We start from the raw sequence: 46,128 nt of genomic DNA, 5'->3' as shown, positions 1-46,128 counted from the left end.
CCGTCCACCTCAGCGTCCGGCCGGTGCGGCCGCCGGTCTCCCGGGCGGTCCGGCGGCCGGCACCGACGCGGTGGCCTCCTCGGCGACCGCCGCACCGCTGAACTGCGACCGGTAGAGCCGGGCGTACGCGCCGTCGGCGGCGAGCAGTTCCTCGTGGGTTCCCTGCTCGACGATCCGACCCTGCTCCATCATCAGGATCAGGTCGGCGTCGCGGATGGTGGAGAGCCGGTGCGCGATGACGAAGCTGGTCCGGTCCGAGCGCAGCGCGGCCATCGCCCGCTGCAGCAGCACCTCGGTCCGGGTGTCCACCGAGCTGGTCGCCTCGTCGAGGATCAGCAGCGAAGGCTCGGCCAGGAACGCCCGGGCGATGGTGATGAGCTGCTTCTCGCCGGCGCTGACGTTGCTGCCCTCCTCGTCGATCACGGTGTCGTAGCCGTCCGGGAGGCTGCGCACGAAGCGGTCCACGAAGGTGGCCCGGGCCGCCGTGAGGATCTCCTCCTCGGTGGCGTCCGGCCGCCCGTACGCGATGTTGTCCCGGATGGTGCCGCCGAAGAGCCAGGTGTCCTGGAGCACCATGCCGATTCGGCTGCGCAGCTCGTCCCGGCGCATCGAGCTGATGTCCACCCCGTCGAGGGTGATCCGGCCGGCGTCCAGCTCGTAGAACCGCATGATCAGGTTGACCAGGGTGGTCTTACCGGCGCCGGTCGGACCGACGATGGCCACGGTGTGTCCGGGCTCGGCGGCCAGCGACAGGTCGTCGATCAGCGGCTTGTCCGGGTCGTACCGGAAGGAGACGTGTTCGAACTCGACCCGGCCGGGGACCTTGGGCGGAGCGGGCCGCTCCGGGGTCTGCTCCTCGGCGTCGAGCACCTCGAAGACCCGTTCGGCGGAGGCCACCCCCGACTGGAGCAGGTTCGCCATCGAGGCGATCTGGGTGAGCGGCTGGGTGAACTGCCGCGAGTACTGGATGAACGCCTGCACGTCGCCGAGGGTCATCGTGCCGGAGGCCACCCGCAGCCCGCCGACCACGGCGATCGCGACGTAGCTGAGGTTCCCGACGAACATCATCGCCGGCATGATGATCCCGGAGATGAACTGGGCCCCGAAGCTGGCCCGGAACAGCTCGTCGTTCTTGGCCGCGAAGTCGGCCTGCACCTCGCGCTGCCGGCCGAAGACCTTGACCAGCTCGTGGCCGGTGTACGCCTCCTCGATCAAGCCGTTCAGCTCACCGGTGTGCCGCCACTGGGCGATGAACCTGCGCTGCGACCGCTTGGCGATCTGCTGGGTGACGACCACGGACAGCGGCACCGCCACCAGGGCGACCAGGGCCAGCAGCGGCGAGATCCAGAGCATCATGCCCAGCACGCCGACCACGGTCAGCAGCGCGGTGAGCAGCTGGCTGAGCGTCTGCGACAGGGTCTGCGAGATGTTGTCGATGTCGTTGGTGACCCGGCTGAGCAGCTCGCCCCGCGGCTGCCGGTCGAAGTAGGGCAGCGGCAGCCGGTTGAGCTTCTCCTCCACGTCGGCGCGCAGCTTCAGCACCGTTCGCTGCACCACCCCGTTGAGCAGCCAGCCCTGCCACCACATCAGCAGGCTGGCACCCAGGTAGAGGGCGAGCGCCAACGCGAGCGTGCGGCCCAGCGCGGTGAAGTCGATGCCCGCCCCGGGCACCACGTGCATCCGGGCCAGCATGTCGGCGTAGTTGTCGTTGCCGGCGGCCCGGGCCGCGGCCACGGCCTGCTCGGTGGTGGTGCCGGCCGGGATCGGCCGGCCGATCACGCCGGCGAAGATGAGGTCGGTGGCGTGGCCGAGGATCTTCGGACCGACCACACTCGCCCCGACGCTCGCCACCGCCAGGGTGACGATCGCGGCCAGGTGCAGCCGGTGCGGCCGCAGGCGGCCCAGCAGCCGCCGCGCGGACGGCCCGAAGTTCATCGACTTCTCCGCCGGCATGGCGGCGCCCATCCACGGTGGACCGCTGCCGCGCCGTCCGGCCACGGGCAGCCGGCTCGGCGTCGGCGCCTCGGTGGTGGCCTTCGGTGCGGTGGCCGGCTTCTGCCCCGGTACCGCCGTCATGCGGTCACCTCCGCGGTCTGCTGGGACGCCACGATCTCGGCGTACGTCGGGCAGGTCTTGAGCAGGTCCTCGTGTCGTCCCATGCCGACGACGCCCCCGTCCTCGAGCACGATGATCTGATCGGCGTCGACGATCGTGGAGACCCGCTGTGCCACGATCACCACCACCGCGTCCGCGGTGACCGGCTTCAGCGCGGCCCGCAGCCGGGCGTCCGTGCCGAGGTCGAGCGCGGAGAACGAGTCGTCGAAGAGGTAGATCTCCGGCTTGCGGACCAGCGCCCGGGCGATGGCCAGGCGTTGCCGCTGGCCGCCGGAGACGTTCGTGCCACCCTGCGCGATCGGCGCGTTCAGCCCGCCCGGCATCTCGGCGACGAAGTCCCGGGCCTGGGCGATCTCCAGCGCCGCCCAGAGTTCGGCGTCGGTCGCGTCGGGGTTGCCGTACCGGAGGTTGCTGGCCACCGTGCCGCTGAACAGGTACGGCCGCTGCGGCACCAGCCCGATCCGGCGCCATATCTCGTCCGGTTCCAGCAGCCGTACGTCCACCCCGTCGATCAGCACCGCGCCGTCGGTCGGGTCGACCAGCCGGGGGATCAGCGTGAGCAGGGTGGTCTTGCCGGCGCCGGTGGACCCGATGATGGCGGTGGTCCGGCCCGGGCTGGCCTGGAACGTGATGTCGTGCAGCACCGGCGCGCTCGCTCCGGGGTACTGGAAGGCGACACCGCGCAACTCCAGTTCGGCGCGCCTGGTCGTGACGATCATCGGCTCGGCCGGCGGCACCACTGACGACTCGGTGTCCAGCACCTCGATGATCCGCTCGGAGCACACCGCCGCGCGCGGCACCATCATCAGCATGAAGGTGGCCATCATGACCGCCATCAGGATCTGCATCAGGTACTGCAGGAACGCGGTCAGCGCGCCGACCTGGATCTGGTTGGCGTCCACCCGTTCCGCGCCGAACCAGAGCACCGCGACGCTGGAGACGTTCAGCACCAGCATGACCACCGGGAAGATCAGCGCCTGGAGGCGGCCGACCCGCAGGGCCGTCGCGGTGAGGTCGGCGTTGGCGGCGCCGAACCGCTTCGTCTCGTACGGCTCGCGGACGAAGGCCCGGACCACCCGGATGCCGGTGATCTGCTCGCGCAGCACCCGGTTGACCGTGTCGATCCGGGTCTGCATGAGCCGGAAGCCGGGCACCATCCGGCGGGTGATCAGACCCAGTGCCACCGCCAGGACCGGCACGCACACCAGCATCAGCCAGGAGAGTCCCACGTCCTCCTGCAGCGCCATCACCACGCCGCCGACGCTCATGATCGGCGCGGCGACCAGCATGGTGCAGCTCATCAGCACCAGCATCTGGACCTGCTGCACGTCGTTGGTGTTCCGGGTGATCAGCGAGGGTGCCCCGAACCGGGCCACCTCGCGGGCCGAGAAGCGGTTGACGTGGCGGAAGATGCCGGCCCGGACGTCGCGGCCGAATCCCATCGCGGTCTTCGCGCCGAGGTAGACGGCGGCGATCGAGCAGGCGATCTGGAGCAGGCTGACGAGCAGCATCCAGCCGCCCGTATGCAGGATCTGGTCGGTGTCGCCGAGGGCCACGCCCCGGTCGATGATGTCGGCGTTGAGGCTCGGCAGGTAGAGCGACGCCATCGTGCCCACGAACTGGAACGCCACGACCGCGGCCAGCAGCCGCCGGTACGGACGCAGGTGGGTACGGAGCAGGCGGATCAGCACGGACGGCTCCCCGAAGGCTTTTCGGTGTCGGACTCGCTGTCCGGGTTCAACCGGTGAAGGTCGCCGCCGGACATGGTCGTGATGATTTCGATGAGGAACTGCCGGATCACCTCTTTTTTCGCCGGATCGGCGTCGACCGAGGTGAGCGGGCGGTCGCTGTGGATCAGGTCGATGATGGCGAGGGCGTGCTCCCGGCCCTTGTCGGTCAGGGTGAGCTGGACGCTGCGGCGGTCGTTCGGGTCCCGCTGGCGGGTGACGAAGCCGTCGCGTTCGAGCGTGTCGACGACGCCGGTGAGTGTGGCGGGCCGGACGAAGCACCGTTCGGCCATTTCCCGGTGGCTGGTGTCGCCGCCGCGGAGCAGGATGAGCAGCACCCGCATGCCGGCCGAGGTGAGTGCGTGGTGCTCGGCGAGGTAGCGCCCCCAGTGCTGTTCGACGATGTGGCCTGCGATCGAGATCAAGCGGCCGAGCGGCGCCTGCCGCAGGGCATCTGGGAAGGTGACGAGCGGTCCCATCTTCACAGCCGTCAGATTAGCGCCCAGATCGTCAGGGCCCAAACTAATTTCGGAATCCTGACATCTTGTCAGTGGAAAGATATGCTGCGGCGGTGACCACGACGCGCGGCTACCACCACGGGGACCTCCGCCGGGCATTGCTGGAGGCGGCGGTCCAGGCGATCGGCGAGTCCGGCCCGGCCGCGCTCAGCCTCCGGGACCTGGCCCGCCGAGCCGGCGTATCGCACGCCGCCCCGGCCCACCACTTCGGCGACAAGGCCGGCCTGCTCACCGCCCTGGCCGTCGAGGGCTTCGACCTCCTCGCCGCCGCGCTCGACCGGGCCGACGGCGACCTGCTCGCGGCCGGGGTGGCGTACGTCCGCTTCGCCGTCGGGCACCGCGCGCACTTCGAGGTGATGTTCTCGCCCGGGCTCTACCACGGCGACGACCCGGCGGTGCTGGCCGCCCGGTCCCGGGCCTGGGCGCCGCTGCGCAGCGGCATCGCCGCCCTGCCCGGCGGGTCCGAACGGGACGCGCTCGCCGCCTGGTCGATCGTGCACGGCTTCGCCACGCTCTGGCTGGCCGGCGCGCTGCCACCCGGCATCGACCCGGATCCGGAGGTAGCCGCCCGCTCGGTCATCCGGCGGCTCTTCGAGCCGGGGGAGTGAGTAAGGAGGGGCCCCCTGTTAACGCCTGGTGCATAACAGGGGGCCCCTCCTAACCGGTCACCAACTGGTGGGCAGGGGCATGCCCTCGGTGTAGCCGGCGGCGCTCTGCACTCCGACCAGTGCCCGCTCGTGGAACTCGTCCAGGCTGCGTGCGCCGGCGTAGGTGAAGGCGCTGCGCACCCCGGAGATGATCTCGTCGATCAGGTCCTCCACCCCGGGACGGATCGGGTCCAGGTACATCCGCGCCGAGGAGATGCCCTCCTCGAAGATCGCCTTCCGGGCCCGGTCGAACGCGCTGTCCTCGGCCGTACGGGCGCTGACCGCCCGGGCCGACGCCATGCCGAAGCTCTCCTTGTACCGCCGCCCGTCCGGCTCCGTGTAGAGGTCGCCGGGGGACTCGTACGTGCCGGCGAACCAGGAGCCGATCATCACGTTCGAGGCGCCGGCGGCGAGGGCCAGCGCCACGTCGCGCGGGTGCCGTACGCCGCCGTCGGCCCAGACGTGCCGGCCCAGCGCTCTGGCCGCCGCGGCGCAGTCGAGCACCGCGGAGAACTGCGGGCGGCCGACGCCGGTCATCATTCGGGTGGTGCACATGGCGCCCGGCCCGACGCCGACCTTGACGATGTCGGCCCCCGCCTCGACCAGGTCCCGCACGCCTTCGGCGGTGACCACGTTGCCCGCCGCGACCGGGACCGTCGGGTCGAGCTTGCGCACCGCTCGCAGCGCGGAGATCATCCGCTCCTGGTGGCCGTGCGCGGTGTCCACCACCAACGTGTCCACCCCGGCGTCGAGCAGGGCGGCGGCCTTGCCGGTCACGTCACCGTTGATGCCCACCGCCGCGGCGATCCGCAGCCGGTTCCGGTCGTCCACCGCCGGCTTGTAGAGGGTGGCGCGCAGCGCGCCCTGCCGGGTCAGCACGCCGACCAACCGCCCCTCGGCGTCCACCACCGGGGCGAGCCGGCGCCGGCCCGCGGAGAGCCGGTCGAAGCCGGTACGCGGGTCCGCGTCCGCCGGCACCGTGTGCAGTTCGGTCGACATGACGTGCCGGAGCTGGGCGAAGCGGTCCACCCCCACGGTGTCCGCCTCGGTCACCACGCCGAGTGGCCGGCCGGCCTCGTCCACCACCATCACCGCGCCGTGCGAGCGCTTGGGCAGCAGGTGGATCGCGTCGCCGACGGTGTCCGTCGGGCCGAGGGTGATCGCGGTGTCGTGCACCAGGTGCCGCTGCTTGACCCAGGCGACGACGTTGGCCACCACCTCGATCGGGATGTCCTGCGGGATCACCGCGATGCCGCCGCGCCGGGCCACCGTCTCGGCCATCCGCCGGCCGGAGACCGCCGTCATGTTCGCCACCACCAGCGGGATGGTGGTGCCCGTGCCGTCGGCCGTGGCCAGGTCGACGTCGAGCCGGGAGCCCACCTCGGAGCGGTTGGGCGCCATGAAGACGTCGTTGTAGGTCAGGTCGTGCGCGGGAACCGCGCCATGAAGGAACCGCACCGGAACATCATTCCTGCTCCCGCCCGGTCCTGCCGCCGCTGGTGGCCCAAACCACCCCTCGCCGCCCGGGCCGGGCGCCGACGAGCCGCGTCCGAAGAGCGCAACTTCCCGGAAGTTGCTCTCTTCCGACGCCGGGAGGCAGCACCTTCCCCGAAACTGCGCGGATCTTGACGCGGACGCGACAGGGGGGCCGGGCGTCGACCGACGTGGTGGAGTACGGGTCGCTCGGGGTCAGGCGATGGTGCAGATCGCCGCGCCGGCGGTGATCACCCCGCCGACCTCGGCGGAGAGGCCGCTCACGGTGCCCGCCTTGTGCGCGTGCAGCGGCTGCTCCATCTTCATCGCCTCGAGGACGACGACCAGGTCGCCCTCGGCGACGGTGTCCCCGTCCGCCACGGCGATCTTGACGATGGTGCCCTGCATCGGGGAGGTGAGCGTGTCGCCGCTGACCGCCGCGCCGGCCTTGGCGCCGCCGCCCCGGCGGGCCGGCTTCTTCGCGGCGGGCGCGGCGGTCGCCGTACCCGCGCCCAGGCCGGCGGGCAGAACCACCTCCAGCCGCTTGCCACCCACCTCGACCACGACGGTCTCGCGCTCGGCTGGGCCCTCGACGGCGCCGGGCGCGGCGGTGAAGGCCGGCACGGTGTTGTCGAACTCGGTCTCGATCCAGCGGGTGTGCACGGTGAACGGCTCGGCGGTGAACGCCTCGTCCCGGACCACCAGGCGGTGGAAGGGCAGCGCGGTGGCCATGCCGTCCACGACCATCTCGTCCAGCGCCCGGCGGGCCCGCTCCAGCGCCTCGGTACGCGTCTCGCCGGTGATGATCACCTTGGCCAGGAGCGAGTCGAAGTTGCCGCCGATCACGTCGCCGGCCGAGATGCCGGCGTCGACCCGGACGCCGGGGCCGGCCGGCAGCCGCAGCGCGGTGATGGTGCCCGGGGCGGGCAGGAAGTTGCGGCCCGGGTCCTCGCCGTTGATCCGGAACTCGATCGCGTGCCCGCGCGGCGTCGGGTCCTCGGTGAAGCGCAGCTTCTCGCCGTCGGCGATCCGGAACTGCTCGCGGACCAGGTCGATGCCGGCGGTCTCCTCGGTCACCGGGTGCTCGACCTGGAGCCGGGTGTTGACCTCCAGGAAGGAGATGGTGCCGTCCGCGCCGACCAGGTATTCCACCGTGCCGGCGCCGTGGTAGCCGGCCTCCCGGCAGATGGCCTTGGCGCTGTCGTGGATCTGCCGGCGCTGGGCCTCGGTGAGGAACGGCGCCGGGGCCTCCTCGACCAGCTTCTGGTGGCGGCGCTGCAGCGAGCAGTCCCGGGTGCCCACGACGATCACGTTGCCGTGCTGGTCGGCCAGGACCTGGGCCTCGACGTGGCGGGGCTGGTCCAGGTAGCGCTCGACGAAGCACTCGCCCCGGCCGAACGCGGCGACCGCCTCGCGGGTGGCCGACTCGAACAGGTGCGGGATCTCCTCCATGGTGCGGGCCACCTTGAGGCCGCGCCCGCCGCCGCCGAAGGCCGCCTTGATGGCGACCGGCAGGCCGTGGTCGACCGCGAAGGCCATCACCTCGTCGGCGTTGCCGACCGGGTCCGGGGTGCCGGGGACCAGGGGCGCGCCGGCGCGCTGGGCGATGTGCCGGGCGGTCACCTTGTCGCCGAGGTCGCGGATCGCCTGCGGGGTCGGGCCGATCCAGGTCAGCCCGGCGTCGATGACCGCCTGGGCGAAGTCGGCGTTCTCGGAGAGGAAACCGTAGCCGGGGTGCACGGCGTCCGCGCCCGCCTTCGCGGCGACGTCGATCAGCTTGTCGATGCGCAGGTAGCTGTCCGCAGCGGTGTCCCCGCCCAGGGCGTACGCCTCGTCGGCGAGGGTGGCGTGCAGGGCGTCCCGGTCGGAGTCCGCGTAGACCGCGACGCTCGCCAGCCCGGCGTCGCGGCAGGCGCGGATGACGCGGACGGCGATCTCGCCGCGGTTGGCGATGAGTACCTTGCGCACCTTGGTGCTCCTCCCCGGAGGTCGATGCCGGGAGTGTATCGGCCGCTCTCCCGACCCTAACGATCGCTCAGTGTGGGATGTGGCACTGTCGCGTCGCGGCTTAGTCAAACTTGTTTATTACGCTTGTCCGGTGTCGGCAACTCGGATGATGATTCTCGGCCTGGTTCGGTGGATGGAGCCGGTGCACGGCTACGACGTACGCCGTGAGCTGCTGAGTTGGAGCGCGGACAAGTGGGCCAACGTGCAACCGGGCTCGATCTATCACGCGCTGCGCAAGCTGACCGACGAGGGGCTGCTGCGCACCGTCTCCGTCGAGCAGGTCGGCGCGCGCCCCGCCCGCACCACGTACGAGGTGACCGCGAAGGGCGAGGAGGAGTTCGAGACCCTGCTGCGGGCGCAGTGGTGGCAGCTCAACGAGACGGCGGACCCGTTCGTGGCCGCCTTCTCCTTCCTGCCCGCCATGCCGCGCGACGAGGCGGCGGCGGCCCTGCGCAACCGGGCCAACCTGATCCGGGCCGGGATCGAGTCGATGCGTGCCTCGCTGGACTCGGACTGGGTGCGCAACCGCAAGCCCGTGCACGTCGGGTGGATGTTCGAGCTCTGGCTGGCCCGGGCCGAGGCGGACATGGCCTGGTGCCTGCGGATCGCCGAGCGGGTGGAGTCGGGAGTGTCATACCTGCCCGCTGAGATGGAGCGGGCCGACGGGTGGACGGGGTGGCGGGACGGCGCCCCGCCCGACGGCGAAGACGCGGATTAATCAACATTGACCATAAGAGCTATATCGCGATAGTCTCTCCGCGAACCGCGCGGGAGAGGTGTGCCCCCGTCGCGGACGATCGGCGGCCGGTCACGTCCGGCCCGGACGACCAGGAGCAGACATGATCGAGACCAGAGGGCTGCGGAAGTCGTTCCGCTCCCGGGCAGGTCGCGAGACGAAGACCGTGGACGCGGTCCGGGGTGTCAACCTCGAGGTCGCCGAGGGGGAGATCTTCGGGTTCCTCGGCCCCAACGGCGCCGGCAAGACGACCACCCTGCGGATGCTCGCCACGCTCATCGAGCCGGACGGCGGCGAGGCCACCATCGCCGGGGCCGACCTGCGCAAGGACCCGGCCGAGGTGCGCCGCCGGATCGGGTACGTGGCCCAGGGCGGCAGCACCTGGGACGAGTCCACCGCCCGCGAGGAGTTGGTGCTCCAGGCCCGCCTCTACGGCATCTCGAAGGCCGAGGCGCACCAGCGCGCCGTCCGGGCCCTGGAGGCCTTCCAGCTCAGCGAGTACGCCGACCGCAAGTGCAAGACCTACTCCGGCGGCCAGCGGCGCCGGGTCGAGATCGCGCTCGGCATCATCCACGAGCCGAAGATCGTCTTCCTGGACGAGCCGACCACCGGTCTCGACCCGCAGAGCCGGGCGCACATGTGGGACGAGATCCGCCGGCTGCGGGCCGAGGGGATGACCGTCTTCATCACCACGCACTACCTCGACGAGGCCGACGCGCTCTGCGACCGGATCGCGATCATGGATCACGGCGAGGTGGTCGCGGAGGGCACCCCGGCCGAGCTGAAGCGGGAGATCTCCGGCGAGGTGGTGCTGGTCGGCCTGGACGCCACCGCCACCCCGCGCGCCGCCGAGCTGCTCGACACCGAGGCGTACGTGCACAAGCTGGAGACCGCCGACGAGGGTGGGCTGCGCCTCTACGTCGACGAGGGCGCCACCGCCATCCCGCAGATCCTGCGCCGCCTGGACGGCGCCGGGCTGGACCTGGGCTCGATCGAGCTGCACCGCCCCAGCCTCGACGACGTGTTCCTCACCAAGACCGGCCGCTCGCTGCGCGAGTCCTGAGCACTGAGAACCGGAGACCACTCATGAAACTCGCCCGCGACACCTGGCTCATCTTCCAGCGCCAGATCCAGCTGCTCCTGCGCAACCCGGTGTGGGTCTTCGTCGGCGTCTTCCAGCCGGTGATGTACCTGCTGCTCTTCGCCCCACTGCTCAAGCCCGCCCTCCGCGCGTCCAGCCAGGCCGAGGCCTACAAGATCTTCGTCCCCGGCCTGCTGGTGCTGCTGGCCATCTTCGGCGGCCTGTTCCAGGGCTTCGGCCTGATCGCCGAGCTGCGCGCCGGGGTGATCGAGCGGTCCCGGGTCACCCCGGTCAGCCGGCTCGCCCTGCTGCTCGGCCGCTCGCTGCGCGACGTGGTCTCGCTCGTCGTGCAGGCGATCATCATCACCCTGCTCGCGCTCCTGTTCGACCTGCGGGTCTTCATCGGATACCTGCTGCTCGCGTACCTGATGCTGGCGCTGATCGCGCTGATGACCTCGGCCGTCTCGTACGGCGTCGCGCTCAAGGTCAAGAGCGAGGACGCACTCGCCCCGCTGATGAACACCGTCGCCCAGCCGGTGCTGCTGCTCTCCGGCATCCTGCTGCCGCTCACCTTCGCCCCCGGCTGGCTCCAGGGCGTCGCCAAGTGGAACCCATTCTCCTGGGCGGTCGAGGGCACCCGAGCGCTCTTCGCCGGCGACCTGAGCAACGACCGGGTCTGGCAGGGGCTGACGATCATCGCGGTGCTCGCCGTCGCCGGGGTGGTCTGGGCCGCCCGGCAGTTCGCCCGCAGCGTCCGCTGATCCGACGAGAGCTGTCTCTCATCAGAGGCGGGGCCCCGGCCCGATACGCGTAGCGTAAGGCCAGTGCCCCGCCTCACCCATGACAGGACGACCTGGCTGACCTACGCCCAGTTGGGGTTGTGGGGCTTCTTCCTCTACGGGTTCGGCCCTGTCGTACCGCTGCTCCGCGACGAGCAGGGCACCACCGCCGCCGTCGCCGGCCTGCACAGCACCGGCATCGCGGTCGGCGCGCTGCTCGGCGGCGCGCTCTTCGCACCGGTCGCCCGCCGGCTCGGTCGGGGTCCGGCGACCTGGCTCGGCCTCGCCGGCGTGGCCGTCGGCGTCGCCGCCCTCGGCCTGCTCCGCCCGCTGCCCGCCACCATCGTCGCGGTCGCGGTCGTCGCCGCCTTCGGCATGATGGTGGTCAGCGGGGTCAACGTCGTGCTGGTCGCCCACCACGGCCCGGCCGCACCCGCCGCACTGGCCGAGGCCAACGCCGCCTGCGCCGGCATGGGCATCCTCGCGCCGCTGGTCATCGGCGCCACCGTTGACGCCGGCCTCGGCTGGCGGCCGGTGATGGCCGTCGAGGTCGGCCTGATCGCACTGGTCGCCCTCGCCGCCCGGGCCTTCCGGGTACGCCTGCCGAAGACCGCCCCCTGCGGCAACTCCAGCTCAGCGCGTCTGACGCCGCGCAGTGACCTGGAGCCGTCGGCTGCCGCCGACCCGGCCGCCTCGGCGCCGGCGCGGCTGCCCCGGGCGTACTGGATCGCCTGGGCGCTGATGTCGGTCACCGGCTCGATCGAGGTCTGCCTGTCGCTCTGGACGGCCGACGTGCTGCGGACCCACGCGGGGTTGAGTGCCGGCGGAGCCTCCGCGGCCGTCGCGGCGATCGTCTGCGGGATGTTCGCCGGCCGGGTGGCCGGCGGCCGGTTCGCGCTGCGCTGGCCGCCGGTGCCGCTGCTACTCGGCGCGCTGGCCGTCTCCCTGGTCGGCTTCGCCCTCTTCTGGTCCGCCCCGGTCGGCTGGCTCGCCATCACCGGCCTGGTCGTGCTCGGGCTGGGCAACGCCCTGCACTACCCCCTCGCGATCTCCATCGCGCTCGCCGTGGCCGGGCCGGCCGCCGACAAGGCGGCCGGCTGGTCCTCGTACTCGATGGGGGTGGGTTTCGGGATCGCGCCGGTCGCGCTCGGCTGGGTGGCCGACGGCGTCGGTCCCCACCTGGCCTTCCTGCTGCTGCCCGGCTTCATCGCGGCGGCCCTGCTACTCACCGGCCGACTCGCCCGCGCCCTGCGCACGCCGCACCCGGCCCAAGAGCCGACCCCGCTCCCCGCCTGACCGCCCAGCCCGGCCGGGGCCGGGGTCGACGGGCCAACTCTTCCCGCCCACCGCCGGCGCCGAGCCGCCCGGTCGCGCCGGCGCGGTGGCCGCGCTTGATCCGCTCCCCTTGCCGCAGGTCGGCCTTTCCGCCGGCCGGAAGCCCCGCTATGCCGCATCCCGAGTGGCCTCAGCGCACGCGGGCGAGGGTCACGCCGTCGGCGATCGGGAGCATGACCACGTCGACGCGGACGTCGGCGAGGATCTCGTCGTTGAACGCGGCGATGGCGCGATCGTCGGCGTTCTGCGGGGCGAGCACCCGGCCGCCGCGCAACGTGTTGTCCACCGCGATGACCCCGCCCGGCCGCACCCGGGGCACCAACTCGTCCCAGTAGATTGGGTAGCCGACCTTGTCCGCGTCGATGAACGCGAAGTCCAGGTACCGCTCCCGGGGCAGTTCCCGCAGCGTCTCCGCGGCCGGGCCGATACGCAGCTCGATCCGGTCCTGCACGCCGGCCCGCGCCCAGTAACGCCGGGCGATGCCGGTGTACTCCTCGGAGATGTCGAAGCAGGTCAGCCGGCCGCCCTCGGTCAGCCCACGGGCGATGGCCAACGAGGAGAGCCCGGTGAACGTGCCGACCTCGACGGCCTGCCGCACACCGAGCAGCCGGGTGAGGAAGGTCAGGAACGCGGCCTGCTCCGGGGCGACCTGCATCTCCGCCTGCGCGGGCAGGGCCGCCCGTGTCTCCTCGGCCAGTTCGCGGACGACCTCGTCCGGGGTCGATCCGTGCGCCACGAGGTAGGCGTGCAGTTCCGGGGTCAGCGGCAACGGCTTCGTGCTCATGATCGGACGTTAGCCGAGATGCTCGATCTCCTGGCCCCCCGGCGCGACCTTCGTCCACAGATCGGTGACACTCAGTTCCAGTTCGGCGAGAAGACTGCGCAGCAGCGGCAGGGAGAGGCCCACCACCGTCCCCGGATCGCCCTCGATGCCGGTCAGGAACGCGGCGCCCAGCCCGTCGATGGTGAACGCCCCGGCCACCGCCAACGGCTCGCCCGTCGCCACGTACGCGGCGATCTCCGCGTCGCTGATGTCGGCAAAATGCACCGTGGTCGACGCGACCGCCTCCGCTCGCGACTCGTGGAGCACGTCGATCAGGCAGTGCCCGGTGTGCAGCACCCCGCTGCGCCCACGCATCCGCTGCCACCGCCGGGTGGCGTCCGCCGCGTCCGCCGGCTTGCCCAGGATCTCCCCGTCGAACGCCAGCACCGAGTCGCAGCCCAGCACCAACGTCCGCTCGTCCGGCGTGGAGCGCAGCCGGCCCAGCACCGCCTGCGCCTTCAGCCGGGCCAGCGCCAGGCACAACTCCTCCGCCTGGTCACTGACCACCTGCGACTCGTCAACACCGCTGACCAGCACGTCGGGTTCGATCCCGGCGGCCTGGAGCAGCTTGCGGCGGGCGGGACTCTGCGAGGCGAGCACGAGGCGCAGCGGTACGGAGGTCAACACCCCACCGACGCTACCGGCTGATCCGGGGCGGCGGATCGTCGGCACGGCGACGCCGCCGCCAGACGAGATACCCGCCGCCCGCCGCCACCAGCACACCCAACGTTGCCAGCCCGCGCGCGGTCGCCCCGTCGTCGCCACCGCCGCCCGCCTGTTCGGCCCTGGTCGGAGCGGGCGCGGTTACGTCCGACGACTCGAAGCCCAGCGGCGGCACGTCCGCGGTGAGGGCGGCGACCAGGTCGATGACGCCGTAGCCGTACTCGTCGTCCCGGCCGGGCGGGCCCTTGTCGATCGCGGTGGCGGTCAGGCGATGCGCGACCTCCTCGGCCGGGAGATCGGGGTACTTGGACCGGATGAGCGCGGCAGCCCCGGCCACGATCGCCGTGGCACTCGACGTGCCGGTGCCCTTCGAGTACTTGCCGTCGTAGCTGGTGCTGTAGATGTCGACCGCCGGTGCAACCACATCGATTTCCTGACCTGTAACTGACACTGAGGCGTGTACGCCTGTTTGATTACAGCCGCCGACGGCGATGACACCTCTTTCCGACGCCGGATAGCCAACGCTCAGATCTCCGGGTTGGTTGCCTGCCGCTGCCACTACAACGATGTTGGCCTCGAGTGCCGCCTTCACCGCCCGTTGAAGGCGAACGCTCGCCCCGGCAACCGACGAAATGCTAATTACATCGGCATGATTCGCAGTAGCCCACTCGATCCCAGCTGCGAGGAGGTCACTGCTGCCTTGTTCGATATCAGGTTGGACGCGAACGGGTAGGACTTTCGCTTGGGGGGCGATCCCGAGAGCGCCCTTGTTTCCACCTTGCCCGTGGGCTGCGATCAGCCCGGCCATAAGCGTTCCGTGGCTGGATGGCTCCTGCCGGCTGTTGCCTCCGGAGCCGATGATGTCGGCGCTTGGGAGAACGTTTCCGTCCAAGTCTGGGTGGTTATAAATCCGCGTGTCTTCTAAGGCGACGACGACGCCTTCTCCTCGGCTAATTCGATGAGCCCTTGCTGCATCTAGGTACTGCAAATGCCATTGCCTGCCTCGTACTTGATTGGGCCCTATGGAGTCATCTCTTGGGATAGCGACGGCGGTTGGAAGGAGGGCTACAGCCAGAGCCGCTGATAGTGTGACGGCCATCTGGGAAATGGCCAGATTAATCAGGTTCACCGATCAATGCCGATAGTCGGCCCAGGATCGATAGGACCACCATCATCCGGAGGCCGCATCACTGGAGCGACGCCCTTGTCAACTTCCCACGGATGGTCGGGGTCCCAGGGGCGGGACTGGCCTTCGTTAGGCAAATTGCGGCTTGTTTGCCCAGGAGGGCTGGCGGCTGCTCCTTGTGGGCCCATGCCCCGGGCCCCGCCAATCGGGGGCAGGCCATCGTGTGGACCGAATTGGGAAGCGCGACCTGATCCGGGCCGGGATCCAGCCGCACCGCTGGGAGCAGTGCCAGCACCTCCGCCGCCGATTACGCCGCCAATCGGATTAACCCGGCGAGGCGTAGGTCCCTTGCTGCCCGGTTGCCCGATCCCAGAGGCGGGCGCTCCGCCTATGAGCCCTCCAGGCGGGAGCGGGCGAAGTGGCCCGTGTGGCGGGCCGTTTCCGACCCCATTCGACGGATTCTCGAGAGGACTAAGCTGTCCACGCCCTGGGTCTGATATCCGTGCCGAAGCAGGCGCCTTTGGCCGGTGGGGCAGGGGTGGCGGTACGGGCGGCCCGAGCGGCTGGCCGGGTGTTGAGGGTGGAGTGGCGGCCGGTGCCGGGCTAGCAGGTGCTGGAACGAGACCAGGTCCTGCTCCACCGAGGATCGGCCCTGATCCAATCGCTGGTCCTGTCAAAGGTGCAGAGGGCTTGAGTGACACGGCTTCCCGGCGGGCTGCTGGCGCTTCGACCGTTGTCGGTACAGGCACGATGGGCGGAATGACGGGCATCTGGCTTGAGCTGCCCGTCGAATCACCCTCATCTGGCTGCCTGCGGAAATTTGGCTTGGGTGGAGGCTGGCGGAGCATGGCTTGGGCTTGCTGGAGTTCGCCGCTCAACCCCGCCATCAACCCCCGCGCCCGATCGTTCAGCCGCTCCAGGTCCGCGTCCGTGACTGGCGGCCGCGCGGGCAGGCGGCTGCCCGCCACCGCCTTCGGGTCGGCGAGGATCTCCTCGTACGCCTGCTTCTGCTGGAGCTTCGCCGCGTACTCGTCGTGGATCGGCTTGAGTTCGGCGCGGGCGCTGCCGATGGCGCGGGTGGCGGCGGCGAGCGCGTCGTAGTTCGCGGCGGCGGCGTCGTGGGTGCGTTGCACCTTGTCGATGAGCTGGTCCAGCTCGCCGATGTACGCCCGGGCGGCGGCGTTGGTCTCCGGCGGCCACGCCTCGGCGAGCCCGCGCCGGTACTCCCGGAGGCGGCCGAGGTGAGCCAGGGCGAGGTCGTAGACCTTGCGCCAGCCGGCGACCTGCTTCCACTGCCCGGTGGTGTCCTGGTCCTGCAGGCACGCCCACATGCTGTGCACGTCCATCAGTCGCCAGTCGGTGATTCCCCTGGTGCGGCCGCTACCCCGTTCGATCACGGCAGCACCACCGGCCCGTTTTCCGGTCCGGTCGGGTCGTGCAGCGGCGGTGTGGGACGCGGCGCGGTCGTGGTCGGCCGGGCGAGCGCCCGCTCGACGTCGGCGACGCGGGCCGCGGTGAAGGCGTCGGAGTGCTGGTACTTGCTGGCGATGAGGCCGGCGGCCTCGGCGAGGTGGCCGGTGGCGGGGACCATGCCCCAGACCACCTGGGCGGCCGCCGTCTGGGTCTCGTGATGCGCCTGGAGGAACTGCACCAGCTCGACGAAGGCGTCGGCCGGGTCGGGGATCTTCGCCTTCATGTCGTCGGCGATGTACGACAGGTGCGGGGCGTAGTTGCGCGTGACCTCGTCCTGGAGCCGGTCGGCGAACTCGCGCATCTGTCGGATGTCGGCCTCAATGCCGCCGTAGCCACGCAGCCAACCCGCAGGCTGGTTCTCCTCGGGGATCATCGACCCTCCCTGTCCGTCACCGCGCCATCTCCCTGAGTGAGGCTAATGGCTCGAACGGAATACCGGCAGCCCCGGCGCGTACCCGAGGAACGGTCAGCGGGGGAGGCCGGCGGCGCGCCACGCGCCCGGACCGGTGGCCAGCGCCGCGCCGACCGGGCGGGCGCTGCGCGCCCAGTGCGAGACGGGGGCCGGCGCGGGGGCGGCGGTGGGCCGGGTCCGCACGACGATCGCGCCGACCAGCGCGGCCAGCTCCTCGGCGGTGGGCACCCCGCGGACGATCCGGAACAGCGGCTCTTCGGCAGACATGGCCCCAGGGTACGCGTCGAGAACTTGACCTACGCCGCACAGTGGCGTGCCGGCGGTGTGCGCGTCGGAGCAGCCGGGTACCGTCTCAGCGATGTCTGACGCGCTTCCCCAACTTATCGCCGACCGGTACCGGCTCATCTCGCCGCTCGGCCAAGGCGGCATGGGTCGGGTGTGGAAAGCGCGTGACGAGGTGCTGCACCGGGACGTGGCAATCAAGGAACTGGTCCCGCCGCCCAGCCTCACCCCCGAGGAACGCCGCGAGATGCGCGAGCGCTCGCTGCGGGAGGCGCGGGCGATCGCCCGCCTCAACAACATCAACGTGGTCCGCATCTTCGACGTGCTGCGTACCGACGGCGACCCGTGGATCGTCATGGAGTACGTGCCGTCCAAGTCCTTGCAGGACACCATCGCCGAGGACGGCCCGGTGTCGCCGGCGAAGGCCGTCGAGATCGGCCTCGGGGTGCTGGGCGCCCTGAAGGCCGCGCACAAGGCCGGCATCATGCACCGCGACGTGAAGCCGGGCAACGTGCTGCTCGGCAACGACGGCCGGGTGGTGCTCACCGACTTCGGCCTGGCCACCATCCCGGGCGACCCGAACGTCACCCGGACCGGCATGGTGCTCGGCTCGCCCGCGTACATCGCGCCGGAGCGGGCGCGGGACGGCACGGCGGGCCCGGAGGCCGACCTCTGGTCGCTGGGCGCGACGCTCTACGCCGCGGTGGAGGGCAAGTCGCCGTACGCCCGGCCGTCGGCGATCGCCACCCTGGCCGCGCTGGCCACCGAGCCGCTGCCGCCGCCGAAGAACGCCGGGCCGCTCAAGCCGGTCCTTCAGGGCCTGCTGCGCAAGGACCCGAACGACCGGATCAACGCCGAGGTGGCGGAGCGGCTGCTGCGCAAGGCCACCGGCCGCCGGGCGAAGAGCATCTCGCTGCTGGACGGCGTACGTCGGCCGGGGCCGAACGGTCCGCGCGAGCCGCGCCCGCCGCTGGTGCCGGCGCCGCGTCCGGTCGACGGCCGGGCCGCGCGGCCGTCCGGCCCGCGCACGTTCGCCCCGGGTACGGCGGCGGCCGCTGGGGCGGCCGCCGCGGCCAAGGCCCCCGACACCGCCGACGCGACGCCGACCGCGAAGGTCAGCCCGCCGTCCGCCGAGCCGACCACGAAGCTCGACGCGGCGCCACAGCCTGCCGCCGACGACACCCGGGTGGACGACGCCGCCCCCGCGCTCGACGAGACGCGGGTGGACGACGCGCCGGCCGTCCAGGACACCCCGCCGGACCCGCCGAAGAACCCGACCTCCGTCCTGGCCGCGCCGGTCAGTCCGGCGCCGTCGACCGGTCGGGCCGCGGTCGTCCCGGCTACGAAGCCGGAGCGCAACCGCCGCAACCTGCTGATCGGCGCGCTGGTCGCGGTGCTGCTGATCGGTCTGGTGGTGGCGGTGCCGCTGCTGACCAGCGACGACAAGGGCGACGGCGGCGGGCAGCCGACGGGGGCCAACTCGTCGGCCCCGGCGCCGACCAGCGCCGCGCCCACCACGGCCGCGCCGAGCAGCGCCACGCCCAGCCCGACACCCTCGGCCACCCCGTCCACCGACCCGAACGCCCTGCCGGCGGGCTGGCAGATGTTCACGGGACCGAACGGGTTCGAGGTGCCGACCCCGAAGGGATGGAGGTCGCGGGTCGGCTCCGACTCCGTCACCCTGTACGAGATCGGTGGCGCCAAGCGGGTGTTGTTCATCCAGTGGACCAACTCGCCGGAGAAGGACGCGGTCGCCGACTGGAAGAGCAAGGAATCGGCGCGCAAGAACTACGTCACCGACTACAAGTACATCGACATCCAGCGCTGCGACTGGTACCGGACCTGTGCGGACTGGGACTGGTTCGAGACACGGAAGGATGGGGTCCGCCTCCACGTCCGTAACCGGGGTGTGGCCACCGCCAGCAACCGGGGCTACGCGCTGCGCTGGGAGGTTCCGGTCAGCGCCTGGAACGCCAGCCTGGCCGACTGGGACGTCATCATCAAGCACTTCAAGCCCGACCGGTGAACTGAGGGAATCCCGCCGTCGCGAAACCGGCTCGCATGGCCTTCCGTCGTCCGGGGTATTGAACCCGGCGACGACGGAAGGAGGTACGACATGAATCACCGACACAAGGACACCGGTCCCCGGCTGGCACTGTGGATGCTGGTCGCGCTCGGGGACCTCGTCCTGCTGCTGGTCAGCGCCGGCCTGTCCGTGCCGGTCGCGGTGCTCGGTGTCGTGGCCCTCGTCGTCGCGGGGGTGGCGGCGTGGCGGCTGGCCCGGCGGACCACCCTGGCCGGGCGGGGCGCGGTGCCCGTACCGGCCGGCACACGACGCAGGGCCTGACCGGGCACCACACACGACGGTGGCGGCAGCGGGACCGGCTATCGACCCACGGTGATAGCCCGTCCCGCTGCCGCCGACCTCATTGTCAGGGCTGTCAGGTGTTGTTGGCGAGGGCGATCAGCCGGGTCCGGTCACCGTTCCAGTAGTTCCGGTCGACGTTGCCGCTGATCCCGGAGACCGTGCCGCTGCTGGTGTACTGCCAGAAGCTCCAGAAGGGGGCGCCGGCCGGCAGGGTGCCGGCCGAGCCGCACCAGCAGGCGATCCACAACGGGTTGTTGGCCCACGGGGCGCTCCAGCTGCCGGTGCAGGTGTTCCACCAGCTGGTGGTGGTGTAGATGACCGCATACCGGCTGGTGCGGGCCTTGTACCGGTTGACGAAGTCGCTGATCCAGGTGCGCATCCCCGAGGTGCTCAGGCCGTAGCAGTAGCCGCCGGCGTAGGGGTTGGCCTCCAGGTCGAGCGCGGCAGGCAGGGTCCGGCTGTCGGCCGACCAGGCACCGCCGTTGTTGACCAGGAAGTCGGCCTGCGCTGCGCCGCCGGAGAGGTTCGGCCGGGCGAAGTGGTACGCGCCCCGGATCACGCCGGCGTAGTAGGCGTTGGGGTAGTTGGTGTTGAACCTCGGGTCCTTGTAGCTGGTGCCCTCGGTGGCCTTGATGAAGGCGAACTGGATGCCCGCGTTCCGGACGCTGGTCCAGTTGATCGCGCCCTGGTAGTTCGAGACATCGATGCCGGGGGTGGTCGCTGCGGCCGCCGGGGCGGCGGTGGCGACGAGGGCCGCCGCCGCGGTGGCGACGACGGTGAGACCGGTGGCGAGCAGCCGGCGTACGGACAGTCTGCGGACCATTGAAGCCTCCATGGTCGTCGATTGATTGACGACCATACTTGGAGGTAACTAACCAAGATCGCAAGAGGGCTTAAGGAAATTTTCATCGACGAGCGTCATCGCTCTCCCGGTGACTTCGGGTCGCCTCTGCGGAGCGTGGCCGGGTCGAGTGCCCAGCGGAAGGGCTCGGTGATGCTCAGCCTTTCCCCGGCCTTCGCGACCCGGTCCTCGACGTAGTGCCCGCCGTCGAGCCGGTGCAGCCGCAGGGAGTGGCTGTCCCCGTCCTGCTCCATCAGCAGGTACCAGGCGATCCGGGCGATCGCGTAGAGCTGCATCTTGACCAGACGATCGGCGGCGGCGTTGCCGGGCGAGACGATCTCGCACACCAGCCGTACCTCACCCGCCTCGATGACGGTGCCCTCGTCGTCCGTGTCCGCCACCACCACGTCGGGAATGACGATCCGATTCGCCCCGAGCCGGACGTTCACCGCCTCGAACACCAGCAGCCCATGTGGTCGGACGGCGGGCCGTAGGCTGTCCACCAGGTTCCACGACACCAGTTGGTGTCGCTTGCTCGGGGCAGGACTCACGATCAGGCTCCCGTCGAGCAGCTCGATCCGGCTGCGGCTCTCGCCCATGGCGAAGTAGTCGGCCTCGGTCCAGGGGCCGACCTGCTGGCCAAGGGGCTCGAAGGGCTCAATGGGGGCCGCGCTCACCGGCGTTCACCTCCCGCTCCGTTCGCCGCCCGGTCAGTCTCACACGATACGAGGCCGCGCCCGACGAACGACACAGGTCGGGGCGGTAGGCTCCCCGCCCATGCCCCTGATCGACGGCCTGACCACCATCTGGGACAAACTGATGAGCGCGCAGCCGGACCCGCCGCCGCTGCTGGTCCTGCTCACCGCCCTCGTCGCGGTCCTCGTGGTCGCCACCCGGCTGCCCTGGCGGATCGCCCGCAACGCGGTGACCATCGCCCACGAGGGCGGCCACGCGCTGACCGCGCGGCTCACCGGCCGGAAGCTGCGCGGCATCCGGCTGCACTCGGACACCTCCGGGCTGACCCTCTCGGCGGGCCGCCCCAGCGGCCCGGGAATGATCTTCACCCTGCTCGCCGGGTACGTGGCCCCGTCGTTGGTCGGTTTCGCCGGGGCCTGGCTGCTCGCCGGCAACCGGATCACCCTGCTGCTGTGGGTCGCCGTGGCGCTGCTGCTGGCCATGCTGATCATGATCCGCAACGTGTTCGGCGTGCTGTCCCTGCTGGTCACCGGCGGCGTGGTGCTCGCCGTCTCGTGGTACACGTCCCCGCAGGTGCAGGCCGCCTTCGCCTGGACCTCGGTGTGGTTCCTGCTGCTCGGCGGCGTACGCCCGGTCGTGGAGCTGCAGCGGCTGCGCAGCCGGGGCCGGATGCCAGAGTCCGACGCGGACCAGCTCGCCCGGCTCACCCCGTTCCCGCCGCTGTTCTGGGTGGGTGTCTTCATGCTGGCCAGCCTGGCCGCGCTGGCCGCCGGCGCGCTGCTGCTCGCCGGCCCGATCCTCACCGACGCCGGCCTCACGATCTGACGCCCCACCGAGGACGAGGGAGGCTGCCCGGCCGTGAACGAGGTGACCGCCCGGAACCGGGCCGCGTACGACCGGATCGCGGCGGACTTCGCGGCGCGCAACCCGGAGGTGCCCGCGACGTACCGGGCGCTGGCCGACGAGTTCGGGCGCCGGCTGGCCGGGCCGCTGCTCGACCTCGGCTGCGGAACCGGGCGCGACCTCGCCTTCTGGGCCGGCCGGGGCGCGGCGCCGATCGGCCTCGACCTCTCCGCGGCGATGCTGCGCGAGGCCGGCCGGGTGGGCGCGCCGCTGGTGCAGGGTGACCTGCTGCGGCTGCCGTTCCGCGCCGGCACGGTCGGCGGGGTCTGGTGCTCGGCCGCCCTGCTGCACCTGCCCAGGGCCGCCGCGCCGGCCGCCCTCGCCGGCATCCGGCGGGTGCTCCGCCCGGGCGGCCCGCTGTTGCTCAGCGTCAAGGAGGGCGAGGGGGAGGGCTGGGAACGCTGGCCCGGGGAGCGCGCCGACCGCTTCTTCGCCTGGTACCGGGCCGAGGAGGTCGAGGACCTGCTGCGGGTGGCCGGGTTCGCCCCGCTGCGACAGCGCAGTGACGTGTCGGACCACGGCCAGCGCTGGCTGTGCCACCTCGCCGAGGCGGCCTGACCCGGCACCGGGCAGAATCGGACAGATGCGGTACCTGATCATCGGAGCGGGCGCGGTCGGCGGCACCATCGGCGTACGGCTGGGAGAGGCCGGCCGCGACGTGACGCTGGTGGCCCGCGGCGCGCACCTGGCCGCGCTCCAGCAGCGGGGCCTGACCCTGCGGACGCCGGACGGCACGGTGACCCGCCGGCTGCCCGCGGTGGCCGGGCCCGACGAGCGCCCGCTGCCCGCCGACACGGTGCTGGTGCTGACCGTGAAGTCGCAGGACACCGAGGCCGCGCTGGCCACCTGGGTGGACGCTCCGGTCGAGGGCGGCGGCACGGCGGGCGAGCGCCTGCCGATCGTGCTCGCCCAGAACGGCGTCGCCAACGAGCGGGCCGCGCTGCGGCTCTTCGCCCGGGTGCACCCGGTCTGCGTGTGGCTGCCCGCCACCCACCTCGAACCGGGCGTGGTCGTCGCCAACGGGTACCCGCACCCGGGGATGCTCCACCTCGGCCGGTACCCGTCCGGATCGGACGACACCAGCCGGGCGGTGGCCGGCGACCTGACCGCCGCCGGGTTCGTCGCCCCGGTCCGCGACGACGTGATGCGCTGGAAGTACGGCAAGTTGCTCGGCAACCTGGTCAACGGCCTGCAGGCCCTGTTCGGCCGGGACGTCCCCGAGCCGCTCGCGAAGCGGGTACGCGCCGAGGGAGAGGCGGCGCTGGCCGCCGCCGGCATCCCGCACACCACCGAGGACGAGGAGGCCGCCGGGCGGGGTGACCAGGTCCAGCACCGGCCGGTCGACGGCGAGGAGCGGGCCGGCGGCTCCACCTGGCAGAGCCTGGCCCGGGGCACGGGGTCTGCCGAGGCCGACCACCTCAACGGCGAGATCGTGCTGCTCGGCCGGCTGCACGGCGTACCGACCCCGGCGAACGCGGCCGTCCAGGCCGCCGTCCGCCGGGCGGCACGCGAGCGCATCCCGGCCGGCGGCTTCCCTGTCGCCGAACTGGAGAAAATGGTCGGCTGACCCGGCAACCGCACCCCGCGCGCCAGGCGTTTCCCCTGCGACCGCCACGGGGGAGGTAACAGCGTGCCGGACGTCGACGGGTTCGACGACTTCTACCGGAGCAGCCGGCAACGGTTGCTCGGCTTCGTCTACGTGCTCACCGGCAACGTGGCCGAGGCCCAGGACGCCGTGCAGGAGGCGTACATCCGGGCCTGGCAGCGCTGGTCGACGGTGAGCGGGTACGACGACCCGGAGGCGTGGGTGCGGGTGGTGGCCAGCCGTATCGCGGTGAGCCGCTGGCGCAGCCTGCGCAGCAGGGCCCGCGCCTATCTGCGGCACGGGGCCGAGGAGAGCGTCCCGGCCCCCGGTACCGACACGGTCGAGGTGGTGGCCGCGCTGCGCCGGCTGCCCGAGGAGCAGCGCACCGCTATCGCGCTCTACTACCTGCTCGGCATGCCGGTGGCCGAGGTCGCTCGGGAGACGGCGGCCCCGGTCGGCACGGTGAAGGCGCGGCTCTCCCGAGGGCGCGCAGCGCTCGCCGGGCTGCTCGCGGTCGTGGATCTGGAGGAAGCCGCAGATGCGTGACGACGACCTGAGGTTCGTGGAACTGGTGCACCGGCAGTTGGCAGACGTCCGCTGGCCGGAGCCGACCGAGCTGCGGGGCCGCGCCCGGCGCCGCAGCCGGCGTACGGCGATGGCGGCGGCGGTGGCCGTGCTGGTGGTCGCCGGGGGTACGGCCGTCGCGGTGGCCGAGCCGCCCGGTCCGGGGCGGACATCCTTGCCACTGGCGCGTCCGCCCGTCGCGGCGAGCGCGGAGGTACCCGCCGAGGCGCTGCTGTCGCGTGCCGACCCGGCCATGAAGACGCTGGAAGCGACGGCCGACATCCAACTCGGCGAGTCGGGCCTGGGTGAGCCGGTCCGGGTCGACACCTGGCTCGAGACGTGTGCCCGGTCCCACGGGGCGGCGGTGCAGCCGGTGGCCTCGCGCTATTCCCGGTCGCAGAACCTGCTGGAGAACCTGGCGGCGGGGCAGAGCAACACCCCGCGGCCGGTGCTCGCCCAGGACGTCTACCGGACGGTCCCCGGCACGGCCCGCCGGGTGTTCGACGACCTCGACCGGTTCGTCGCGCTCTGCGCGACCTGGCAGGCGCCGCCGGCGCAGCGGAACGCGACACCGGTCCTGCATCGTTGGCAGATCACGGACCGGGGCTTCGCCGGCGATCGTGCCGTCGTGCTGCGACACACCGAGTCACAGGGGACGAGCGGGCACATCGTCCGACCCGACCAGAAGCTCGACGTACGCGTGGTCGTCCAGGTCGGTGACCTCGTCACGGTGATCATGCCCGATATGGGCGGGATGGTGTACCCGACCGGCGTCGTGCCCTGGACCACCGATCAGCAGCTACGGACGCTGGCCCGAGGCGCCGCCGCACGGCTGTGCCCCGCCGCCAACCCACGCTGCTGACGCGGACGGACCGGCCCCCGCCGGTGGACGGTGGGAGCCGGCCGCGGGGTCGGTCAGAGCGGGATGTTGCCGTGCTTCTTTGGCGGCAGGGTCTCGCGCTTGGTGCGCAGCACCCGCAGCGCCCGGACGATCTGGGTACGGGTCTCGTGCGGCGGGATCACCCCGTCGACGTACCCGCGCTCGGCGGCGATGTACGGGTTGGCCAGGGTGTCCTCGTACTCGGCGATCTTCTCGGCCCGGACGGCGGCCGGGTCCTCGGCGTTGGCCAGCTCGGAGCGGTAGAGGATGTTCACCGCGCCCTGCGCGCCCATCACCGCGATCTGCGCGGTGGGCCAGGCGAAGTTCAGGTCGGCGCCGAGGTGCTTGGAGCCCATCACGTCGTACGCGCCGCCGTACGCCTTGCGGGTGATCACGGTGACCTTCGGGACGGTGGCCTCGGCGTACGCGTAGATGAGCTTGGCGCCACGCCGGATGATGCCGTCCCACTCCTGGCCGGTGCCGGGGAGGAACCCGGGTACGTCCACGAAGGTCAGCACCGGGATGTTGAACGCGTCGCAGGTCCGCACGAACCGGGCGGCCTTCTCCGAGGCGGCGATGTCGAGGGTGCCGGCGAACTGCATCGGCTGGTTGGCGACCACGCCCACCGGGCGGCCCTCGACCCGGCCGAAGCCGACCACGATGTTCTGCGCGTACAGGGGCTGGACCTCGAGGAACTCGCCGTCGTCGAGGACGTGCTCGATCACCCGGTGCATGTCGTACGGCTGGTTCGCCGAGTCCGGGATCAGCGTGTCCAGCTCCCGGTCCGCGTCGGTGATGTCCAGCTCGGCCGGGGCGGCGAAGATCGGCGGCTCGTCCAGGTTGTTCGACGGCAGGTACGACAGCAGCGCCTTGACGTACTCGATGGCGTCCTCCTCGTCGGTGCCGAGGTAGTGCGCGTTGCCGCTGCGGGCGTTGTGGGTACGGGCGCCGCCCAGCTCCTCCATGCCCACGTCCTCGCCGGTGACCGTCTTGATCACGTCGGGGCCGGTGATGAACATGTGCGAGGTCTGGTCGACCATCACGGTGAAGTCGGTGACCGCCGGGGAGTAGACCGCGCCGCCGGCGCAGGGGCCCATGATCAGGGAGATCTGCGGGATGACGCCGCTGGCCCGGACGTTGCGGAAGAAGATCTCGCCGTAGAGGCCGAGCGAGGCGACCCCCTCCTGGATCCGCGCGCCCCCCGAGTCGTTGATGCCGATGACCGGGCAACCGATCTTCATGGCCAGGTCCATCACCTTGACGATCTTCTCGCCGAAGACCTCGCCGAGGGAGCCGCCGAAGACGGTGAAGTCCTGCGCGAAGACGCAGACCTGCCGGCCGTCCACCGTGCCGTAGCCGGTCACCACGCCGTCTCCGTACGGCCGGGTCTTCGCCAGCCCGAAGTTGGTCGAGCGGTGCCGGGCGAACTCGTCCATCTCGACGAACGAGCCCTCGTCGAGGAGCATCTCGATCCGCTCCCGGGCGGTCTTCTTGCCCCGCGCGTGCTGCTTCTCGACCGCCCGCGCCGACCCGGCGTGCACCGCCTCGTCGAGCCGCCGCTCCAGGTCCGCCAGCTTCCCGGCGGTCGTGTGGATGTTGATCCCGGTCTCGGTAGTCACCCACGGAATATAACGATGGTTCAGGTCGGGTGCCGCTGTGCAGTGCGCCTCACCGGCTTCCCAGCGACCGGCACGGTGTCGGGCCGTAGGCTGACGGGATGCCCGGCTCGCCGTACACGGATCTGGACCGCCCGCCGCTGTCGGCGGCCCGGCTGCGGCGCGCGCTGGTCGCCCCGCACGGACCGTGGCGCCGGCTGGAGCTGCGCGCCGAGACCGGCTCCACCAACGCGGACGTGGTCGAGGCCGCGCGAGCCGGCGAGCCGGAGGGACTCGTGGTGGTCGCCGAGCGGCAGACCGCCGGGCGGGGCCGTCGCGGCCGGGTCTGGCAGTCGCCGCCCCGGGCCGGTATCGCGACGAGCGTCCTGCTCCGCCCCGGCGAGGCCGTCGCGGAGCGTGGCTGGTCGCCCGTGCCACCCCAGGGGTACGGCTGGCTGCCGCTGCTCGCCGGGGTGGCCCTGGTCGAGGCGGTGGTCCGGCTGGCGGAGCTGGACGCCCGGCTGAAGTGGCCCAACGACCTGCTGATCGACGGTGCCAAGTGCGCCGGGGTGCTCGCCGAGGCGGTGCCGGGCGAGTCGCCAGCCCAGCCGCCCGCGATCGTGGTCGGTATCGGCCTCAACGTCACCCTCCGTGCCGACGAGCTGCCGGAGAACCCGACCGGGCTGCCGGCCACCTCGCTCCAGCTCGCCGGGGCCGCCGCCACCGACCGGGATCCCCTGCTGCGTGCCCTGCTCCGCGCCCTCGCCGACTGGTACGACCGGTGGCGCTCGGCGGGCGGCGACGCGGTGGCCAGCGGGCTGCGGGACGCGTACGTGGCGGCCTGCGCCACCGTGGGGCGCCCGGTCCGGGTGCTGCTCCCCGACGGCCGGGAGGTGCACGGCACCGCCAGCGGGGTGGACGCCGACGGCCAGCTCCTGGTCGACGCGGCGGACGGCCCGTTGCGCCTCGCTGCTGGCGACGTGCTCCACCTGCGGTGAAAGAAAGGGCCCCCTGTTAACGCCTCCGGTAGAGGAGGGGCCCCCTATTAACACGCCGCCCGGTGGCGGCGCCCCGCCAGCGGCACCGGCCGCGTGGCCGATCCCGCGGGATGCGTCGACCGGTTACGGTCAGCGCGTCCTGTTCTGCGAGGAGGTTCCCGTGGCGTTCCCCGAAGACGTGCTCACCGAGGACGAGCACGTCGTGCTGCACCTGCACCCGCACTGGAAGGCCCTGATCCGGCCGATCCTGGTGCTGGTGCTCGCCGTCGCGGCGGTGGTCGCGGGCTGGGTCCTGCTGCCCGACGGCACCGGCGGCACCATCGCGCTCTACGTGATCGCCGCGCTCGGCCTGGTGCTGGTGCTCTGGCTGGGTCTGTGGCCGTTCCTGGTCTGGCGTACCACCCACTACCTCTTCACCAACGAGCGGGTGCTGCTCCAGGAGGGCGTGTTCTCCCGCAACCGTCGGGACCTGCCGCTGACCCGGATCAACGACCACTCGATGCACCAGAAGTTCGTCGAGCGGCTGCTCGGCTGCGGCACCCTGACCATCGAGTCGGCGGGTGAGCGGGGCCAGTCGGTGCTCACCGACGTACCGCACGTGGACAAGGTGCAGACGAAGCTCTACGAGTTGGTCGAGGCCCACCACGACAAGCACAGCCTGGGCGACGGCGAGATGCGCGAGATCCTGGCCGACATGGCCGAGGGCAAGCCCCTCCGCGACCCCTCCGCCTGATCCCGGCTTCCGCCCTATCCCGCCTGCGATGATCAAGGAGTTTGCGTCGGAACGGCTCGGAAATCTGACGCAAACTCCTTGATCGACGGGCACGGCGCACGGGCATGGTGCACGGGCGCGGCGGCGCGGGCCCGGTCAGGCGGTCAGCGGCGAGGGTAGCGGCGCGGGGTGGGCTGGAGTTCGGCGGCGAGCTCGGCGTCCAGGGTGGCGCCGAGGCCGGCGTCCGCCGGGGCCGGACGGCCCTGCGGCGGGGTGTAGTCGGCCCGGCGGTCGGTGGCCCGGTCGGTCGCCTTGCCCACCTGGCCGGCCCGCTCGCCGGGCCGGGGCTCGGACTCCTCCAGCTCGCTGACCGACTCGGCCAGCTCGGCCACCGGGTCCAGCTCCCCCACGTTGTCCCACTCGTCGCGCGGGATGGCGTGCCAGTTCTCCTTGGCGTGCTGCGGTGCCGGCTGGAAGACGAAGGTCCGGTACGACCAGAACCGGAACAGGGTGGCCAGCAGGACACCGCCGGTCTTCGCGACGTTCAGCATCAGCAGGCTGGTCACGCCCAGGCCGTACTTCGCCACTGCCAGGACACCGAGTTCGATGAGCAGGCCGGTGGCGTTGAACAGGAAAAACAAGGCGTATTCGCGCTTGAGTGCCGAACTCGGTCGGTCCCGGTACGTCCAGTGGCGGTTCATCAGATACGACGTGATCGTCGCCACGACGGTCGCGACCACCGTCGCCTTGAGCTGGCCGTTGCGGAAAACCGTGAGTGCCAGCGCATTGAACACCGCGTAATTGATGACGGTGTTGATGCCGCCGACGATGCCGAATTTGAGCGCCTCGTGGACGAACTTCTGCCAGCGCTCGGGCAGTAGACGGACAAGAGGCATGCGGAACACCTTAGGGCAGCGGGCAGGGCCGGCTCGGCCCGGCGAGACGGGGTGGGCGGTAGGTCACGCCCTGGACTCTCGGTCGTGGCTCGTTCCCGGAACGGGGGGAGTTCCCGCCTCCACGAAAACGAACCGCCGGTACGACCAGAATCGGAACAGCGTCCCGAGGCCGGTGCCGACGATGAAGCTGGCGATGTTGTCGGCCAGCGGGGTCTGGAACACCGCGGGCCAGACGGCACCCAGCCCGTAGCGACTGATCGCGAGGCAGGCGACCGCGATCCCCAGGCCCACCCCGTTGAAGAAGAAGAAGAGCGCGTACTCCCGGGCCGGGTGGGAGCGCTGGCGGTGCCGCCAGGTCCAGAACCGGTTGCCGACGAACGCCACCGTCGCCGCGATCACCGTGGAGATGGTCTTCGCCGCCACCGGCGGCAGGTGCCTGACGCTGGCCAGGTAGTTGAAGAGCACGAGATCGACCAGGAACGCGAACCCGCCCACCGTGGCGAACTTGCTCAGTTCGCGGACCAGGTGCCCGAAGCGGTCGGCGAGCGCGCCGAGCGGACCCGGACGGGTGCGCGGAGATCCCTTCTGGTCCCGGGTCATCGGCACGGCCACTCGCTGAGGGTACCGGTTCCGAGCACATGGGAGCGGTAACAAGCGAGGAGTGGGACCAGGCGTGCCCGCGGGCCCGGCACCGTCCGTGGACCAGCCGCCGGTTCCGATCTCCGTGAGCGGAGCGTAACTCGGTGTCGCGGAATTGTGGATGGGATCACGGAACCGTCGTCGGCGGCACCGACGTTCGCTTCCGCGCATCGTGCACCCGCGGACGGCCGGTGCCGCCGGCACTCGGCGAAGGTTCTCCACAAGATTTGCGTGAAACTGCGCGCGAAAGCGGGTATCAGATCGCGATGCCGCAGCGTGGCCCTACCTTGTGCAGTTCTTCACAACCAGTCCCACTGACTCGCGAGGCAGCCCGGTTTACGCTGAGCCCAATCCCAGGTTTCCACGAAGGCGAAGCACATGCTCGCCAGAACTCGTGCATCCCATACATCGGTCAGCGTCGACCACAAGGAGATGTGACATGGTTGCTCCGGCTACTGTTCGGGGTATCGATCAGGCCCCGACGTCCCACCCCAAACTGCTCGCCTGGGTACGTGAGGTCGCGGAACTGACCACCCCCGACCGGGTGGTCTGGGTGGACGGGTCCGATGAGGAGTGGCGCCGCCTCACCGACGAACTCGTCGAGAGCGGCACCCTGATCCGGCTGAACCCCGAGAAGAAGCCCAACTCGTTCTACGCGCGGACCGACCCGACGGACGTCGCCCGGGTCGAGGAGCGCACCTTCATCTGCTCGGTCGACGAGGCGGACGCCGGCCCCACCAACAACTGGATGGCGCCGGCCGAGATGAAGCGGACGATGACGGAGCTGTACCGCGGCTCGATGCGCGGGCGCACCATGTACGTCATCCCGTTCGTCATGGGCCCGGTCGAGGCGAAGAGCCCGATGTTCGGCGTCGAGATCACCGACAGCCCGTACGTGGTCGCGTCGATGCGGATCATGACCCGGATGGGCGCGAAGATCCTGGCGGCCATGGGCGACGACGCCGACTTCGTGCACGCCCTGCACTCGATCGGCGCCCCGCTCGCCCCGGGCCAGCAGGACGTGGCCTGGCCGTGCAACGACACCAAGTACATCTCGCACTTCCCGGAGACCCGGGAGATCTGGTCGTTCGGCTCGGGCTACGGCGGCAACTCGCTGCTGGGCAAGAAGTGCTACTCGCTGCGGATCGCCAGCGTGATGGGCCGCGACGAGGGCTGGCTCGCCGAGCACATGCTGATCCTCAAGATCACCTCGCCCGAGGGTCGGGTCTACCACGTCGCCGGCGCCTTCCCGTCGGCCTGCGGCAAGACCAACCTCGCCATGCTGGAGCCGACCGTCCCGGGCTGGAAGGTCGAGACCATCGGTGACGACATCGCCTGGATGCGGTTCGGCCCGGACGGCCGCCTCTACGCGATCAACCCGGAGTACGGCCTCTTCGGCGTCGCGCCGGGCACCGACTGGAAGACCAACGCCAACGCGATGCGGACGCTGGACCGCGGCAACTCCATCTTCACCAACGTGGCCCTCACCGACGACGGCGACATCTGGTGGGAGGGCATGGGTGAGCCGCCGGCGCACCTGATCGACTGGAAGGGCAACGACTGGACGCCGGAGAGCGAGAACCTCTCCTCGCACGCGAACAGCCGGTTCTGCACCCCGATCACCCAGTGCCCGATCCTGGCCGACGACTACTACGACCCGAATGGCGTGCCGATCGACGCGATCCTGTTCGGCGGCCGGCGTCGGGACACCGTCCCGCTGGTCACCGAGGCCCGGGACTGGGTGCACGGCGTGTACCTGGGCGCGACCCTCTCCTCGGAGACCACCGCCGCCGCGTCCGGCGCGGTCGGCGTGGTGCGCCGCGACCCGATGGCGATGCTGCCGTTCATCGGCTACCACGCCGGCGACTACTTCCGGCACTGGATCGAGATGGGCAAGGGCGCCGACGGCGACGAGTCCAAGCTGCCCAAGATCTACTACGTCAACTGGTTCCGGAAGGACCCTGAGGGCAGCTTCCTGTGGCCGGGCTTCGGGGAGAACTCCCGGGTGCTCAAGTGGATCATCGAGCGGATCGAGGGCCGCGCCGAGGCCGTCGAGACCCCGATCGGCCTGGTCCCCGCCCAGGACGCGCTCGACGTCGAGGGCCTGGACATGACCCCGGAGGACGTGCGGATCGCCCTCAAGGTCGACCCGGAGGAGTGGCGCAAGGAGCTGCCGCTGGTCACCGAGTGGTTCGAGAAGTTCGGCGACAAGCTCCCCGGCGTCCTCTGGGCCGAGCTGGACGCGCTGCGCGCCCGCCTCGACGCGGAGCCGCAGAAGTAGAGGTGTGACGGTTGCCCGTACCGGGCACCATCGGATCCCATGAGGACGGCCGCCGAACCTGTCGAGGTCCGGCGGCCGTCCGCCGTCCGGGCGCTCACCACCCTGCTCGCCGTCACGGCGGCGGCCACCGTCGTGGTCGAGCTGCTCAACTACTGGTACGCCCCGGAGCAGGGGTCCGGTCTCGCGGTACGCACCGGCTGGGCGATGCTCCGTTCGTTCGGCTTCCTGGTGCTGATCGGGCACGTCGGCCGGGGCCGGGTGGTGGCGAAGCCGTTCGGGCTGATCCTCGCGATCACCACGGTCTTCGCGGTGGGGCGGCTGGTCGTACCCCGGTCCGGGGTGCCGCCGCTGCCCGGCCTGCTCGGGTTCGGCGTGCTCACCGCGCTCTGCGTGGCCGTGGTGGTGCTGCTCTACCGGTCGGACGCGGTCGGCGACCACCTGGTCCGGCACCGCAAGGGGCTGGTCGTCTCCGGTGGCGTGATCTCCTGGCGGGAGGTGACGCCGAAACGCCCGCCGGTCACCGGCTGGCTGCTCACCGCCCGGGTCGCGGCGTTCACCTACAGCCCGCTGATGCTGGTCCCGGCGCTGGTCGCCGGCGGGTCCATCCTCGACGGACGGCTGAGCGCCGTACCGGCGGTGCTGTTCTGGATCGCCGCCGGCATCGCGGTCAGCCACCTGGTGCTCTTCTGCGCCGCGTTCCTCGTGCGGGACCGCCCCTGGGCCCGGAAGTTCCTGGTTCTCATCACCCTCGGCACCGTCGCGACCGACCTCCCGCTCTGCTGGTGGCTCCTCCACCTGGACGGCCTCATCCGCGACGGGGCGCCCCTGCTGGCCGCCGCCCTCCTGACCCTCTTCTCCCTCCACCGCGCCACCCGCGCCACCCGAGTTGATCAAGGAGTTAGCGTCCGGAAAGGACGAAATCCGGACGCAAACTCCTTGGTCACCTGACTGTTGGTGGGGGGTTGGCGGGCGGTGGGGGAGGATGGCGGGGTGGCGGACGAGTACGACGTGATCGTGGTCGGGGCCGGGCCGGCGGGGGCGGCGGCGGCGCTGGCCGCCCGTCGCGACGGGGCCCGGGTGCTGCTGCTGGACCGGTACGACTTCCCCCGGGACAAGGCCTGCGGCGACGGCATCGCGGCGCACGCCCTCGACGTCCTCGCCGAGCTGGGGGTGGCCGGGGCGGTCGACGGATACCCTCCGCTGCCCGCGTTGCGCCTCGTCGGCCCGGGCGGTGGCACGGTGGCCCGGGCGCTGCCCCGGCCCGCGTACACGGTGCCCCGGCAGGTGTTCGACGCCCGGCTCGTGGCGGCGGCGGTCGCGGCCGGGGCGGAACTGCGCCGGCACACGGTACGCCGGGTGGAGCCGGGCGCCGACCGGGTGGTGCTTGACGGGGTGCTGGCCGCGCGGGCGGTGGTCGGGGCGGACGGGGCCGGCTCGGTGCTGCGCCGGGCGCTCGGCCACCCGGTCAACCCGGACCGGCACCTCGCGCTCGCCATCCGGGGGTACGCCCCGGCCCTCCCCGGGCCGCCCGAGCAGCTCATCGTCACCTCGTCGCCGCGCTGGCCGGCGTACGCCTGGTCCTTCCCGATCGGCGACGGCCGGGCGAACGTCGGGTACGGGGAGGTGCTGCGCGGCGAGCCGCTGACCCGCGCCCACCTGCTGGACCGCCTGGCCGCCCTGCTGCCCGGCACCGACCCGGCCACGGTGACCGACCTCCGGGCCCACCACCTCCCGCTCTCCACCCACCGGCCGGCGCCCGGCCGGGGCCGGGTGGTGCTGGCCGGCGACGCGCTCTCGTTGATCAACCCGTTCACCGGTGAGGGGATCTTCTACGCGCTGCGGTCCGGGGCGCTGGCCGGCGCGGCGGCCGCCACCGGCCCCGACCGGGCCGCCCACCGGTACGCCGACAGCCTCCGCCGCCGGCTCGGTACGCACCTGCGGCACAGCTCGACTGCGGCCTGGCTGGCCCGGCGGCGGTGGGTGGTGGACGGGGCGGTCCGGGCGGCCCGCCGGGACGACCGGGTCTACCGGATCGTGGTGGAGCTGGGGCTGGGCGACGGTCGTCTCGACGCCCGTACCCTGGCCAAGATCGGCATCGGTCTTGCCCGTGTGATGCCGCAACACCGGCCGCTGGATGGGCCACCGCACCACTGATCTTCAGCGCGGGTCGCTACCCTGCAAGGTGATGACTCTGCGGAAACTCCTTTACTCCGTGTACGAGCGCCGGCTGACGGCGAAGCTCGCGGGCAAGCCGGTGCCCGGGCACGTCGGCGTGATGTGCGACGGCAACCGCAGGTGGGCCCGGGAGATGGGCTTCGTCGACCCGAACGACGGTCACCGGATGGGCGCCGAGCGGATCAAGGAGCTGCTGCGCTGGTGCGACGCGGCCGGTGTCGGGCACGTCACGCTCTGGCTGCTCTCCACCGACAACCTGTCCCGGCCGGCCGCCGAGCTGGATCCGCTGCTCCAGATCATCGAGGACCTCACCACCGAGCTGGCCGAGGAGGGCAACCCCTGGCGGCTGCGGATGGTCGGCGCGCTCGACGTGCTGCCCGCGCAGCACGCCGCCGCCCTCAAGGCGGCCGAGGAGCGGACCCGGGACCGCAACGGTGGGGCACAGGTCAACATCGCCGTCGGGTACGGCGGCCGGCGCGAGATCGCCGACGCGGTCCGCTCGCTGCTGCTGGAGCACGCGGCGAACGGCGGCACCGTCGAGGAGCTGGCCAACTCGATCGACGTCGACCACATCTCCGAGCACCTCTACACCAAGGGCCTGCCGGATCCGGATCTGATCATCCGGACCAGCGGCGAGCAGCGCCTCTCCGGCTTCATGCTCTGGCAGAGCGCCCACTCCGAGTTCTACTTCTGCGAACTCAACTGGCCCGACTTCCGCCGGGTCGACTTCCTCCGTGCCCTCCGCTCGTACGCCACCCGCCAGCGCCGCTTCGGCGTCTGACGCCCGCACCGCCCCCACCGCCCGCACCCCCGCGACCCTCGCGGCGATCTTGCAGTTCGGGTTGGCCTTTCGCGGGCTCGTGTCGCTTTCGCCCCCGCCCAAACCGCAAGATCGCCGGGCGGGCGAGCGTGGGTCAGTGGAGGTGGGGGAGGGCTTGGGTGAGGAAGTCGGCCAGGGCGGCGGGGGAATCGAGGGTGAGGTCGGCGGCGTCGGCCACCTCGTGACCGGTCTCCGGGTTGGCGACGGCCACGCAGACGCCGAGGAACTCCGGGTCGGCGGTGGCCCGGGCGCGCAGCGCCGCGAAGGCCTTGATGTCGGAGACGTCGTCCCCGAAGTACCAGGCGCCGCCGGCGTCCTGGACCACCTCGTCGATGACCATGCCCTTGTCCCGGTCGACCGGGGGCTTCAGCTCCAGCACCATGCGCCCCGCCTGGCAGCGCAGGCCCAGCCGGTCGGCCTGCGCCCGACCCCACTCCTGCACCAGGTCGCCGAGCTGCGGAGCGGTACGCCAGTGCAGCGCCACGGAGAGCCGCTTGAACTCCACCAGGGCACCGGGCGGCAGTTCGGCACGGGCCTGCTCGGCCAGCTCGGTCATGGCGGGCACCCAGGGCAGGGCGGCCGGCTCGGTGACGGTCTCGCCGCCGGAGTGACTGTGCTCCAGGCCGTAGAGCCCGTAAAGGTCGATGCCGGCGAGCCCGCCGAGGTGGTCGCGCAGGAACTCCACCGGGCGGGCCGAGACGATGGCGATCCGGCGTACCCGGGGGGCGAGCGCCTCGAGCGCGGCCAGGACGTTCGGCGCGGGCTGGACCGCGGTGGGATCGTCGTCGACCGGCGCGAGCGTGCCGTCGAAGTCGAAGAAGAACACCACGTCGGCCGCACGGGCGGCGGTGGCACGCCACGCGTGCCCGGCGTCCAACGGGGTCTTCGGCTGCTGGTTGCCCAGATTCAACGGCGGCACGCGCGACAGCGTACCCCCGGCACAGCGGCGTATTCGTGGCCGAGATGGGACTTTCCGCAGGCGCTCAGGTCAGCGTTCGGCGGCTCCCCGTTCCCGGCGTCCGAACGGCACCACCGCCGCGTCCTGGCCGTGGCTGAGCAGGTAGCCCTCCACGAAGCCGGTGTTCCGGTCGCCGGTGTGCGCCTCGATCTCGTTGAGCCGCGCCACCAGGAACTCGGTGAGCGCGCTGACCCGGTCGTTGAGCCGGTCGTGCAACTCGGCGACGACGGCGAGGACCACCGCGGTGCCGGCCGTGGTGAGCGCGAAGAGGTTGACGACCAGGGGAAGCTGCCCGCCGTTCAGTACGCCGACCACCACGTTGCCGGTCACGCAAGATGTCACCGACACCACCGCGACCACGACTGCCAACCATTTCAGGGTCATGGACAGACCCTCCTTCTGTCCCGCTGGGCTGAGTTCGGCTGTGTCCCGTCCCCCCGCCGATGACGAGCCCCGAGCAGTACAAACAGGGACGCTAGCGTGTCCGATCCGCCCCCGGAGCGAAACGATCGGGTCTGCCCTTCCATTCTTTCGCCATCTGAGGAACGCTTCCCCAGGTCAACTATCCGGCCTGCCTGCCTCGTTTTCCGGAATCGACCGGCAACGTGGGACGGTAGGCGAGATAACGAATGGTTTCCCGGATGTGGAACTTCTCCGCGTCGGAGACGTTCGGGTCCACCAGCCGGCGCAGCAGTGCCTCGACGTCCGGGTCCATCGGCGGCGGGGTGGGGGCGGTCCGCGGCGGGGTGGCCCGGTCCCAGCCGAGCGCGGCGAACGCCGCGGCCGGGTTGAGGCCCAGCCCTTCGCAGAAGGCGACCACCCGCTCCGCCTCGGGATCACTGGCCCAATCGCCGCGTACCCAGCGGTTGATGGTCTGTCGGGAGACGCCGGTGCGTCGGGAGACCTCGGTGCCGCTCCAGGCCCGCATGGCGCGCGCGTCGTCCAAGGCGCGGCGGACGAAGGTGGCGAAAGCGATCTTCCGTGCGTTGGCCGTCTCGGTCACCCCGTGACGGTACGGCCAGTCGCCCGTCCCGGGCTGGCCTGGCACGCTGCTGTCACGCTGACGTGACGGCGACCTCGGCTTTCCGGTAAACGATTCTGTGCTGCGTCTGAGGGGTGCCACCTGGGCAGAATAGATGGACGCGAGGGTCGCGGTAAACAGACGAAAAGCTGATACTGTCACGCCCATGAGACAACTTACGGTGTGTCACGTGCATGAGACGATCAGTGCTCACATGCGTCACTCCGCGGGCGCCGAGGGGGCCTCGTGACCGAGCTCGCGACCCGTGCCCAGGCCTTCGGCCTGATCGCGGACGGCGTGGCCGCCGGGCTCAGCGCCCCGTGGCGTCTCTACCTCGCAAGGGGCTGTCGCTACCTCTCGTTGAGCGTCGGCGACCGGGCCGAGTGGAACGCCTGGCGTACCCACCTCGGCTGCCCGGAGCTGAGCGTCCGGGTCTACGACGCCGGCGGCGAGATCCGGCGGGCCTCGGTGGCCGAAGTGATGCTGGACGGCTGCCGGATCAGCGTGGAGCTGGTCGAGGAGGTCAGCACCGACGACCTGGAGCGGCTGCTGGTGGTGGACCCCCTGGCCGAGCCGGAGGAGCGATGAGCCCGTTCCTCGCCGTCGTCCTCGTGCTCGTGCTCGGCTCCACCTGCTACGCCGCGGGCCGGCTGCACGGCCAGCTCAGCTACCGGATCGGCTACCGGTTCGGTTACCGGCAGGGGTACTTCGACGGTGACCGCGGCGCGTGGAACCGGCGGCGCCGGGACGCGCAGGCCGCGATCGCCTCGGCGCTGGCCCGCCCCGCCCCGGCGACGGTGACCGCCCCGGCGCCCCGTGCCACGGCCCCCTTCGCCGGTACGGCCGTCCCGGCCGCGGTCGCCGCCCGGCCGGCGCCCGGCCCGTCCCCCCGCGCCACCGCGACCGCACAGCTCGGTGGGCTGGCCAGCCGGACGGGCACCACCTACACCGGATCGTCGTTCACCTCGTCGGCGGGCGGCCGGCAGACCGGAACGCTGGTCCGGCGGCAGGGCTGAGGCCCACCCAGGACACGGTGCGGTGCCCGCGGCGGACCCGCACCGTCGGAGTCACCTCAGACCGGTGACGGTGGCTCCCGCCGGCCGGCCGGGATGCGCGCAGGGGGCATGCATCCCGGCCGGCTCCGCCGTACGCCGTTCATCTCCCGGACGGGTGGGATCCGCCGCTGCCCACTAGCCGACGGCTTGAACTGCCGCTAGCGTCTAGCCATGGCACGGGGCTTTCCCGGGCCAGCCGGAGAGCCCGGATCTGCGACCTCGCGCACGGGGCCCGCATCCGACCCCGTGTCCGACCGGGCACCGGAAGAGGCGGAACTCGGGTGGCCGGGTGCCCATCCGCGGAGCAGGCCTGTGACCACTCGCCGTACCCCCGCCGGTGCCGACCAGACCCCGGCCGCGACTGCCACGACCCGCCGGACCGCCCGTAGCCGCCGCGCGGCTGCCGCGTCGGCCGGCACCGAGGAGCCCCGACCAGCCGGCCCGGCCTTCGTCCTGGACACCTCGGTCCTCCTCTCCGATCCCGCGGCGTTCCACCGCTTCGCCGAGCACGAGGTGGTGCTGCCGCTGGTGGTCATCTCCGAGCTGGAGGGGAAGCGGCACCATCCGGAGCTCGGCTGGTTCGCCCGCCAGTCGCTGCGCATGCTGGACGAGTTGCGGGTCGAGCACGGTCGACTGGACCGGCCGGTCCCCGCCAACGACCAGGGCGGCACCCTGCGGGTGGAGCTGAACCACACCGACGACGGGGTGCTGCCGCCCGGCTTCCGCAGCGACTCGAACGACGCCCGGATCCTCTCCGTGGCGCTCAACCTCGCCGCGGAGGGGCGCGAGGTCACCCTGGTCAGCAAGGACATGCCGCTGCGGGTGAAGGCGGCCTCGGTCGGCCTGCGGGCCGACGAGTACCGGCACGGGCAGGCCAGCGACCCGACCTGGACCGGGATGGCCGAGCTGGAGTTGGCCGAGGAGGAGATCTCCCGGCTGTACGCGGGCGAGACGCTGGACCTGGACGGCGCCGCCGGCCTGCCCTGCCACACCGGGCTGGTGCTGCACTCGGGGCGGGGCTCGGCGCTCGGGCGGGTGCTGCCCGACAAAACCGTACGGCTGGTCCGGGGCGACCGGGAGGCGTTCGGCGTGCACGGGCGCTCGGCGGAACAGCGGGTCGCGCTCGACCTGCTGCTGGACGAGTCGATCGGCATCGTCTCGCTGGGTGGCCGGGCCGGCACCGGCAAGTCCGCCCTGGCGCTCTGCGCCGGGCTGGAGGCGGTGATGGAGCGGCGCCGGCACAAGAAGGTGATCGTCTTCCGCCCGCTCTACGCCGTCGGTGGTCAGGAGTTGGGCTACCTGCCCGGCTCGGAGTCGGAGAAGATGTCTCCCTGGGCCCAGGCGGTCTTCGACACGCTCGGCGCGGTGGTGCACGAGAACGTGCTGGAGGAGGTCACCTCGCGCGGCTTGCTGGAGGTGCTCCCGCTGACCCACATCCGGGGCCGGAGCCTGCACGACGCCTTCGTGATCGTCGATGAGGCGCAGTCGCTGGAGCGCGGCGTGCTGCTCACCGTGCTGTCCCGGATCGGGCAGGGGTCGCGGGTGGTGCTCACCCACGACGTGGCGCAGCGGGACAACCTCCGGGTGGGACGGCACGACGGGGTGACCGCGGTGATCGAGGCGTTGAAGGGTCATCCCCTCTTCGCGCATGTCACCCTCAGCCGTTCGGAGCGTTCTCCGATCGCCGCAATGGTCACGGATCTGTTGGAGGACATCCCGCTCTGAAGCGGCTCTTTGCCCGAGTTTGAGGGCATTATTTTTGTGGCACAGATCACAATTGAGCTTGTTGGTTTCCCCATCAGCCTCACTGTGCGCAATGGTGTCCATCGAGCGCCCGCGCATCAGGGAGATCGCCAGGCATCATTCGCCACCGTAGGGCGGAGAGCCACGGACACCGGTGCGCCGGCCGCGACCGCGGGGTCGGGGCGCTCACGACGCGGACGTGGCGATCGACGGCCACCCGTCGCGTCGCGTCCTTGCCCCCGACGAAGGGACCACTTCGTGAGTCGGCTGTGGAGCCGGTTCGGCGCCCGTACGGCCGCTGTCGCGCTGCTCTCCGTGGGCGTTGCCGGTGGCTTCTATCTGGGCGAAGACCGACAGACCCAGCAGCACGGCCTGACCGCGCAGGTCGGCCTTGAGGTCGACCAGGCGGAGTACGCGTACCAGCGCGACCGGCAGGCCGACCACCGATTGGAGTCCGCCAAGCAGCGGGCCGCCGAGTACCAGGCGAAGCTGCGGGCCGCGGAGGCGGCCAAGGAGGCCGCCGAGCGGGCCAAGGAGGCCGAGGCCGCGGCGGCGTCCCGGAAGAAGGCGCGCGAGGCGGCGGCCGTGACCAAGCCGTACGACGGGCCGATCCCGAGTTCCTGCGAGGAGTACAGCGGCAACCGGAAGATCGGCTGCGCGATCATGCTGGACGCGGGTTTCGGCATCGACCAGTTCCCCTGTCTGGACAAGCTCTGGACCAAGGAGAGCGGCTGGAACCACAAGGCCTACAACGAGGGGTCCGGGGCGTACGGGATCCCGCAGGCCCTGCCCGGCAGCAAGATGGGCTCGGTCGCCGATGACTGGAAGACCAACCCGGCCACCCAGATCAAGTGGGGCCTCGGCTACATCGAGGGCCGATACGACGACCCGTGCGGCGCCTGGCAGCACTCGAAGAGCACCGGCTGGTACTGATCGGACGTTGACGGCGGGGTGTGCGGATCCGCACACCCCGCCGCCGTCTGCCGGCGTGCCGCGCCGCTCAGGTGGCGGCCGGCCCCGATTGCTGATAGCTGTTGGTACGTGACCTGGCGCGGCGGCCCGACGGGCGGCGATCCCCAGCGGTTCGGCACCGAGGCGTTCTACGCGTCGCTCGGCCGGGCCTTCGTGGCGATGTGCGCGGTCGTGCCGGTGCTGTTCCTCATCGAGGCGCTCGACGTCGGGCTGCACGCCAACCTCGACGTCACCGCCGGGATCATCCCGCGCCGGATCCAGGGCCTCGACGGGGTCGTCTTCTCGCCGTTCCTGCACGCGGGCTGGAACCACCTCTACAGCAACAGCATCCCGCTGATCCTGCTCGGCACCTTCGTGCTGGCCGCCGGCACCCGCCGGTTCCTCTGGTCGACCATGGTGATCATCCTGGTCAGCGGGCTGGGCGTGTGGTTCACCGGCTCGCCCAACTCGGTGGTGGTCGGCGCCAGCGGCGTCATCTTCGGCTACATCGGCATCCTGCTCACCCGGGGCGTGGTCGAGCGGAGCTGGTGGAACTTCGCGGTGGTGCTGCTGGTCGGCCTGCTCTACGGCTGGCAGCTGCTCGGCATCCTGCCCACCGACGAGCGCATCTCCTGGCAGGGGCACCTGTTCGGGCTGCTCGGCGGGGCCGTCGCGGCGATCCTGTTCCGGCACCGCCGGACCGAGCCGGCGCTGCCGGAGGGGCCGGAGTCGCCCACCGTCACCATGCCCCGACCGGGCGTCGACGCGTAGCCGGGATGTGCTTGCCCGGGGGCATTCCGGGGCCTACCGTCGGGATCAACACGCGTTGATCCGTTGGCGAAAGTGACGGTACGCCATGCGCGAGGTCGATGTCGCCGTGATCGGGGCCGGTCCGACCGGCCTCTTCGCCGCGTACTACGCCGGGTTCCGCGGACTCTCGGTGGCGGTCGTCGACGCGCTGCCCGAGCCGGGTGGGCAGGTGACCGCCATGTACCCGGAGAAGCTCATCCTCGACGTCGCCGGGTTTCCGGCGATCAAGGGACGGGACCTGGTCGCGAACCTGGTCGCCCAGGCCGCGCCGTTCCACCCCCGGTATCTGCTCGGCACCCGGGCGGAGAAGCTCTCCCACGTCGACGGGCGGCCGGTGCTGAGCCTGGCTGGGGGCGAGCAGCTGGGCTGCGGGGCGGTGGTGGTGACCGGCGGGCTGGGCAGTTTCACGCCCCGGCCGCTGCCGGTGGCCGACAGCTTCCTGGGCGCCGGGATCGTCTACTTCGTACCGCAGCCGGATGAGCTGGCCGGCCGGGACGTGCTGATCGTGGGCGGCGGCGACTCGGCCTTCGACTGGGCGGTCACGCTGGCGCCGATCGCCCGCTCGGTGACCCTCGTGCACCGGCGGGAGAAGTTCCGGGCCCACGCGTCGACCGTGGCGCGGGTCGCCGCCCTGCCGGTTCGCGTGATCGTCAACGCCGAGGTGGCCCGGCTGTACGGCGAGGAGCGGGTGACCGGCGCCGAGATCGCCGTACGCGGCGGCCCGACGGAGACGCTGCCGGTCGACAGCGTGGTGGCCGCCCTCGGCTTCACCGCCGACCTGGGGCCGCTCGCCGAGTGGGGGCTGAAGCTGGACCGCCGGCACATCGTGGTGGACAGTGCGATGGCCACCAACCTGCCCCGGGTCTTCGCGGCCGGTGACATCACCGAATATCCGGGCAAGGTCCGGCTGATCGCCACCGGCTTCGGTGAGGCCGCGACGGCGGTGAACAACGCGGCCGTCGCCATCGACCCGACCGCCCACCTCTTCCCCGGCCACTCGTCGGACGGGAGCTGATCGCCCGGATCAGGCGGCGGGCAGGCCGACCAGGTCGGCCATCAACCCGGTCTGGTGGTCGAAGTACTCGTCGCGGTGCGGCAGCATCCCGTTGATCCGGCCGAAGAGCTCGAAGCTGATCAGTCCGAACAGCTGGGTCCACCCGGCCATGCCCCGGGCCAGCAGCGCCGGCGGCAGGTCGACGGCGAGCAGGACGCCGAGTTCGGCCACGTCGGTCCGCAGGGGCTCGGACAACTCTTCCGCGGGCGGGTCGAGCCGGCCGTCGGCGACCCCGTCGCAGAGGATGCCGACCAGGGTCAGCGGGGGCCGCGATGCCGGCGCGACGGTGTCCGCCGGGGCCGCGTAGCCGGGGACCGGGCTGCCGTAGAGCAGGGCGTACTCGGCGGGGTTGGCCAGCGCCCAGGTCCGGGCGGCCCGGAACGCGGCGTGCCAGCGGCCGCGCAGGTCGGCCCGGTCGACCCCGGCGTCCGCCGCCTCCACCGCGTCGCCCAGCGCCTCGTACGCCTCGAGGATCAGCGCGGTGAGCAGGTCGTCGCGGCTGGGGAAGTAGCGGTAGATCGCCGAGGAGACCATGCCCATGTCGCGGGCGACGGCGCGCAGGGAGAGGTTCGCGCCGTCGGTGGCCAGGTGACGGCGGGCCACCGCCTTGATCTCGTCGATCATGCCGGCGCGAACCCGGGCGCGGAGCGAGTGAGCGACCATGCCTCCACTCTGCCACGTCTGAGAGCGCCAATCAAAACCGAGAGCACTGCTCTTGACGATAGGTGGGCCGAGGATGCATGCTCTGACGCGAGAGCAGTGCTCTCGACACGGACTTCTGCTTCGAAGGGTGGACCCATGTCCCTGCACGTGATCGTCGGTGCCGGCCCGGTCGGCACCGCCACGGCCCGTCTCCTCGCCGAGCGCGGCGACCGGGTGCGGATGGTGACCCGGCGGGGCGCCGGCCCGGAGCACCCCGCGATCGAGCGGGTCGCGGCCGACGCCGCCGACGCCGCGCGGCTCAGTGCGCTGACCGAGGGTGCCGTCGCGCTGTACAACTGCGCGAATCCGGCGTACCACCGGTGGCCGGTGGACTGGCCGCCGCTGGCCGCCGCGCTGCTCACCGCCGCCGAGCGGACCGGCGCGGTGCTCGCCACGGTCGGCAACCTCTACGGGTACGGGCCGGTCGAGGGCCCGACGACCGAGACGACCCCGCTCGCCGCCACCGGTACCAAGGGCAAGGTCCGGAACCGGATGTGGGCCGACGCGCTCGCCGCGCACCGCGCCGGTCGAGTCCGGGTCACCGAGGTACGCGGCTCCGACTACGTCGGCGTCGGCGGGACCTCGCTGGCCATGATGGTGCTGCCGCGGGTGCTCGCCGGGCAGCGGGTGTTCCTGCCGGTCGACTGGGACGCCCCGCACACCTGGACGTACATCCCGGATGTCGCCCGTACCCTGGTCGCCGCCGCGACCGACGAGCGGGCCTGGGGACGGGCCTGGCACGTGCCCAGCGCACCCGCCGTGTCGATGCGGGAACTGGCCGCCCGCGCGGCGGCCCTGGTCGGCGCGCCGGCGCCCAAGCTGACCCGGATGCCCTACCCGGTGCTCTGGCTCGGCGGCCTCGTCAACCCAATGGCCCGTGAGCTGCGGGAGACCGCCTACCAGTTCGATCGGCCGTTCGTGATGGACTCGACCGCCGCCACCGACACCCTCGGCATCGAGCCGACCCCGCTCGACCAGATGATCAAGGAGACGGTGACCGGGCTGCGCGGCTGACGGACTTACCGGAGTGCGGCGACGAGGACCGCGACCAGGGTGAGCGCCGCGCCCAGCAGGGTGGTCGGCCCAGGGTGGGAGGCACTGGTCGGCAGCAGCAGGTCCAGCAGGACAGCCCCGACGATCTGCCCCGCGATGGTCGCCAGGCCGAGCAGCAGCACCCCGGTGAAGCGGACGATGGCGGCGGCGAGCGCGATGAACACGATGCCGATCGGGCCGCCCAGGTAGAGCCAGAACTCGTTCGGGAGGCTGCCGGCCGGGCGGCCCCGGACCGCCACCTCCACGACGAGCGTGAGGAGCAGCGCCGCCGTGCCGACGGTGAAGTTGACCACCGTGGCCGTCATGGCGCTGTCGGCGGCCGCCCGGACCCGGCCGTTCACCGCCTGCTGCCAGGCGATGCCCACCCCGGCCCCGAGCGGCAGCAGGGCCAGGGCCAGGGCGGCCGGGTCGCCGAGCCGGTCGCCCACCGCCAGCACCACCGCGAGCACGGTGAGCGCCGCGCCGACCAGCCGGTTCGGGGTGACCGGCTGCCGCCCGGTGGGCCCGATGCCGGCCCGGTCGACGAGCAGGCTGCTGCCGGACTGGCCGGCCACCACGGCCACGGTGAACACCGCCACGCCCAGGGTGCCGATGGTCAGCCCCTGGGTGGCGACGAGGAAGGCGCCGCACACCCCGCCGAGGCACTGCCACGGCCGGAGCGAGCCGTCCCGCAGCGCCGTCCGGAGGGCGACCAGCCCCCGCCGACCACCGGGGGTGGCGGGGACCAGCACCAGCAGGATCACCAGGCCCAGGCCGAACGAGACCACCGCGGCGGCGATCCCGTCGGCCAGGCGTACGCCGAGTTCGCCGTTGATCCGGGACTGCACGGCCACCGCGACCCCCGAGGCGGTGGCCAGCCCGACGCCGGCGATCCGCCGCGTGGTCGGCAGCGTGGGGGGTGCCGCCGTCGTCCCGGTCGCGCTCACTCCTGCTCGGCCAGGGGCCGCCCGTCGAAGTCGACCGCCGAGTAGAGGGCCAGCTTCTCCAGCCGGTGGTACGAGTCGATCACCCGGATCGTGCCGCTCTTGGAGCGCATCACGATCGACTGGGTGTACGCCCCGCCGGCCCGGTAGCGCACCCCGCGCAGCAGGTCACCGGAGGTGACCCCAGTGGCCACGAAGAAGCAGTTGTCGCCGGTGACCAGGTCGTCGGTGAACAGCACCCGGTCCAGGTCGTGCCCGGCGGCGAGCGCCTTCTCCCGCTCCTCGGCGTCCTTCGGCCAGAGCTTGGCCTGCATCATGCCGCCCATGCACTTGAGCGCGCAGGCCGCGGTGATGCCCTCCGGGGTGCCGCCGATGCCCATCAGCACGTCGACGTCGGACTCACCCCGGGCCGCCGCGATGGCGCCGGCGATGTCCCCGTCGGAGATGAGCCGGATACCTGCCCCGGTACGCCGGATCTGCTTCACCAGGTCGTCGTGGCGGGGCCGGTCCAGCACGCAGACCGTCACCTCGGCGGTGTCGGCGCCCTTGACCTTGGCGATCCGCCGGATGTTCTCGGCCACCCCGGCGTTGATGTCGACCACGTCGGCGTACATCGGGCCGACGGCCAGCTTCTCCATGTAGAAGACGGCGCTCGGGTCGAACATGGCGCCGCGCTCGGCCACCGCCAGCACCGCGAGGGCGTTCGGC

General features: G+C 71.8%; 47 protein-coding genes (1 of these 47 running past the window's edge). 26 read left to right on the top strand and 21 right to left on the bottom strand.

What is annotated here, in order from left to right:
* Positions 1 to 9: 9 nt before the first annotated feature.
* Genes ONA70_RS01635 through ONA70_RS01625 form a run of 3 tightly spaced genes read right to left on the bottom strand, consistent with a single transcriptional unit; the run spans position 10 to position 4,321 of the window.
* Complete coding sequence (locus ONA70_RS01635; RefSeq protein WP_319956129.1) at positions 10 to 2,076, bottom strand: ABC transporter ATP-binding protein; 2,067 nt, start codon at positions 2,074 to 2,076, stop codon at positions 10 to 12.
* On the bottom strand, positions 2,073 to 3,806 hold the full coding sequence (locus ONA70_RS01630) for an ABC transporter ATP-binding protein (RefSeq protein WP_265004494.1): 1,734 nt from the start codon (positions 3,804 to 3,806) through the stop codon (positions 2,073 to 2,075). Before ONA70_RS01630 ends, ONA70_RS01635 begins: the two co-directional genes overlap by 4 nt.
* Positions 3,800 to 4,321, bottom strand: a complete 522-nt coding sequence (locus ONA70_RS01625) for a MarR family winged helix-turn-helix transcriptional regulator (protein WP_265004501.1) — start codon at positions 4,319 to 4,321, stop codon at positions 3,800 to 3,802. The genes ONA70_RS01630 and ONA70_RS01625 overlap by 7 nt, the downstream gene beginning before the upstream one ends.
* Before the next feature lie 92 nt (positions 4,322 to 4,413).
* Between ONA70_RS01625 and ONA70_RS01620 the strand changes: the two genes are divergently transcribed.
* Positions 4,414 to 4,968 (top strand): TetR/AcrR family transcriptional regulator, encoded by a 555-nt coding sequence (locus tag ONA70_RS01620; RefSeq protein WP_265004493.1) that lies wholly within the window; start codon positions 4,414 to 4,416, stop codon positions 4,966 to 4,968.
* A gap of 57 nt (positions 4,969 to 5,025) precedes the next feature.
* Here ONA70_RS01620 and ONA70_RS01615 read toward each other — a convergent pair whose 3' ends face one another.
* Together ONA70_RS01615 and ONA70_RS01610 are read right to left on the bottom strand one after the other, a co-directional pair.
* Complete coding sequence (locus ONA70_RS01615; RefSeq protein WP_265004492.1) at positions 5,026 to 6,465, bottom strand: GuaB1 family IMP dehydrogenase-related protein; 1,440 nt, start codon at positions 6,463 to 6,465, stop codon at positions 5,026 to 5,028.
* Positions 6,466 to 6,696: 231 nt separating this feature from the next.
* Entirely contained in the window at positions 6,697 to 8,448 is a 1,752-nt protein-coding gene (locus ONA70_RS01610) for an acetyl/propionyl/methylcrotonyl-CoA carboxylase subunit alpha (RefSeq protein WP_265004491.1), read from the bottom strand.
* A gap of 145 nt (positions 8,449 to 8,593) precedes the next feature.
* On the opposite strand from ONA70_RS01610, the gene ONA70_RS01605 reads away from it, so the two are divergent.
* From ONA70_RS01605 to ONA70_RS01590, 4 genes are all read left to right on the top strand, one after another.
* Positions 8,594 to 9,205, top strand: a complete 612-nt coding sequence (locus ONA70_RS01605) for a PadR family transcriptional regulator (protein ID WP_265004500.1) — start codon at positions 8,594 to 8,596, stop codon at positions 9,203 to 9,205.
* A 121-nt stretch (positions 9,206 to 9,326) separates the two neighbouring features.
* Positions 9,327 to 10,286 (top strand): ATP-binding cassette domain-containing protein, encoded by a 960-nt coding sequence (locus ONA70_RS01600; protein WP_265004490.1) that lies wholly within the window; start codon positions 9,327 to 9,329, stop codon positions 10,284 to 10,286.
* A gap of 23 nt (positions 10,287 to 10,309) precedes the next feature.
* The gene (locus ONA70_RS01595; protein ID WP_265004489.1) at positions 10,310 to 11,065 is read left to right on the top strand and encodes an ABC transporter permease; all 756 of its coding nucleotides are present in this window, start codon (positions 10,310 to 10,312) and stop codon (positions 11,063 to 11,065) included.
* Positions 11,066 to 11,128: 63 nt separating this feature from the next.
* Complete coding sequence (locus ONA70_RS01590) at positions 11,129 to 12,379, top strand: MFS transporter (RefSeq protein WP_265004488.1); 1,251 nt, start codon at positions 11,129 to 11,131, stop codon at positions 12,377 to 12,379.
* Between the two features lie 169 nt (positions 12,380 to 12,548).
* On the opposite strand, the gene ONA70_RS01585 is transcribed toward ONA70_RS01590, so the two are convergent.
* The 3 genes from ONA70_RS01585 to ONA70_RS01575 are packed head-to-tail and all read right to left on the bottom strand — an operon-like array spanning position 12,549 to position 15,003.
* Positions 12,549 to 13,202: an O-methyltransferase gene (locus ONA70_RS01585; RefSeq protein ID WP_265004487.1), complete on the bottom strand. Its 654-nt coding sequence runs from the start codon at positions 13,200 to 13,202 to the stop codon at positions 12,549 to 12,551.
* A gap of 9 nt (positions 13,203 to 13,211) precedes the next feature.
* The gene (locus ONA70_RS01580) at positions 13,212 to 13,868 is read right to left on the bottom strand and encodes a Maf family protein (protein WP_265004486.1); all 657 of its coding nucleotides are present in this window, start codon (positions 13,866 to 13,868) and stop codon (positions 13,212 to 13,214) included.
* Between the two features lie 10 nt (positions 13,869 to 13,878).
* Positions 13,879 to 15,003, bottom strand: coding sequence for a S8 family serine peptidase (locus tag ONA70_RS01575; protein ID WP_265004499.1), 1,125 nt, complete (start codon positions 15,001 to 15,003; stop codon positions 13,879 to 13,881).
* A gap of 957 nt (positions 15,004 to 15,960) precedes the next feature.
* On the opposite strand from ONA70_RS01575, the gene ONA70_RS36645 reads away from it, so the two are divergent.
* A complete protein-coding gene (locus ONA70_RS36645; RefSeq protein ID WP_319956126.1) occupies positions 15,961 to 16,131 on the top strand; it encodes a hypothetical protein in 171 nt (56 codons plus the stop codon).
* A gap of 292 nt (positions 16,132 to 16,423) precedes the next feature.
* On the opposite strand, the gene ONA70_RS01565 is transcribed toward ONA70_RS36645, so the two are convergent.
* Both ONA70_RS01565 and ONA70_RS01560 read right to left on the bottom strand, forming a co-directional pair.
* Positions 16,424 to 16,876: a hypothetical protein gene (locus ONA70_RS01565; RefSeq protein WP_265004485.1), complete on the bottom strand. Its 453-nt coding sequence runs from the start codon at positions 16,874 to 16,876 to the stop codon at positions 16,424 to 16,426.
* Positions 16,877 to 16,969: 93 nt separating this feature from the next.
* Entirely contained in the window at positions 16,970 to 17,182 is a 213-nt protein-coding gene (locus ONA70_RS01560; protein WP_265004484.1) for an acyl-CoA carboxylase subunit epsilon, read from the bottom strand.
* Between the two features lie 91 nt (positions 17,183 to 17,273).
* Between ONA70_RS01560 and ONA70_RS01555 the strand changes: the two genes are divergently transcribed.
* Positions 17,274 to 19,223 (top strand): serine/threonine-protein kinase, encoded by a 1,950-nt coding sequence (locus tag ONA70_RS01555; RefSeq protein ID WP_265004483.1) that lies wholly within the window; start codon positions 17,274 to 17,276, stop codon positions 19,221 to 19,223.
* 90 nt (positions 19,224 to 19,313) lie between these two features.
* Positions 19,314 to 19,544, top strand: a complete 231-nt coding sequence (locus ONA70_RS01550; RefSeq protein WP_265004482.1) for a hypothetical protein — start codon at positions 19,314 to 19,316, stop codon at positions 19,542 to 19,544.
* A 94-nt stretch (positions 19,545 to 19,638) separates the two neighbouring features.
* On the opposite strand, the gene ONA70_RS01545 is transcribed toward ONA70_RS01550, so the two are convergent.
* Both ONA70_RS01545 and ONA70_RS01540 read right to left on the bottom strand, forming a co-directional pair.
* Entirely contained in the window at positions 19,639 to 20,388 is a 750-nt protein-coding gene (locus tag ONA70_RS01545; RefSeq protein ID WP_265004481.1) for a GH25 family lysozyme, read from the bottom strand.
* 95 nt (positions 20,389 to 20,483) lie between these two features.
* Complete coding sequence (locus tag ONA70_RS01540) at positions 20,484 to 21,083, bottom strand: Uma2 family endonuclease (RefSeq protein WP_265004480.1); 600 nt, start codon at positions 21,081 to 21,083, stop codon at positions 20,484 to 20,486.
* A gap of 100 nt (positions 21,084 to 21,183) precedes the next feature.
* On the opposite strand from ONA70_RS01540, the gene ONA70_RS01535 reads away from it, so the two are divergent.
* The 5 genes from ONA70_RS01535 to ONA70_RS01515 all read left to right on the top strand — a co-directional run bounded on the left by ONA70_RS01535 (position 21,184) and on the right by ONA70_RS01515 (position 25,016).
* On the top strand, positions 21,184 to 21,927 hold the full coding sequence (locus ONA70_RS01535) for a M50 family metallopeptidase (protein WP_265004479.1): 744 nt from the start codon (positions 21,184 to 21,186) through the stop codon (positions 21,925 to 21,927).
* Between the two features lie 33 nt (positions 21,928 to 21,960).
* Positions 21,961 to 22,563 carry a class I SAM-dependent DNA methyltransferase gene (locus tag ONA70_RS01530; protein WP_265004478.1) on the top strand — a complete coding sequence of 201 codons (603 nt, stop codon included), beginning with the start codon at positions 21,961 to 21,963 and terminating at the stop codon, positions 22,561 to 22,563.
* A gap of 25 nt (positions 22,564 to 22,588) precedes the next feature.
* Entirely contained in the window at positions 22,589 to 23,572 is a 984-nt protein-coding gene (locus ONA70_RS01525) for a ketopantoate reductase family protein (RefSeq protein WP_265004477.1), read from the top strand.
* A 63-nt stretch (positions 23,573 to 23,635) separates the two neighbouring features.
* Positions 23,636 to 24,136 (top strand): SigE family RNA polymerase sigma factor, encoded by a 501-nt coding sequence (locus ONA70_RS01520; RefSeq protein WP_265004476.1) that lies wholly within the window; start codon positions 23,636 to 23,638, stop codon positions 24,134 to 24,136.
* The gene (locus ONA70_RS01515) at positions 24,129 to 25,016 is read left to right on the top strand and encodes a hypothetical protein (RefSeq protein ID WP_265004475.1); all 888 of its coding nucleotides are present in this window, start codon (positions 24,129 to 24,131) and stop codon (positions 25,014 to 25,016) included. Before ONA70_RS01520 ends, ONA70_RS01515 begins: the two co-directional genes overlap by 8 nt.
* Positions 25,017 to 25,069: 53 nt before the next feature.
* Here the strand turns inward: ONA70_RS01515 and ONA70_RS01510 are convergent, their stop codons facing one another.
* Positions 25,070 to 26,653 (bottom strand): acyl-CoA carboxylase subunit beta, encoded by a 1,584-nt coding sequence (locus ONA70_RS01510; protein WP_265004474.1) that lies wholly within the window; start codon positions 26,651 to 26,653, stop codon positions 25,070 to 25,072.
* 98 nt (positions 26,654 to 26,751) lie between these two features.
* On the opposite strand from ONA70_RS01510, the gene ONA70_RS01505 reads away from it, so the two are divergent.
* Entirely contained in the window at positions 26,752 to 27,627 is an 876-nt protein-coding gene (locus ONA70_RS01505) for a biotin--[acetyl-CoA-carboxylase] ligase (protein ID WP_265004473.1), read from the top strand.
* Positions 27,628 to 27,787: 160 nt separating this feature from the next.
* Positions 27,788 to 28,360 (top strand): PH domain-containing protein, encoded by a 573-nt coding sequence (locus ONA70_RS01500; RefSeq protein WP_265004472.1) that lies wholly within the window; start codon positions 27,788 to 27,790, stop codon positions 28,358 to 28,360.
* A gap of 143 nt (positions 28,361 to 28,503) precedes the next feature.
* Here ONA70_RS01500 and ONA70_RS01495 read toward each other — a convergent pair whose 3' ends face one another.
* On the bottom strand, positions 28,504 to 29,235 hold the full coding sequence (locus tag ONA70_RS01495; protein WP_265004471.1) for a GtrA family protein: 732 nt from the start codon (positions 29,233 to 29,235) through the stop codon (positions 28,504 to 28,506).
* Positions 29,236 to 29,298: 63 nt separating this feature from the next.
* Positions 29,299 to 29,889, bottom strand: coding sequence for a GtrA family protein (locus ONA70_RS01490; protein ID WP_319956124.1), 591 nt, complete (start codon positions 29,887 to 29,889; stop codon positions 29,299 to 29,301).
* Between the two features lie 424 nt (positions 29,890 to 30,313).
* Between ONA70_RS01490 and ONA70_RS01485 the strand changes: the two genes are divergently transcribed.
* The 4 genes from ONA70_RS01485 to ONA70_RS01470 are packed head-to-tail and all read left to right on the top strand — an operon-like array spanning position 30,314 to position 35,111.
* A complete protein-coding gene (locus ONA70_RS01485; protein ID WP_265004469.1) occupies positions 30,314 to 32,155 on the top strand; it encodes a phosphoenolpyruvate carboxykinase (GTP) in 1,842 nt (613 codons plus the stop codon).
* A 39-nt stretch (positions 32,156 to 32,194) separates the two neighbouring features.
* Complete coding sequence (locus ONA70_RS01480; RefSeq protein ID WP_265004468.1) at positions 32,195 to 33,103, top strand: hypothetical protein; 909 nt, start codon at positions 32,195 to 32,197, stop codon at positions 33,101 to 33,103.
* A 24-nt stretch (positions 33,104 to 33,127) separates the two neighbouring features.
* A complete protein-coding gene (locus ONA70_RS01475; protein ID WP_265004467.1) occupies positions 33,128 to 34,309 on the top strand; it encodes a geranylgeranyl reductase family protein in 1,182 nt (393 codons plus the stop codon).
* A 31-nt stretch (positions 34,310 to 34,340) separates the two neighbouring features.
* Positions 34,341 to 35,111, top strand: coding sequence for an isoprenyl transferase (locus ONA70_RS01470; RefSeq protein WP_265004466.1), 771 nt, complete (start codon positions 34,341 to 34,343; stop codon positions 35,109 to 35,111).
* Positions 35,112 to 35,244: 133 nt separating this feature from the next.
* On the opposite strand, the gene otsB is transcribed toward ONA70_RS01470, so the two are convergent.
* The 3 genes from otsB to ONA70_RS01455 form a co-directional block, all read right to left on the bottom strand.
* Positions 35,245 to 36,069 (bottom strand): trehalose-phosphatase, encoded by an 825-nt coding sequence (gene otsB / locus ONA70_RS01465; protein ID WP_265004465.1) that lies wholly within the window; start codon positions 36,067 to 36,069, stop codon positions 35,245 to 35,247.
* A 69-nt stretch (positions 36,070 to 36,138) separates the two neighbouring features.
* Positions 36,139 to 36,492, bottom strand: a complete 354-nt coding sequence (locus ONA70_RS01460; RefSeq protein WP_265004464.1) for a hypothetical protein — start codon at positions 36,490 to 36,492, stop codon at positions 36,139 to 36,141.
* 178 nt (positions 36,493 to 36,670) lie between these two features.
* Positions 36,671 to 37,111, bottom strand: coding sequence for a helix-turn-helix domain-containing protein (locus ONA70_RS01455; RefSeq protein ID WP_265004463.1), 441 nt, complete (start codon positions 37,109 to 37,111; stop codon positions 36,671 to 36,673).
* Between the two features lie 264 nt (positions 37,112 to 37,375).
* Here ONA70_RS01455 and ONA70_RS01450 point away from each other — a divergent pair, with 264 nt between their 5' ends.
* From ONA70_RS01450 to ONA70_RS01425, 6 genes are all read left to right on the top strand, one after another.
* The gene (locus tag ONA70_RS01450) at positions 37,376 to 37,717 is read left to right on the top strand and encodes a hypothetical protein (protein ID WP_265004462.1); all 342 of its coding nucleotides are present in this window, start codon (positions 37,376 to 37,378) and stop codon (positions 37,715 to 37,717) included.
* Positions 37,714 to 38,145 (top strand): hypothetical protein, encoded by a 432-nt coding sequence (locus ONA70_RS01445; RefSeq protein WP_265004461.1) that lies wholly within the window; start codon positions 37,714 to 37,716, stop codon positions 38,143 to 38,145. The genes ONA70_RS01450 and ONA70_RS01445 overlap by 4 nt, the downstream gene beginning before the upstream one ends.
* 351 nt (positions 38,146 to 38,496) lie before the next feature.
* The gene (locus ONA70_RS01440; protein ID WP_265004460.1) at positions 38,497 to 39,909 is read left to right on the top strand and encodes a PhoH family protein; all 1,413 of its coding nucleotides are present in this window, start codon (positions 38,497 to 38,499) and stop codon (positions 39,907 to 39,909) included.
* Between the two features lie 276 nt (positions 39,910 to 40,185).
* Positions 40,186 to 40,860 (top strand): aggregation-promoting factor C-terminal-like domain-containing protein, encoded by a 675-nt coding sequence (locus tag ONA70_RS01435; RefSeq protein WP_265004459.1) that lies wholly within the window; start codon positions 40,186 to 40,188, stop codon positions 40,858 to 40,860.
* Between the two features lie 108 nt (positions 40,861 to 40,968).
* Entirely contained in the window at positions 40,969 to 41,649 is a 681-nt protein-coding gene (locus tag ONA70_RS01430; RefSeq protein ID WP_265004458.1) for a rhomboid family intramembrane serine protease, read from the top strand.
* A gap of 85 nt (positions 41,650 to 41,734) precedes the next feature.
* Entirely contained in the window at positions 41,735 to 42,703 is a 969-nt protein-coding gene (locus ONA70_RS01425) for an NAD(P)/FAD-dependent oxidoreductase (RefSeq protein WP_265004457.1), read from the top strand.
* Between the two features lie 9 nt (positions 42,704 to 42,712).
* On the opposite strand, the gene ONA70_RS01420 is transcribed toward ONA70_RS01425, so the two are convergent.
* Positions 42,713 to 43,405, bottom strand: coding sequence for a TetR/AcrR family transcriptional regulator (locus ONA70_RS01420; RefSeq protein WP_265004456.1), 693 nt, complete (start codon positions 43,403 to 43,405; stop codon positions 42,713 to 42,715).
* Between the two features lie 135 nt (positions 43,406 to 43,540).
* Between ONA70_RS01420 and ONA70_RS01415 the strand changes: the two genes are divergently transcribed.
* The gene (locus tag ONA70_RS01415) at positions 43,541 to 44,458 is read left to right on the top strand and encodes an NAD-dependent epimerase/dehydratase family protein (RefSeq protein ID WP_265004455.1); all 918 of its coding nucleotides are present in this window, start codon (positions 43,541 to 43,543) and stop codon (positions 44,456 to 44,458) included.
* A 5-nt stretch (positions 44,459 to 44,463) separates the two neighbouring features.
* On the opposite strand, the gene ONA70_RS01410 is transcribed toward ONA70_RS01415, so the two are convergent.
* Both ONA70_RS01410 and glpX read right to left on the bottom strand, forming a co-directional pair.
* Entirely contained in the window at positions 44,464 to 45,423 is a 960-nt protein-coding gene (locus ONA70_RS01410) for a DMT family transporter (RefSeq protein ID WP_265004454.1), read from the bottom strand.
* Positions 45,420 to 46,128, bottom strand: partial view of a class II fructose-bisphosphatase gene (glpX, locus tag ONA70_RS01405; RefSeq protein WP_265004453.1) — the 3' portion only. It continues 323 nt past the right edge of the window; only the last 709 of its 1,032 coding nucleotides appear in the window; the start codon falls outside the window, past its right edge; it ends in the stop codon at positions 45,420 to 45,422. The genes ONA70_RS01410 and glpX overlap by 4 nt, the downstream gene beginning before the upstream one ends.

Source organism: Micromonospora yasonensis (assembly GCF_026013475.1).
GTDB classification, from domain to species: domain Bacteria; phylum Actinomycetota; class Actinomycetes; order Mycobacteriales; family Micromonosporaceae; genus Micromonospora; species Micromonospora yasonensis.
Note: the sequence above shows the minus strand (reverse complement) of the source record. Positions and strands in the feature narration are given on the sequence as shown.

Coding starts and splice junctions, on each gene's coding strand:
- ONA70_RS01635 (WP_319956129.1), bottom strand. CDS start 2,076: ATGACGGCGGTACCGGGGCAGAAGCCGGCCACCGCACCGAAGGCCACC.
- ONA70_RS01625 (WP_265004501.1), bottom strand. CDS start 4,321: ATGGGACCGCTCGTCACCTTCCCAGATGCCCTGCGGCAGGCGCCGCTC.
- ONA70_RS01605 (WP_265004500.1), top strand. CDS start 8,594: ATGATGATTCTCGGCCTGGTTCGGTGGATGGAGCCGGTGCACGGCTAC.
- ONA70_RS01600 (WP_265004490.1), top strand. CDS start 9,327: ATGATCGAGACCAGAGGGCTGCGGAAGTCGTTCCGCTCCCGGGCAGGT.
- ONA70_RS01595 (WP_265004489.1), top strand. CDS start 10,310: ATGAAACTCGCCCGCGACACCTGGCTCATCTTCCAGCGCCAGATCCAG.
- ONA70_RS01585 (WP_265004487.1), bottom strand. CDS start 13,202: ATGAGCACGAAGCCGTTGCCGCTGACCCCGGAACTGCACGCCTACCTC.
- ONA70_RS01575 (WP_265004499.1), bottom strand. CDS start 15,003: ATGGCCGTCACACTATCAGCGGCTCTGGCTGTAGCCCTCCTTCCAACC.
- ONA70_RS01565 (WP_265004485.1), bottom strand. CDS start 16,876: ATGATCCCCGAGGAGAACCAGCCTGCGGGTTGGCTGCGTGGCTACGGC.
- ONA70_RS01560 (WP_265004484.1), bottom strand. CDS start 17,182: ATGTCTGCCGAAGAGCCGCTGTTCCGGATCGTCCGCGGGGTGCCCACC.
- ONA70_RS01555 (WP_265004483.1), top strand. CDS start 17,274: ATGTCTGACGCGCTTCCCCAACTTATCGCCGACCGGTACCGGCTCATC.
- ONA70_RS01550 (WP_265004482.1), top strand. CDS start 19,314: ATGAATCACCGACACAAGGACACCGGTCCCCGGCTGGCACTGTGGATG.
- ONA70_RS01545 (WP_265004481.1), bottom strand. CDS start 20,388: ATGGTCCGCAGACTGTCCGTACGCCGGCTGCTCGCCACCGGTCTCACC.
- ONA70_RS01535 (WP_265004479.1), top strand. CDS start 21,184: ATGCCCCTGATCGACGGCCTGACCACCATCTGGGACAAACTGATGAGC.
- ONA70_RS01525 (WP_265004477.1), top strand. CDS start 22,589: ATGCGGTACCTGATCATCGGAGCGGGCGCGGTCGGCGGCACCATCGGC.
- ONA70_RS01515 (WP_265004475.1), top strand. CDS start 24,129: ATGCGTGACGACGACCTGAGGTTCGTGGAACTGGTGCACCGGCAGTTG.
- ONA70_RS01505 (WP_265004473.1), top strand. CDS start 26,752: ATGCCCGGCTCGCCGTACACGGATCTGGACCGCCCGCCGCTGTCGGCG.
- ONA70_RS01495 (WP_265004471.1), bottom strand. CDS start 29,235: ATGCCTCTTGTCCGTCTACTGCCCGAGCGCTGGCAGAAGTTCGTCCAC.
- ONA70_RS01485 (WP_265004469.1), top strand. CDS start 30,314: ATGGTTGCTCCGGCTACTGTTCGGGGTATCGATCAGGCCCCGACGTCC.
- ONA70_RS01480 (WP_265004468.1), top strand. CDS start 32,195: ATGAGGACGGCCGCCGAACCTGTCGAGGTCCGGCGGCCGTCCGCCGTC.
- ONA70_RS01470 (WP_265004466.1), top strand. CDS start 34,341: ATGACTCTGCGGAAACTCCTTTACTCCGTGTACGAGCGCCGGCTGACG.
- ONA70_RS01460 (WP_265004464.1), bottom strand. CDS start 36,492: ATGACCCTGAAATGGTTGGCAGTCGTGGTCGCGGTGGTGTCGGTGACA.
- ONA70_RS01445 (WP_265004461.1), top strand. CDS start 37,714: ATGAGCCCGTTCCTCGCCGTCGTCCTCGTGCTCGTGCTCGGCTCCACC.
- ONA70_RS01425 (WP_265004457.1), top strand. CDS start 41,735: ATGCGCGAGGTCGATGTCGCCGTGATCGGGGCCGGTCCGACCGGCCTC.
- ONA70_RS01420 (WP_265004456.1), bottom strand. CDS start 43,405: ATGGTCGCTCACTCGCTCCGCGCCCGGGTTCGCGCCGGCATGATCGAC.
- ONA70_RS01415 (WP_265004455.1), top strand. CDS start 43,541: ATGTCCCTGCACGTGATCGTCGGTGCCGGCCCGGTCGGCACCGCCACG.